The organism is Undibacterium sp. TC4M20W, from assembly GCF_049340245.1.
Lineage (GTDB): Bacteria > Pseudomonadota > Gammaproteobacteria > Burkholderiales > Burkholderiaceae_D > Undibacterium.
On the sequence record NZ_JBMPPI010000029.1, the window covers coordinates 1 to 56,480 of the forward strand.

Annotated in this window: 59 protein-coding genes (1 of these 59 running past the window's edge); 35 read left to right on the forward strand and 24 right to left on the reverse strand. The window is 50.7% G+C overall.

Features of this window, described 5'->3' with window-relative positions; all coding sequences use genetic code 11:
• The first annotated feature begins 372 nt into the window (after positions 1-372).
• From ACO0LL_RS24635 to ACO0LL_RS24660, 6 genes are all read left to right on the forward strand, one after another.
• The gene (locus ACO0LL_RS24635) at positions 373-2,400 is read left to right on the forward strand and encodes a TonB-dependent receptor plug domain-containing protein (protein WP_422953454.1); all 2,028 of its coding nucleotides are present in this window, start codon (positions 373-375) and stop codon (positions 2,398-2,400) included.
• Between the two features lie 2 nt (positions 2,401-2,402).
• On the forward strand, positions 2,403-3,374 hold the full coding sequence (locus ACO0LL_RS24640; RefSeq protein WP_422953455.1) for an ABC transporter substrate-binding protein: 972 nt from the start codon (positions 2,403-2,405) through the stop codon (positions 3,372-3,374).
• Positions 3,371-4,699 carry a diguanylate cyclase gene (locus ACO0LL_RS24645; RefSeq protein ID WP_422953456.1) on the forward strand — a complete coding sequence of 443 codons (1,329 nt, stop codon included), beginning with the start codon at positions 3,371-3,373 and terminating at the stop codon, positions 4,697-4,699. The genes ACO0LL_RS24640 and ACO0LL_RS24645 overlap by 4 nt, the downstream gene beginning before the upstream one ends.
• Positions 4,700-4,899: 200 nt before the next feature.
• Positions 4,900-6,630, forward strand: a complete 1,731-nt coding sequence (locus tag ACO0LL_RS24650; protein WP_422953457.1) for a glutamine--tRNA ligase/YqeY domain fusion protein — start codon at positions 4,900-4,902, stop codon at positions 6,628-6,630.
• A gap of 3 nt (positions 6,631-6,633) precedes the next feature.
• Positions 6,634-7,143, forward strand: a complete 510-nt coding sequence (locus ACO0LL_RS24655) for a hypothetical protein (RefSeq protein WP_422953458.1) — start codon at positions 6,634-6,636, stop codon at positions 7,141-7,143.
• Entirely contained in the window at positions 7,140-8,669 is a 1,530-nt protein-coding gene (locus tag ACO0LL_RS24660; protein WP_422953459.1) for a hypothetical protein, read from the forward strand. The genes ACO0LL_RS24655 and ACO0LL_RS24660 overlap by 4 nt, the downstream gene beginning before the upstream one ends.
• Before the next feature lie 395 nt (positions 8,670-9,064).
• On the opposite strand, the gene ACO0LL_RS24665 is transcribed toward ACO0LL_RS24660, so the two are convergent.
• The 3 genes from ACO0LL_RS24665 to ACO0LL_RS24675 form a co-directional block, all read right to left on the reverse strand.
• The gene (locus ACO0LL_RS24665; RefSeq protein WP_422953460.1) at positions 9,065-9,646 is read right to left on the reverse strand and encodes a hypothetical protein; all 582 of its coding nucleotides are present in this window, start codon (positions 9,644-9,646) and stop codon (positions 9,065-9,067) included.
• A gap of 290 nt (positions 9,647-9,936) precedes the next feature.
• Positions 9,937-11,034, reverse strand: coding sequence for a serine hydrolase domain-containing protein (locus ACO0LL_RS24670; RefSeq protein WP_422953461.1), 1,098 nt, complete (start codon positions 11,032-11,034; stop codon positions 9,937-9,939).
• 316 nt (positions 11,035-11,350) lie between these two features.
• Entirely contained in the window at positions 11,351-12,265 is a 915-nt protein-coding gene (locus ACO0LL_RS24675; RefSeq protein ID WP_422953462.1) for a LysR family transcriptional regulator, read from the reverse strand.
• A 147-nt stretch (positions 12,266-12,412) separates the two neighbouring features.
• Here ACO0LL_RS24675 and ACO0LL_RS24680 point away from each other — a divergent pair, with 147 nt between their 5' ends.
• The 5 genes from ACO0LL_RS24680 (at position 12,413) to ACO0LL_RS24700 (ending at position 15,514) form a co-directional block, all read left to right on the forward strand.
• Positions 12,413-13,210, forward strand: a complete 798-nt coding sequence (locus ACO0LL_RS24680) for a putative hydro-lyase (RefSeq protein WP_422953463.1) — start codon at positions 12,413-12,415, stop codon at positions 13,208-13,210.
• A gap of 28 nt (positions 13,211-13,238) precedes the next feature.
• Positions 13,239-14,114, forward strand: coding sequence for a DMT family transporter (locus tag ACO0LL_RS24685; protein WP_422953464.1), 876 nt, complete (start codon positions 13,239-13,241; stop codon positions 14,112-14,114).
• 99 nt (positions 14,115-14,213) lie between these two features.
• Complete coding sequence (locus ACO0LL_RS24690; protein ID WP_422953519.1) at positions 14,214-14,573, forward strand: YkgJ family cysteine cluster protein; 360 nt, start codon at positions 14,214-14,216, stop codon at positions 14,571-14,573.
• 41 nt (positions 14,574-14,614) lie between these two features.
• Positions 14,615-15,127 carry a hypothetical protein gene (locus ACO0LL_RS24695; protein WP_422953465.1) on the forward strand — a complete coding sequence of 171 codons (513 nt, stop codon included), beginning with the start codon at positions 14,615-14,617 and terminating at the stop codon, positions 15,125-15,127.
• Positions 15,128-15,154: 27 nt separating this feature from the next.
• Positions 15,155-15,514, forward strand: a complete 360-nt coding sequence (locus ACO0LL_RS24700) for a TfoX/Sxy family protein (protein WP_422953466.1) — start codon at positions 15,155-15,157, stop codon at positions 15,512-15,514.
• Positions 15,515-15,617: 103 nt separating this feature from the next.
• On the opposite strand, the gene ACO0LL_RS24705 is transcribed toward ACO0LL_RS24700, so the two are convergent.
• The gene (locus ACO0LL_RS24705) at positions 15,618-16,190 is read right to left on the reverse strand and encodes an outer membrane beta-barrel protein (protein ID WP_422953467.1); all 573 of its coding nucleotides are present in this window, start codon (positions 16,188-16,190) and stop codon (positions 15,618-15,620) included.
• 309 nt (positions 16,191-16,499) lie between these two features.
• Here ACO0LL_RS24705 and ACO0LL_RS24710 point away from each other — a divergent pair, with 309 nt between their 5' ends.
• From ACO0LL_RS24710 to ACO0LL_RS24740, 7 genes are all read left to right on the forward strand, one after another.
• Complete coding sequence (locus ACO0LL_RS24710) at positions 16,500-17,207, forward strand: hypothetical protein (protein ID WP_422953468.1); 708 nt, start codon at positions 16,500-16,502, stop codon at positions 17,205-17,207.
• A gap of 248 nt (positions 17,208-17,455) precedes the next feature.
• Positions 17,456-18,709, forward strand: a complete 1,254-nt coding sequence (locus ACO0LL_RS24715) for an MFS transporter (protein WP_422953469.1) — start codon at positions 17,456-17,458, stop codon at positions 18,707-18,709.
• Positions 18,710-18,855: 146 nt separating this feature from the next.
• Entirely contained in the window at positions 18,856-19,218 is a 363-nt protein-coding gene (locus ACO0LL_RS24720; protein ID WP_422953470.1) for a VOC family protein, read from the forward strand.
• A gap of 2 nt (positions 19,219-19,220) precedes the next feature.
• On the forward strand, positions 19,221-19,754 hold the full coding sequence (locus ACO0LL_RS24725) for an EVE domain-containing protein (RefSeq protein ID WP_422953471.1): 534 nt from the start codon (positions 19,221-19,223) through the stop codon (positions 19,752-19,754).
• A 72-nt stretch (positions 19,755-19,826) separates the two neighbouring features.
• Positions 19,827-20,747, forward strand: coding sequence for a hypothetical protein (locus tag ACO0LL_RS24730; RefSeq protein WP_422953472.1), 921 nt, complete (start codon positions 19,827-19,829; stop codon positions 20,745-20,747).
• A 55-nt stretch (positions 20,748-20,802) separates the two neighbouring features.
• Positions 20,803-21,357, forward strand: coding sequence for a hypothetical protein (locus tag ACO0LL_RS24735; RefSeq protein WP_422953473.1), 555 nt, complete (start codon positions 20,803-20,805; stop codon positions 21,355-21,357).
• Positions 21,358-21,430: 73 nt separating this feature from the next.
• Complete coding sequence (locus tag ACO0LL_RS24740; protein ID WP_422953474.1) at positions 21,431-22,621, forward strand: MFS transporter; 1,191 nt, start codon at positions 21,431-21,433, stop codon at positions 22,619-22,621.
• Here the strand turns inward: ACO0LL_RS24740 and ACO0LL_RS24745 are convergent.
• From ACO0LL_RS24745 to mrtJ, 8 genes are all read right to left on the reverse strand, one after another.
• The gene (locus ACO0LL_RS24745) at positions 22,618-23,016 is read right to left on the reverse strand and encodes a nucleotide pyrophosphohydrolase (RefSeq protein ID WP_422953475.1); all 399 of its coding nucleotides are present in this window, start codon (positions 23,014-23,016) and stop codon (positions 22,618-22,620) included. The two genes, ACO0LL_RS24740 and ACO0LL_RS24745, sit on opposite strands and share 4 nt — an antisense overlap.
• A gap of 137 nt (positions 23,017-23,153) precedes the next feature.
• Entirely contained in the window at positions 23,154-24,098 is a 945-nt protein-coding gene (gene trxB / locus ACO0LL_RS24750; protein WP_422953476.1) for a thioredoxin-disulfide reductase, read from the reverse strand.
• Positions 24,099-24,121: 23 nt separating this feature from the next.
• Positions 24,122-26,020: a protein-disulfide reductase DsbD gene (gene dsbD / locus ACO0LL_RS24755; RefSeq protein ID WP_422953477.1), complete on the reverse strand. Its 1,899-nt coding sequence runs from the start codon at positions 26,018-26,020 to the stop codon at positions 24,122-24,124.
• A gap of 31 nt (positions 26,021-26,051) precedes the next feature.
• On the reverse strand, positions 26,052-27,248 hold the full coding sequence (locus ACO0LL_RS24760; protein WP_422953478.1) for a DUF3570 domain-containing protein: 1,197 nt from the start codon (positions 27,246-27,248) through the stop codon (positions 26,052-26,054).
• A 15-nt stretch (positions 27,249-27,263) separates the two neighbouring features.
• The gene (locus tag ACO0LL_RS24765; RefSeq protein WP_422953479.1) at positions 27,264-27,503 is read right to left on the reverse strand and encodes a DUF4266 domain-containing protein; all 240 of its coding nucleotides are present in this window, start codon (positions 27,501-27,503) and stop codon (positions 27,264-27,266) included.
• Complete coding sequence (locus tag ACO0LL_RS24770) at positions 27,500-28,000, reverse strand: TlpA family protein disulfide reductase (protein ID WP_422953480.1); 501 nt, start codon at positions 27,998-28,000, stop codon at positions 27,500-27,502. Before ACO0LL_RS24770 ends, ACO0LL_RS24765 begins: the two co-directional genes overlap by 4 nt.
• Positions 28,001-28,077: 77 nt before the next feature.
• Positions 28,078-30,273 (reverse strand): choice-of-anchor D domain-containing protein, encoded by a 2,196-nt coding sequence (locus ACO0LL_RS24775; protein ID WP_422953481.1) that lies wholly within the window; start codon positions 30,271-30,273, stop codon positions 28,078-28,080.
• Positions 30,274-30,300: 27 nt separating this feature from the next.
• Complete coding sequence (gene mrtJ, locus ACO0LL_RS24780) at positions 30,301-30,615, reverse strand: JDVT-CTERM system glutamic-type intramembrane protease MrtJ (protein WP_422953520.1); 315 nt, start codon at positions 30,613-30,615, stop codon at positions 30,301-30,303.
• Between the two features lie 473 nt (positions 30,616-31,088).
• Between mrtJ and ACO0LL_RS24785 the strand changes: the two genes are divergently transcribed.
• The 5 genes from ACO0LL_RS24785 to phaP all read left to right on the forward strand — a co-directional run bounded on the left by ACO0LL_RS24785 (position 31,089) and on the right by phaP (position 35,811).
• Positions 31,089-31,691 carry an RNA polymerase sigma factor gene (locus tag ACO0LL_RS24785; protein ID WP_162059579.1) on the forward strand — a complete coding sequence of 201 codons (603 nt, stop codon included), beginning with the start codon at positions 31,089-31,091 and terminating at the stop codon, positions 31,689-31,691.
• Positions 31,688-32,380: a zf-HC2 domain-containing protein gene (locus tag ACO0LL_RS24790; RefSeq protein WP_422953482.1), complete on the forward strand. Its 693-nt coding sequence runs from the start codon at positions 31,688-31,690 to the stop codon at positions 32,378-32,380. Before ACO0LL_RS24785 ends, ACO0LL_RS24790 begins: the two co-directional genes overlap by 4 nt.
• Positions 32,377-33,696, forward strand: coding sequence for a S8 family peptidase (locus ACO0LL_RS24795; RefSeq protein ID WP_422953483.1), 1,320 nt, complete (start codon positions 32,377-32,379; stop codon positions 33,694-33,696). Before ACO0LL_RS24790 ends, ACO0LL_RS24795 begins: the two co-directional genes overlap by 4 nt.
• 43 nt (positions 33,697-33,739) lie before the next feature.
• Positions 33,740-34,432, forward strand: a complete 693-nt coding sequence (locus ACO0LL_RS24800) for a TorF family putative porin (protein ID WP_422953484.1) — start codon at positions 33,740-33,742, stop codon at positions 34,430-34,432.
• Between the two features lie 278 nt (positions 34,433-34,710).
• Entirely contained in the window at positions 34,711-35,811 is a 1,101-nt protein-coding gene (gene phaP / locus ACO0LL_RS24805) for a TIGR01841 family phasin (protein ID WP_422953485.1), read from the forward strand.
• A gap of 87 nt (positions 35,812-35,898) precedes the next feature.
• Here the strand turns inward: phaP and ACO0LL_RS24810 are convergent, their stop codons facing one another.
• A complete protein-coding gene (locus ACO0LL_RS24810) occupies positions 35,899-36,951 on the reverse strand; it encodes an AraC family transcriptional regulator ligand-binding domain-containing protein (RefSeq protein ID WP_422953486.1) in 1,053 nt (350 codons plus the stop codon).
• Positions 36,952-37,109: 158 nt separating this feature from the next.
• Between ACO0LL_RS24810 and fabF the strand changes: the two genes are divergently transcribed.
• Together fabF and ACO0LL_RS24820 are read left to right on the forward strand one after the other, a co-directional pair.
• A complete protein-coding gene (gene fabF / locus ACO0LL_RS24815; protein WP_422953487.1) occupies positions 37,110-38,378 on the forward strand; it encodes a beta-ketoacyl-ACP synthase II in 1,269 nt (422 codons plus the stop codon).
• A 209-nt stretch (positions 38,379-38,587) separates the two neighbouring features.
• Positions 38,588-39,286: a hypothetical protein gene (locus tag ACO0LL_RS24820; RefSeq protein WP_422953488.1), complete on the forward strand. Its 699-nt coding sequence runs from the start codon at positions 38,588-38,590 to the stop codon at positions 39,284-39,286.
• A gap of 20 nt (positions 39,287-39,306) precedes the next feature.
• Here ACO0LL_RS24820 and ACO0LL_RS24825 read toward each other — a convergent pair whose 3' ends face one another.
• The 3 genes from ACO0LL_RS24825 to ACO0LL_RS24835 form a co-directional block, all read right to left on the reverse strand.
• Positions 39,307-39,843 (reverse strand): GNAT family N-acetyltransferase, encoded by a 537-nt coding sequence (locus tag ACO0LL_RS24825; RefSeq protein WP_422953489.1) that lies wholly within the window; start codon positions 39,841-39,843, stop codon positions 39,307-39,309.
• A 110-nt stretch (positions 39,844-39,953) separates the two neighbouring features.
• The gene (locus ACO0LL_RS24830; RefSeq protein ID WP_422953490.1) at positions 39,954-40,799 is read right to left on the reverse strand and encodes a PA4780 family RIO1-like protein kinase; all 846 of its coding nucleotides are present in this window, start codon (positions 40,797-40,799) and stop codon (positions 39,954-39,956) included.
• Positions 40,800-40,812: 13 nt separating this feature from the next.
• A complete protein-coding gene (locus ACO0LL_RS24835) occupies positions 40,813-41,070 on the reverse strand; it encodes a hypothetical protein (RefSeq protein ID WP_422953521.1) in 258 nt (85 codons plus the stop codon).
• A gap of 248 nt (positions 41,071-41,318) precedes the next feature.
• On the opposite strand from ACO0LL_RS24835, the gene ACO0LL_RS24840 reads away from it, so the two are divergent.
• The 9 genes from ACO0LL_RS24840 (at position 41,319) to ACO0LL_RS24880 (ending at position 48,205) form a co-directional block, all read left to right on the forward strand.
• Positions 41,319-42,164 (forward strand): hypothetical protein, encoded by an 846-nt coding sequence (locus ACO0LL_RS24840; protein ID WP_422953491.1) that lies wholly within the window; start codon positions 41,319-41,321, stop codon positions 42,162-42,164.
• Between the two features lie 20 nt (positions 42,165-42,184).
• Positions 42,185-43,117 (forward strand): fused MFS/spermidine synthase, encoded by a 933-nt coding sequence (locus ACO0LL_RS24845; protein ID WP_422953492.1) that lies wholly within the window; start codon positions 42,185-42,187, stop codon positions 43,115-43,117.
• Positions 43,118-43,185: 68 nt separating this feature from the next.
• Positions 43,186-43,956, forward strand: coding sequence for a DUF1223 domain-containing protein (locus ACO0LL_RS24850; RefSeq protein ID WP_422953493.1), 771 nt, complete (start codon positions 43,186-43,188; stop codon positions 43,954-43,956).
• Positions 43,957-44,086: 130 nt separating this feature from the next.
• Positions 44,087-44,533, forward strand: coding sequence for a DUF2214 family protein (locus ACO0LL_RS24855; RefSeq protein ID WP_422953494.1), 447 nt, complete (start codon positions 44,087-44,089; stop codon positions 44,531-44,533).
• A gap of 125 nt (positions 44,534-44,658) precedes the next feature.
• The gene (locus tag ACO0LL_RS24860) at positions 44,659-45,030 is read left to right on the forward strand and encodes a hypothetical protein (RefSeq protein WP_422953495.1); all 372 of its coding nucleotides are present in this window, start codon (positions 44,659-44,661) and stop codon (positions 45,028-45,030) included.
• A gap of 202 nt (positions 45,031-45,232) precedes the next feature.
• Entirely contained in the window at positions 45,233-45,592 is a 360-nt protein-coding gene (locus ACO0LL_RS24865) for a LiaI-LiaF-like domain-containing protein (protein ID WP_422953496.1), read from the forward strand.
• Positions 45,593-45,640: 48 nt separating this feature from the next.
• Entirely contained in the window at positions 45,641-46,327 is a 687-nt protein-coding gene (locus ACO0LL_RS24870) for a LiaI-LiaF-like domain-containing protein (RefSeq protein WP_422953497.1), read from the forward strand.
• 12 nt (positions 46,328-46,339) lie between these two features.
• A complete protein-coding gene (locus tag ACO0LL_RS24875) occupies positions 46,340-47,410 on the forward strand; it encodes a sensor histidine kinase (RefSeq protein ID WP_422953498.1) in 1,071 nt (356 codons plus the stop codon).
• Positions 47,411-47,431: 21 nt separating this feature from the next.
• Positions 47,432-48,205 (forward strand): LytR/AlgR family response regulator transcription factor, encoded by a 774-nt coding sequence (locus ACO0LL_RS24880; RefSeq protein WP_422953499.1) that lies wholly within the window; start codon positions 47,432-47,434, stop codon positions 48,203-48,205.
• 52 nt (positions 48,206-48,257) lie between these two features.
• Here ACO0LL_RS24880 and ACO0LL_RS24885 read toward each other — a convergent pair whose 3' ends face one another.
• Positions 48,258-49,115 carry an HDOD domain-containing protein gene (locus tag ACO0LL_RS24885; RefSeq protein WP_422953500.1) on the reverse strand — a complete coding sequence of 286 codons (858 nt, stop codon included), beginning with the start codon at positions 49,113-49,115 and terminating at the stop codon, positions 48,258-48,260.
• Positions 49,116-49,364: 249 nt separating this feature from the next.
• On the opposite strand from ACO0LL_RS24885, the gene ACO0LL_RS24890 reads away from it, so the two are divergent.
• Positions 49,365-49,640, forward strand: a complete 276-nt coding sequence (locus tag ACO0LL_RS24890; RefSeq protein WP_422953501.1) for a hypothetical protein — start codon at positions 49,365-49,367, stop codon at positions 49,638-49,640.
• Positions 49,641-49,686: 46 nt separating this feature from the next.
• Here ACO0LL_RS24890 and ACO0LL_RS24895 read toward each other — a convergent pair whose 3' ends face one another.
• From ACO0LL_RS24895 to ACO0LL_RS24925, 7 genes are all read right to left on the reverse strand, one after another.
• Positions 49,687-50,250, reverse strand: a complete 564-nt coding sequence (locus ACO0LL_RS24895) for a winged helix DNA-binding protein (protein ID WP_422953502.1) — start codon at positions 50,248-50,250, stop codon at positions 49,687-49,689.
• Between the two features lie 162 nt (positions 50,251-50,412).
• Positions 50,413-52,059: a methyl-accepting chemotaxis protein gene (locus tag ACO0LL_RS24900; protein ID WP_422953503.1), complete on the reverse strand. Its 1,647-nt coding sequence runs from the start codon at positions 52,057-52,059 to the stop codon at positions 50,413-50,415.
• Positions 52,060-52,161: 102 nt separating this feature from the next.
• Positions 52,162-52,866 carry an ABC transporter ATP-binding protein gene (locus tag ACO0LL_RS24905; RefSeq protein WP_422953504.1) on the reverse strand — a complete coding sequence of 235 codons (705 nt, stop codon included), beginning with the start codon at positions 52,864-52,866 and terminating at the stop codon, positions 52,162-52,164.
• Positions 52,866-53,579, reverse strand: a complete 714-nt coding sequence (locus tag ACO0LL_RS24910; protein WP_422953505.1) for an ABC transporter ATP-binding protein — start codon at positions 53,577-53,579, stop codon at positions 52,866-52,868. Before ACO0LL_RS24910 ends, ACO0LL_RS24905 begins: the two co-directional genes overlap by 1 nt.
• Positions 53,576-54,646, reverse strand: coding sequence for a branched-chain amino acid ABC transporter permease (locus ACO0LL_RS24915; RefSeq protein WP_422953506.1), 1,071 nt, complete (start codon positions 54,644-54,646; stop codon positions 53,576-53,578). Before ACO0LL_RS24915 ends, ACO0LL_RS24910 begins: the two co-directional genes overlap by 4 nt.
• A gap of 20 nt (positions 54,647-54,666) precedes the next feature.
• Complete coding sequence (locus tag ACO0LL_RS24920; RefSeq protein WP_422953507.1) at positions 54,667-55,533, reverse strand: branched-chain amino acid ABC transporter permease; 867 nt, start codon at positions 55,531-55,533, stop codon at positions 54,667-54,669.
• Between the two features lie 134 nt (positions 55,534-55,667).
• Positions 55,668-56,480 carry the 3' portion of an ABC transporter substrate-binding protein gene (locus ACO0LL_RS24925; protein ID WP_422953508.1) on the reverse strand. The gene runs 465 nt beyond the window's last position, so 813 of the gene's 1,278 nt are visible here — the last part of the coding sequence; its start codon lies beyond the right edge, outside the window — the gene reads right to left on this strand; the stop codon is at positions 55,668-55,670.

Genomic DNA, 56,480 nt, shown 5'->3' on the forward strand with positions numbered 1-56,480 from the left:
CAAGTATTGGCAGTAATCCAGTCGGCTCGGACGTTTTGATGTCATGTCCCTTAGTGTACTGACTTGAAAGCTGCTTTGGGTTTACATCATTTTTAAAATAGCTCACTTTTTTTGCGTAAGTCCTATTAATTTAACTTTAATTTAATGAGCATTCACACAAGCTAATTCATCATGCCGTCAATAAACAAGGTTTTAATTTGGCTATTATGCAAATTCTAAATAAGGCCCCATGTCCAAAAATCTGAGCCCTAAAAACAACAAATTCAGGGACGTAAAGAGGTCTTGTGACTCTCGTCTTTGCATTTAAGCTACGTTCGCCAGCCTGTGCTGTGTTACTCTAAATCAATGCATTTTCTGGCTCTGGGGCATAACTTGTTAGCAGAAAAAAAACTCCGCATCCATAGCAACTATTCTGGCAAGCGCTCGTACAGGCGTGCTGGCTGCGCCGCCCTGTTTTTTTCCTTTCTGCATCAGGTAGCGATGGCCGGTGGCGGTGAAGAATCGATATTTCTGGATGATATGCCTGTGGTGCTGTCCGCCTCACGTCTGTCACAACCCATCAATGAAGCACCAGTCGCCGTCACCATCATAGACAGGCAAATGATCAAGGACTCTGGTGCGTGGGACTTGTCCGAGATTTTTCGCCTGGTGCCTGGCATGTATGTGGCTTACCATGCCGACCCCTATTACTCAGCAGACAGCACGGTTGCCTACCATGGCATGGTCACCACCACGACCTCAGACCGCATGCAGGTTCTGATCGATGGCCGCTCTGTGTATGCCAGCCTGTTTGGTGGTGTGAACTGGAGCGACTTGCCTATAGTACTTGATGACATAGAACGCATAGAAGTCATACGTGGGCCAGACTCTGCCAGTTACGGCGCCAATTCATATTCCGGCGTCATCAATATCATCACCCGCCACCCGGCGGAGACCCAAGGTACTACTGTGTCCATGGCGTTTGGCAATGGCCGCAAGGAAGGCATCTTGCGCTATGGTGGCAAGACTGGTGCATTAAGCTACCGGCTGACAGCCAGCATCAGGGACGACAAGGGCGAAGATGACACCATCAAGAAGCCAACTTCTGCCTTCACCTTCTGGAACCTGAACAAGTATGACAATAAGACCATACACAATCTGAACCTGCGCGCCGATTACCAGATCAATTCTGATGATACCCTGGAATTCCAGTTCGGTTATAACGGTGGTCCGCGTGAAGTCGGTGAATACAATAATGTCTCCGCCATCAGCAGGCGGGCAGAAAACCATTTTGAAATGCTGCACTGGCGTCGCGCCCTTGAAGGTGGTGGCGAATTGTCTGTGCAAGCCTTTCACACGGTAGAAAGAGTGTATGCACGCCTCAAGGATTCAGACGGTGTCAGTGATGGCGATGCCATCTTGCGGCGCTATGACCTGGAGGTGCAGCACACCTTTTCACCATTCACAAACGCCCGTCTGGTGTGGGGCGGCAGCATACGCTATGACCAGACGTATGCACCTTACTATCTTGGCGTAGGTGACAACCAGTATCTGTATGGCGATTTTCCTTATCACTTGCGCCGTTTTTTTGGCAATCTTGAATGGCGCGCCCGCCCTGACCTGGTCTTCAATATCGGCGGCATGATAGAAAACAATACCTATACCGGTACAGACACTACGCCCAGAGTGGCAGTCAACTGGCATGTACAACCCGGCCATACCCTGCGCCTCAGCCATTCACGCGCCACGCGCTCGCCTTCTGTCTATGAAAAAACTTATGACAATTACTGGCGCAGCGCAAACCTGTACCCGACTTTGCCGGAAATGCAGACTGAAAGAGTCAAATCAAGCGAGATAGGCTATATCGGTAAATACGGCAACCTCGATGTGGATTTTCGCTTATTTTATGATGACTACAGCCAGTTGATTGATGTCAGGAACAGGCGCTCTGCTGCGGGCGGTAATCTGAATGCAGGCACTGCCATCATGCGTGGTTATGAATTGCAATTGAAGGCGCAATTGACAGACAAAACGCGGCTTATTTATGGCCTCTCTGGTGGTGGCGTAAAAAGTGACAATGTGAATGGCGTCGTGTATAGCGATTCACTACCTAAATACAACCACAACATCATGCTCAGCCATAAAGTCAATGAACAGTGGAGTGGCAGTCTGGTGGCTTACCAGATGGCACAAACCAAATTCAATTCCACCGACTTTAACCCACGCGAAAACCGTGGCTATTTCATCGACGGTAACAAGCGTGTGGATGCCAGACTCAATTACCAGTTCAAGCTCGGTGGCAAGTCTGCCGAGTGTTCGCTGATTGCCCAAAACCTGACCGATTCCCGGTATTTTGAGTACCGGCACGACAATGAATTGCCAGGCCGGGCGCTGAGGCTGAATCTCAGACTGGACATGTGACCATGCATTGGCAGTCAACGAGGCATCTGCGGTATATAGTCAATTTGTTGGGCCTGATCCTGAGTTTGCTGTATGGGCAAACTGTTCTGGCACTGGACAACATCACCATCCTGCTGAGCGAGGAAGGCTCTGCTTATACTGAATTTTCCAGTCAGTTAAGCAGTCTGTTGGCGCAGGGACAAGGCAACGCAAAAAATACCATCAAGGTCTTGAACCTGAGCACCTACAAGGCAGAAGATGTGCCGCGCAATGCCAACAATCATCTGCTGATTGCTGTTGGCACACCGGCCATGACAGCCATGGCGCAAAAGCCGCCTGCCATGGCGGTATTGAGCGTGCTGGTGCCACGTAATACCTTTCAAAAAATAGCAAAGCAATATGGCCGCCACCAGGACCCGCATCATTTCTCGGCGATTTATTTTGACCAGCCGTGGTACCGGCAACTGGGCCTGATACGCACCAGCATGCCAGGCCGCAACCGCGTGGGATTATTACTCAGCAAAGACGGCAATGAGATGCTGGTCGGCCTATCAGCCATCGCAAAAGAGATGGAGATGCAAATCAATGTTGAAACCGTCACCGATGATTCTGAATTGCTGCCCGCCCTGCGCCGCTTGCTGAACAATAGCGACAGCCTGCTGGCCCTGCCCGATGCCGCCATTTACAACCGCAATAATATCCCCAGCATCTTGCTGACCAGTTACCGGCAAAAAGTGCCGCTATTCGGTTTTTCTGCCGCCTATGTCAAGGCCGGTGCGCTGGCAGGCGTCTATAGCTCTGCTCCCCAGATTGCCCAGCAGGTAGCAGAGATTATCGCCACATTGCCAAATAATGGCTACCTGCCGCTGCCACAATATCCACGCCACTTCAGTGTCAATATCAATACCCAGGTCAGCCGCTCACTGAGCCTGGAAATGGAAGATGAAGTCAGCCTGACACGCAAAATCAAATCATTGCCGGAGCGTGTCCAATGAAAAACTGGCCACTCGCCCATCGCATATTATTCCTGGCGCTGGCCCCGGTCTGGGTCATTTCTGCCCTGCTGGTACTGCTGGTTGTCATCGTCGGCATTACTGAAATTGATGGTGCCATCAAGGCCCGCGGTACCGTCATCACCCGTCAGTTGGCACCGGCCAGTGAATATGGCGCATTCTCCGGCAACCGTGAAGTCTTGCAAGCCCTGACACAATCAGTCATGAAAGAAGATGACGCCAAAGCCGTGGTGATCACCGATGCTGACAATAAAGTACTGGCTGTCAGTGGCAAACCCAGCAAACTGGGGCCGGAACATGCCAAAGCCGCCGACAATGGCAAAATCTTGCGCGGCGACCATGAGTCACTGATCTTTGCCGCCCCGATTTACCAAGGCAAGTCTGAAGCCGATGCCTTCGACTTGTTTGACCGCATCCCGAATGACAAAGCTATCAAACAAAAGCTGCTGGGCCGGGTCTATCTGGAGTTGAGCACCCATGCCAGCCACCAGTCCAAGAATGTCTTTGTCGCCCTCAGCGTATTGATAGGCCTGGTGGGTACGGTGTGCGCCTCAATACTCGCGATGCGCATGAGCCGTGACCTGACAAGGCCACTATCACGCCTGCTTGATGGCGTACACCGTATGGAAAAAGGCGAGCTCGATACCCGCATCACCGCAAATTCTGGCGGTGAATTGCAGGAACTGGAAGCAGGTTTTAACCAGATGGCGGAGAAGCTCGAAGGCAGCCATAAATCCATGATGGAAGTCAACGCCAACCTGGAAAACCTGGTCGTCGCCCGCACCCGCGAACTGGAGTTGCGCAACCATGACCTGGAGCTACTGTCCAGCACCGACAGGCTCACCGGCCTGTATAACCGCCTGAAGCTCGAACAAATACTAGATGAAGAACACCAGCGCAGCCAGCGTTATGGCACCAGCTTTTCACTTGCGATTGTCGATATTGACCTGTTCAAGCAAGTCAACGACACCCATGGCCACCAGACCGGTGACCAGGTTCTTATTAATATTGCCCGCATCCTGCAAGACCACGTACGCAGCATGGATGCAGTGGGCCGCTGGGGTGGCGAAGAATTTTTAGTTATCTTCCGCGAAACCACGATCCATGCAGCAATAGCCACTGCAGAAAAACTGCGCTGCGCCATTGCTAACCATGAATTCGAGGTGGTCGGCAAAAAAACCGCCAGCTTTGGGGTCACCAGCTATTACCATCCAGACAATATCAATGAGATGATGAAGCGGGCTGATAATGCCCTTTATCATGCCAAGAATTGTGGACGGAACCGCGTAGAATCCAGCGAAATGTAGATTTGGCATTGCCAAATAGTCCAGATTTTAGGGTACACTGGCTTTGATACCATAAATCGGGCAGGCATTCCTGCCCATGCAGGAACAAACTGCAAGCAATCCACCAGCAAACTTCGCGCCATCCATGCTGCGCTACGGTAAAATGCTTGTCATCTCCCTATTTATAAAGTGCCTTACAAGGTTCACAACAGTGATTAGCCATGAGCAAAGATATAAAAAATAACGATAATGCAACACCAGCACCCGTCTCCAACTTCCTGCGCGCCATCATCGACAATGACCAGGCTGCTGGCAAATACGCACGTGATGGCCTGCCGACAGTCATCACCCGCTTCCCACCTGAACCGAATGGTTACCTGCACATCGGCCATGCAAAATCGATTTGCCTGAACTTTGGCCTGGCACGCGATTACGCTGGCCGCTGCCACCTGCGCTTTGATGATACCAATCCTGAGAAAGAAGACCAGGAATATGTCGACACCATCATGGACAGCGTCAAATGGCTGGGCTTTGACTGGAACAACAAAGGTGAAGAACACCTGCACTATGCGAGTGACTATTTTGACCGTCTGTATGAAATCGCCGAATACCTGATCGGCGCTGGTCTGGCCTATGTCGATAGCCAAAGCGCTGCCGACATGGCGGCCAACCGTGGTGACTTCTCCAAACCAGGCGTGAACTCGCCTTTCCGTGACCGTGCACCAGCCGAGTCACTGGACTTGCTGCGTCGCATGAAGGCAGGTGAATTCAAGGATGGCGAACACATCCTGCGCGCCAAGATAGACATGGCGTCCCCGAACATGAATTTGCGCGACCCGGCCATCTACCGCATACGCCATGCCCATCATCACCGTACTGGTGACAAATGGTGTATCTACCCTATGTATGACTACACGCATCCGCTGTCTGATGCGATAGAGAACATCACGCATTCGATTTGCACGCTGGAATTCCAGGATCACCGCCCTTTCTATGACTGGATCATAGAACGCGCTGCCGAAGGTGGTTTCTTCAAAAAACCAGTACCGCAACAATATGAATTCGCCCGCCTGAACCTGACCTATGTCGTCACCAGCAAACGCAAGCTGCGTCAACTGGTAGAACAAAACATCGTCACCGGCTGGGACGACCCGCGCATGCCTACTATCGTCGGCATACGTCGCCGCGGCTACACGCCAGAATCCCTGCAACTGTTCTGCGAACGCATAGGCGTGACCCGCTCTGATGGCTGGATAGACTACAGCACGCTGGAAGGCTGCCTGCGCGAAGACCTTGACCCCAAGGCACCACGCGCCACCGCCGTACTGCGCCCGCTAAAGCTCATCATCGACAACTTCCCGGAAGGCGAAAACATCGCCTGCACCGCACCTATCCACCCGCACCACCCAGAACTCGGCAATCGCGAATTCACGATAGGTAAAGAGCTGTGGATAGAACAGGAAGATTTCATGGAAGAACCCGTCAAAGGCTACTTCCGCCTCTTCCCAGGTAATAAAGTGCGCCTGCGTTACGGCTATGTGGTCGAATGCACAGGCTGCGACAAGGATGAAAACGGCAACGTCATCGCCGTTCATTGCAATTACTTTGCCGACAGCAAATCCGGTACAGAAGGCAGCGCCAACTACAAAGTCAAAGGCAACCTGCACTGGGTCAACGCCGCCGACGCACTGGAAGCCGAAGTTCGCCTGTACGACCGCTTATTCACAGACGCAAACCCCGATGCCGGCGGTAAAGACTTCATGGCCCTGCTGAACCCGGATGCACTGGAAGTAGTACGTGCTTATGTAGAACCTGGCCTGGCAACGATCACGCCGGATACGCGTTTGCAGTTTGAACGCCATGGTTATTTTGTGGCGGACCGTGTGGATTCAGTTGTTGGGAAACCGGTGTTTAACCGGGTGACGACTTTGAAGGATTCGTGGGGGAAATAACTAATGGCTAAAGGGCTTATAGAACCACATATTTTTATCGCATCTGCAAACCCTGCGAAACTCATAAGAAACCTATCCGGAATTCTTACTGAAGCAGAATTAGATAAAATAAGAACCGCCGTTAATGATGAAGCGAAAGGTCTGTTTGCCTTAGGCTATTCCCATTTTGTCTTTGCAAAGTCGGTAGATAGAGCAAACTGGCGCCAAAAGATTTCTCGCTTATATTACGCTGCCTACAATATTCGAAGAGCTATATCGATAGTCGATGGAGGAATATTTTCGACCGATAGCAGTGATCATCAAAAAGTCAATGAACTTCCGCAGATGCTAAATAATGTATCAATCTACAGTCTTAAATTAAAAAATTTGAGAGAAGATAGAAATCTTGCTGACTATAGCCATCTTGCGATCGAAAGTAATCTGCTAATAAGTCAGGACAACGCTCAATCTACTTTAGAGGAATTCGTTGAGGACGCAAAAGCGTTCCTTGCACAGAAAGGTATTCACGTATGACGATCAATTCCGATGTTGAAATTGCTGCAAATGATGTTATCGACAAATTCACTCTCCGTCTTGGAGGAATTCGTCCAAGTTATCAAATCAAATCACGACCTGACGGGGAATTTCTAGTATTCGAATTTGCTCATGAAAATACTCGATTCTATAAAATTCTTGAAGACATAGAAAGAACACTTGACGAAGATCACTTGTTTTACGGTAGGTGTGTAATTTCAAATCGTTTGTCTAAACCTAAAGATGTATTAGTTATTCCGGAAACCAAGCTCTTACAAAAAGCCATTTCTGAAAGCTTAACTATCGACAAGCACAGTTTCGGAGACGCTTTTTTTGATAGATACACTGCATCCGTGACAAATTTTGAACAAGAGATCATAAGTTCAGCAAATCATATTGTTTATGGCCGTAGAGGAGCTGGGAAATCAAGTTTACTTGCTTATGCAATGCATAAGTTAGATGCCAAAAAATTTCCATATTCGTGGGTAGCCATGCAAACCTACTCATCCAGGAAAGATGAGGATGTCATTTGCGACATCCTCATAGATATACTTTCGAATATAGAAAATATTTCCCAGGGAGATTCAGATTTTTCAGAGATGATTGAACTTCTAGAGAAAATTGGGGTATCAGAATCGGCAAATATTGCTGCCAAGGTAAACAAACTTGTTCCTAAAATCAGAAGACAAATTCAATCCTTTGCGAAATCAGAAAAGCCATATACGATTTTTCTTGATGATTTCCATGTGGTTTCAGAAGAATTACAACCTCAAATATTAAATACCATTTATTCAATTTCCAGAGGAAATAATACTTTTATCAAATTATCTGGCATCGAACAGTTCACGAGGACATGGGATCCATCAATACAGTCTGGATTACAACCCACACATGATGCACAAGTTTTAAAACTAGATCTAAATCTTACGATGCCTGATCGTTCTAAAACCCACATCGTAAGTATACTTAATGCACATGCTCAATATTGCGGACTTCCGAATATACTTTATTTAGCATCTGATGCAGTTTTATCTCGTTTAGTTCTTGTTGCGGCAGGTGTGCCGCGCGATGCATTAAGTTTGTTCACCCAAGCAATTAATAAAGCAAATATCAAAGATCAAAAGACAGTAACTCTTATTAGTGTTAATGAAGCTTCTTCAGATATGGCTGAGCGAAAGCTTCAAGATATATCTAAAGATACGGCTGACGCTTTAGATCAAGTCAATCAGATGCTTGAGAAGATAAAAGCATTTTGTATAATCGAAAAACGTAAAAATTCGTTTTTAATAAAAATAAATAATAGTGATGAGGACTTCAAATTAGTGCAAAAACTCATTGCCCTTCGATTAGTACATGTTTTAAATGAAGGTACAACACCCAGAGTTGCTGGTGAAAGATATATCGCACTAATGCTTGATTATGGTTTCTATGTGGGTATCCGTGCAGCTCGAAGCGTGGAGCTTTATCCAACTGAACCCCAAACACTACTAGCAAAAGAACTTCGTAAGCTTCCTATTTTCAAATAAGGAAGGTTATCAGTTAAGTTGGGCAGATGCTTAATCAGCCCAACATCGTTATCATATTGGCAGAATAAAATTTTTAATCGCTTATGATGAAAACCAAAAAGGGCTAATAAGAATGTGCGGACGTATTTAGTTTCTCGTAATGGCCTTAGCGCCAAAACTTACTAATGTAATACTGCTCCTAGTTTTTTTCTTAATAGCATCCGGATCAATCTACTAATGTCAGGCTACTGTGCGAGTGAACTCACTGTTTGTAACCTCGTTGCCTGTATAGTTTAAGATTAAATCTACATTAGACATTATCACTGCATTAGTATCAACTTTTCTATAGATTTTCTCAATTTTGTATCTGTTCTGAGCGAGCTCTTTAAATAGTTAAACTGCTCTAGATTATTCCATCAATTACCCCTACCACCGACAGCTTTAGCGCGTTGACCTGTAAACTGCCCTCTTCCAAATCCCGTCAAATTCCAGTGTCCAGAGACGCCACCTGTCTTGAGATTGATTTTGCCATCAAAACTCGCTGATCCTGCCAGGCCCTTCCCTGTCATTTGCACGACACCATTTGTTGATACTTTACCGGTGATCGTGAAGCTGCTGTGGGCTGTGCCTGAATCGGCAGAGCCGAAGATATTACCGGCGTGATCGACGTGGATATAAAACGTGCCTGCATCGGCGCCGTTATAGCTGCCGTAGTAATCACCAAGAATACCGGTATAGCCGGATTCACTGCCCTCCGCTTGTGCTGATTCCCTGGCTATTGATGTTGCCTGCGAGCGAAGCTGGGCAAGACTGACAGCGGCTTTGGCGGGCACTTCTGTTTCGGTGCCAGCGGTTATGTCGGCAAATGATTTTGCTGGTGCCGTAGGTGTGGGCAATTTCTCGATGGGTGCCGGGCGCACAGCCGAACTTGGTGTTTGCACAGATGCTTTTTTGGTCGCAGGTGGCAGCTTTTGATCATCTGCTTTTTGATGCTCCATACCTTGATACTCTACTTTTCGATGCTCATTTTTTGGCGGCAATGAATCTTTTTGCGACGTAACAGGCATCAGAAAAGTTACTGCGGTTCCAAACTCTGCTTTGTCTTTCTGCTGAGTGTAACTGCGTGATAAAGCCAGGAAAAACAGGACGTGAATTATCAGGATGGCGACCAAGGGTCGCATCCTGATATGGCTACTGAATTGCAATGTTTGCTGTAGCGATGTCATTCCATTTTTTAATGCGTTTTTTTCGCTGAAGGCTGCAGACAGTTCTGCCTCCAGCCTTCAGTTTATTGCGCCAGCGGAAAATCTGTATTGATAATCTTGTTGCCGATATCAGCCACGCTGACATCGGCATTCGATAATATCACGACGCCTTTGCCTGCTTTTTTATCGAAGGCGATGTAGCTGCTGTAGCCGCCTGTCTTGCCTTCAAGACCCAGGATAGCGCTGTCAAATTTATTGTTATAGCCACCCCAGACCAGCAAGAGACGGTTGCCTATTTCAAAGGGCATTTGCAATTTGCGTATAGTGCCGTTCAAGGGTGTCTTGGCTTGGTCCATATTGGCAGCGAGGAACTTGAGCATGTCATTGGCAGACGAGTGCAAGCCGCCCGCACCTTCGAAGGCGCTGAAGTTCCAGGCGGGTGCTACGGCAAATTGTGCCTTGCTGCTATAGCCTGTTGCCATGCGCTTTTGCAAGTCTGCATTGAGGTTAACGCTGGTAGCTGTCATTCCCAGTGGTGTGGTTACGCGGTTTTTGATCAGAGTGTCATAGTCGGTACCTGCGCGCTGACTTAATACCTGACCCAGCAGGCCATTACCAAAACTGGAATACAGATAACGGCTACCGACATCGTATCTCATCTGGTAGCTGGCCAAGAATTCATAGGCTTTATTGGTGCTGAAACCTGCATAGGGATTGTCGGTACCTGTGCCTGGGGTGCCAGGCACAGCAGGCAAGCCGGAGCGATGTGAGGACAAGTCAGAGAGCGTGATTTTCCTGTCTTCATAGTAGGGTATTCTGACGCCGTCAGGCAGATAAGTCTCGATGGGTTCTTTCAGTCTGACTTCACTTTTCTCTGCCATATCCATCATGGCCACACCGGTAAATGCGCTGGTGATGGAACCAATTTCAAACAAGGTATCGGCATCGACAGGGCGGCGTTCGGCGAGGTTGGCGTAGCCGTAGCTGATCACGCGGCTGCCTTTTTCATCGACGATGCCGACTACCAGACCTACCGCTTTTTTGTCTGTATCAACACGCTGCTTGAGGAGGTTCAGAATATCTGCGTCTGACATGGATGTTGCTGCGTGCGCCTGAATTGCACCGAGTGCCAGTGTTGCCATCAGTAATTTCGCAGGGAGAAGGCGGTAAGTTTTTTTCATGTTCGTTGTGCTTTCTGATTCAGGATTAAGAAACCCAGACCCACTCATGGAGAGATCTGCAAACTGGTAATAACTGTGCGAAAGCAGGTTTATTGCCTCGCCGGTGCCGCTTGATTGCAAGCACATGGCGCAATATAGGCAATACCTGATTTGCAAGTTGGCAGATTGAGACAGAAGCGCAAATTAAGGGATTGAATGTGGAATTTTGAGGAACCAAATGCACGAAGCGTTCGTGGATTCTGCGCACATCTGTGCGCAATCGATGCCGCAGCGGGCTGATGGTTTTAACGTGGCAGGGGCAATGTCAGGGCTAAGGTCAGGGTAACGTCAGAGGTAACAATAAGCCGCTTTGCTGCAATACTTCACGGGCCATGGTGACGAGGTTGCCATCTGCCAGCCCCTGCTCTTGCCGTAAATAGGAAACGTAATACATCAGTGGATTGAGCGGTGGTTTGACTGTCAGGGTGCGGATGATTCCACTCTTGATTTCTGCATCAACCACGGATCGTGGCAGCACGGCAATAGCGTGACCTGCTGCCACGAGTTTGATCATCATCGCCATGGAATTGCAGATGCTGAGGTTTTCTGGTTCATGGCCTGCCAACCTGAACCATTCCATGACGACATTGCAGATCGTCGTTGGTGAAGGCATGGCGACGACAGGTAATGACGCCATGCCTGCCGGGTGCAAGGCTTGCTCATTGAGGACAGTTTGGGTAGATGCCACCCACGCCAGATCGACATGGCCTATTGCTACATCAACGACGTGCGGTGCAGAGACAGGGTCACTGAGGATGGCGATGTCAAGTTCACGGGCATTGAGTTTGCGGCTGAGATTGGCCCCCACATCGATGGTCAGCTCTATGCGTACATCGGGGTACTGGGCTTTTAGCCGCCCCAGCAATTCGATCAAGCCAGACATGGCGGTCGATTCATTCGCCCCCAGGCGCAACAGGCCACGCATGGGGTTGCGCCGCTTGCTGATTTGTTCGAGGTCATCAGACAGGCGCAGCATTTTTTCTGCCTGCACCAGTACGTCACGCCCTACTGGTGTAATGACGGCACGGTGGCCACCGCGCTCAAACAGCTTCAATCCCAGAATGTCTTCAAGCTCCTGGATTCTGGCGCTGATCGTCGGCTGGGTCAGGTGCAGGTGTTTGGCCGCCGCATGAAAACCACCCAGACGGGCTATCCAGTAAAAGGTTTCCAGTTGTTGTAGTGAAGGTCGCATGATAGATAAATCTTATCAACTATTGGCAATAACTTCAATTATCTTCTATCAAGGCTGCATTTTATACTGGCTCTATCAGCCCTGAAGCCCCGAGTTGTCATGACTTATTGATAAGCCCTTCACTATTCACCTTTTATGGAGCCGCCCATGTCCGCACTTTCATCCCCGTCCAAGTCACCTGCAGAATTACGCCTTGCCATACGCCGCGGCGAGTGGCGCAAAGAGACCTCGGGTCTTGCGCAAGGCTATGTGCAGGTCAACCTGGTGATACTGCCAGCCAAAGACGCCAGCGACTTTCATCGCTTTTGCCAGAAAAATCCCAAACCCTGCCCTTTGATTGCCGTGTCAGAGGTGGGCGACCCTTTCCTGCCCTTCCTTGGGGCTGATCTCGATATACGCAGCGACGTGCCGCTTTACCGAGTGTTCCGCAACGGTGAGCTGGTGGCAGAGCCTTTGGACATCCGTGATATCTGGCGGGATGACCTGGTGACATTTGCCCTCGGCTGCTCTTTCACCTTTGAGCATTCGCTCATAGAAAACGGCATAGGCATACGCCACATAGAACAGGGGCGCAATGTGCCTATGTACCGCACCAATGTGCCAACCTCGCCCGCAGGCGTATTTCAAGGCCCGCTGGTAGTAACCATGCGTCCGATGAAGGCGGCAGATGCGATACGGGCGATACAGATCACCTCACGCTTCCCTGGCGTGCATGGTGCGCCAGTACATATAGGTGACCCGGCGCTGATAGGTATCAGGGATCTTGCGCAGCCAGATTATGGTGATGCGGTGAACATTAATGAAGGTGAGCTGCCGGTGTTCTGGGCTTGTGGCGTCACACCACAAGCGGCACTGATGCATGCCAGACCGGAGCTGTGCATTACCCATGCGCCCGGTCACATGCTGTTGACAGATTTGCGTAATAACGATTACTCCGTGCTTTGAAAACTTCCGTCAATAAAGGATGAGCGCAATGGGCTCAGTCGGCTTAATTTACGGTTTGCTGGTGGCACTGATCTGGGGAGCCCAACCTGTGGTCGCCAGCTTTGGCTACCGCGCTTCACTCGATATCTTTGACCTGACAGTATTGCGTTTTGCGGTCAGTGGGCTACTTATGCTGCCCTTCTTTATCAAGGCCGGCGCCAGGAATGCCGCTGGCACGGGCTGGCCCAGGGCTTTGGTCTTGCTATTGCTGGCCGGGCCTTTGTACAACATGGTACTGGTCGGTGGCCTGCACTGGGCGCCGGCTTCTCACAGTTCGTTGATCTACCCTGCTTTTACGCCCTTGTTCACGTCCCTGCTGGCAAAGCTGATGCTGGACAAACGTGATGGCATCCCCATGCTGGGCCTTGGCCTTTTGCTGGCTGGTGTGATCATCGTCAAGGCTGGCAGCATCCTGCAAGCACCATCAACTGCTTATACCGAGGCCTGGCGTGGTGACCTGCTGTTCATGCTGGCTGCGCTGATGTGGTCGTTTTATACGGTACTCATGCGACGCTGGAATACCAATCCCTTGGCAGTGGTCAGCGTAGTACAGGTGGGTGGATTGTTGTATGTGCCTGTGTATTTTTATTTTGCCGGTACCAGCCTGTTCCAGCTTGATGCCGGTGCAATTGCGGTGCAGGCGGTTTATCAGGGTCTGCTGGTCAGCGTGGTATCTGTGCTGCTGTTCAACCTGGCAGTAAAGCAACTGGGGGCCAAAGCATCAATGTTCACTGCGCTGATGCCTATCGTGGGGGTATCACTGGCCATTGCCGTACTGGGGGAAACGCTGACTTTATCCCTGTTACTTGGCGCAGTGTTAATATCTGGAGGATTGTTTTTGTCACTGAAGCCGGTTGGCAAGTGAAAACCCAGATTTTAAATCCCTGCATGGCGCAGCATCCTTAGAGGTAGTCGAATCGACATTCATACTGTTTTTATAGAAAGGCAAATTGCTGACCCACAAATTGCTAACAAAAATGAGCCCTGTCTTGATTGCGGCGCCTGCTGCGCCAGTTACCGGGTTTCATTTTATTCCGCCGAGGCGGATGTATATAGCATTGCCGATACCATGGTTCAGGCATTGACACCCGTATATTCTTGTTTGAGCGGCACCAATCAATCCAAACCGCATTGCCAGGCTCTGCTAGGTGAAGTGGGTAAAGTTGTGAAGTGCAGCATGTATAAGCAAAGGCCGTCTCCCTGCCGGGAAGTGCAGCCTGGTGATGACAAATGCCAGAATGCCCGCGCAAAACACGGTTTAGCCTCCCTGCAGGTTCTGGGGTCAGTGCCAATCAAGAAGGATTCAGACAAACTGGTCGCTTGAGTGTAGCATGTGCAGCCTGAAGAAATAAACCAGGAAAAGCTTTGACTAACGATAACGAATACACACCAGAAGATAACGCACCTCAGGAAGAGGACAACAAGGTCCGCGAGCCACGCCTGTGGCGCGACAAGGGCTGGACAGCCCAGGTCATCAAGAATGACGATGATGAAGGCTGGGCAGTTGCCATGATCAAGGATGGTGAGCCTGAACCTGCACTGGTTGGCCCGTGGACCATGGGGCGCGATAAAAAGAATCCCAAACCGCTGGACGCGAATGCCTTTGGCACATTGGTGAAAACTGCATCCGAGGTAATACGCCGCCATGAGCAGCAACTGCATGCGACACTGCACAAGAGCCTGATGGTGGCGACCGATGAAGCAGACTTCAAGATCATGCTAGACATCGTGCCGGATGAGGATGATCCCTATGCCTGGCTCAGTGCGCAAGATGCAGGCAATACTGAGCTGGCGAGAGTCAGGGTTGCCCCCAACTATAAATTGAACCAGCAAAATGCCAGGGCCTGGATAGCCGATGATTTTCGTCGTCCAGATTAAAATTCAATTTTCATCCACAGCGAAACCATGGGCTCACAAGCAAGCTTTGTAGAATTTATTCTTGACCAGTTAAGCAGTTGCGAAGACGTGGTCGCGAAAAAAATGTTTGGTGAATACGCGCTGTATATGTCGGGCAAGATGTTTGCGCTGATCTGTGATGATCAGCTCTTCATCAAGCCGACAGCGGCTGGGCAGCAACGCTTAACACAATTGCTAACGACAGTCACCGAAGCACCGCCCTACCCCCAGGCCAAGCCCTGGTACCTCATCGACAGTGAATTACTGGAAGACCGGGATCAGTTGGCCAACCTGGCTCGCATTACCGCAGATGCTTTGCCAGTGCCGGTCAAAAAAACCAGCAAAACCACTAAGAAGAGCCCGGCCTGAAACTGAACCAAGCCCCAAGCGGGGCTCATCATTTCATCATTTCATCGTCAGATACCGTGAACGTTGATGGAATTTATCCATCAACGCCACCGGTGCCTATCAATTAAAAGTTGTATTGCAAACCAGCCGACAAGTTACTGCCTGAGGTGCCGCTATTGGAGAAAGTGTGGGCATTGAATTTCTCGAATTCTGCGCGGACAGCGAGGTTAGGATTGATCTTGTAAGATACGCCCACACCAAGCAGGGCCTGGTTGCCGGTATTCGAAGCTGAATAAGATGGCAGGCCTGAAGTGTCGTAAGTAGTTTCCGCCTTCACGCGCGCAATCCCGAGTTTGGCAAACCCGGCAAAAGCCTCATTGAATTCATAGTTATACACGCCAGCCAGGCTGAAGCCGGTTTTCTTTTGTTCGCTATGGCCTAGCGGCACACCTGAATTGATAGAGGTCTTGCCACCAGAAAAATAACTGCTTTCCACTGCAAAATTCTTGTTGAAGTTATAGCCGCCGAACAGCTTGTAGCTGGTGGCCTTGGAATCGCAAGTTGTGGCGTAATTGCAGTAGCTGTTGTTATCGCTCTGGCCTACAGAAGCACCAAGATAAGTCTGGGCGGTAGCGAAAGAGCTGGCGAGCATACCTACAGCTGCACACGCGATGAGAGTAAGTTTTTTGATCAACATAAGTATCCTTTGTTCACTAGTTTGTATATCTGAACAGTGTCAGATAGCTGGCCTGAAGCATCAAAGCACATCGCCAAACAGGTATTTAGCTGTTTCGTTGCCCAGGAAGCAATTTAAGGGTATACAAAGGATTGCAAAATTTAAATCAAAAATGCCCAAGTACCGTTTTAATGACTCACTGGTATCACCAGACTAAACTCTGACTATGTGTATTGAAGGAGGAGTTTTAGCCCCAATCAGGGCGCTGGTCTTGAAATTTCCAGAGACAACATCAAATACTCAGGCACGAAGCTATTCACCGGAGAAAAGATGGCGTTTGACCCATTGAATCTGAAACAGGCATCATCTGCCTTTGAACAGAGTCTGAACCGTGTCATTGATGAACGGGTAGCACCATTGGTAGATAGGTCTATCCACCAGGTCAGTAATGAATTATCTGAAGTCATACGTCAGGCTGGCGAGCAGGTAGACAGGAATATCGCCCTGCTGTCTGATGAAATCCATAGCCAACGCAGCATGACCAAGGATGACATCAGGGAGCTGATTGATTATTCTACGGCGCAGATAGGTGCGGCGATAGACCAGCGCATACTGGCGATCAAACATGAAACCTCCACACTGATCAATGAAAAAGTGGATTTGCTCAAGTGTGAGCTCGAAGACGCTGCAGTTAATAGCCGCAAGACCATGTATGCGAATGTGGCCATCTCTATAGGTGCAGCCGTTTTGATGGCGCTGGTTGGTCTGGCGTATAAAAAAATATCGATGGGTGAACTGAATCTACTGAATGTATTCAGGGTGACCTTGCTGTCCTGTGCGACGTTTACTTTTGTCCTTTCCATGCTGAAGTTCATACAACGCTGGCGCAGCATGAAGCGCGTCAAGAAAGGTGTGGCGACAGTAGCCATAGGCTATCTCGGTATCTTGCGGCCAAACGGGGCGACTGGTTTGCTAGTGCTCAGCGTGTGCCTGATGGCGGGCTGGAGCTGGTTGTATCTGGGGAAAATCTGGTTCTAGAGTGTGTCAGGGATCACCTCAATGGCGCGATTTAGTCCCGATTCAGGCCGGGTTCGTCGAAACTTGCGACCCGGCAACAGGTTTTTAAAATTAGGCGTACAATTTAAAGCTTATTTGATTTGCTCATATCGATGAACTTTTTCTGTTGTGCAGCATCACAACATGAAGTTCGGCATTAACGATCTGCACTTCTTACCATTCCTGCTTTAAGTATCTTTAGCGCTGCCCAGGCGCTGACGCCCTGACCTATGCAAACCAAGAAATTCGATCCTGTCTTCAATTCCTATCTGATTTATATTGGTGTCGCCATTGCATCTGGCGGTGTTGCCTTATACACACCGATCATTGTCTCTGAAACGGGCAAGGCTTTCTCAGGGTTCTGGGCTGCATCGATTTTGTTTGGCCTGAACCTGGGCCGGGTGCTGGGCTCGTATATGGGCACCAGGTTTTCGCGCATGGCGAACCACCCGCTGGCGATCTCAGGCAATATCCTGCTCGAAGGCATCGCCCTGTATTTTATGGCTTATCTGAATCAGGCCTGGGCGCTGGCGCTGTTTGCCTTGCTGGCTGGCCTGGGTAGCGGCCTGTCCTTCCCCGGTTTGAAAAATTATTTATTGAAGCTCAAGGGTCTGGATCAGACTTCCATCTTCAGCAAACTGGCTTTCGCGATACGCATGGGCCTGGTTGGCGGCTACCTCACTGCAAGTTTTGTACCGCATGATCAGTTGAAGCTGGTGTTCCTGATCGTGCTGATCACCTTCATCGTATATGGGTTGTTTATGCTGATTGCCATGCGTGCCATCAGCGAGCATGAGCAAGAGAGTCTGGCGCTGGAACAAAAAGCTCTGGCAGATGAAGCCGCCAGTACAACTGCAGTAGCCGCTACTGAATCAGAAAAACCGGTAGAACTGCCGCTGATGTTTTATTTGTCGAATTCAGTATTCTGGTGTTTTGCCGTACAGCCCATGATAGGTTTCAGCCTGCATATTCCGAAGTTCACACCTGAGATACCGGTCTCCACACCTTTCTGGCTGGCGGCGCTGGTGATCATTTTTTTCCAGATACCGATCTCCAAACGTGCAGTGCGCACGCTGGACCATTTCCGTTTCCTGAAAATAGGCTATGCCTGCCTGTTTGTCAGTTTTGCCATCATGGTGGTGTTTACCCATAGCGCTGCTGCCGTCATTGTTTCTGCGATCCTGCTGTCTTTTGGCCAGGTATTTTATGGGCCTTCGCTGGATGTGCTGGTCGCACGCTTTGCCAACAAATCGGCGGCGGATACCGGCAGGCTGATGTCGCAGCAAATGTTTTACCAAAGCATGGGCACCATGGTCGGCAGCCTGGCGGGTGGCGCCTTGTTTGATTTTGCCCAGTTCCTGAAAATGCCAGGGGTCAACTGGTTCATGCTGGCATTGGCCAGCCTTGCCATGATGATGCTCAGCCAGAAAAAAATTCCCGCGCTTTATTACGACGCCGGTCAAAGGGTTCCTGGTACCAGCTAAGTCTGTACTTTATCGAAAGCCTGCAACTGCAGGCTTTTTTCATCATGCCATCACTGCTGACAGAAACTGACACTAGCACATCCTAAGATGTCTCTGCCTTGAACAACATATCAATGCAAACAACATCACCTCTAGGAGCAGATACCATGATGACACCAAGCTATGTTCTTTTATATGTCGATAGTCCAGAAGCCAGCGCAGGCTTTTACAGCAAGATACTGGGCCTGACGCCAGTAGAAGCATCCCCTACTTTTTACCTGTTCATACTGGACTCAGGCCACAAACTGGGTTTGTGGTCAAAGCACACGGTAGAACCGGGCGCTACCCACGCTGGCGGCAGTGAACTGGCTTTTGCAGTCGCTGACAATGCCACCGTCGATAGCACTCATGACACCTGGGCCAAGCGCGGTACAACGATAATCCAAAACCCTTGCAGCATGGATTTTGGTTATACCTTCGTTGCGCAAGACCCTGACGGTCACCGCCTGCGCGTTTTTGCGCCAGCCTGATCATGGCTGCCCAACAGTGCCGTAACTGGATCGCTGTTGCCTCTGCCGACCACGTGCTGCGTGGTCAGGCAGATGGCTACATGCAAGTCTGCCATGGCAAGGCAGCACCTTTGCGACGCCTGCAGGCGGGTGACAGGGTCGCATATTACTCACCAAGCCAGGTCTTTGGCAGCAAGATCAGATTGCAGACTTTCACTGCCATAGGCAGGGTCAGGCCGCGCGAAGCCTATCAGGCAGACATGGGAGATGATTTTCATCCATTCCGGCGTGACGTCATATGGACGCCATCACGACACGCCAGCATCCTGCCCTTGCTGCAGACACTGGAATTTTCTGCAGGAGTGAAGAATTGGGGTTATCAATTCCGCTTTGGCCTGTTTGCCGTCGGTGAACATGATATGCAGGTGATTGCTGCCGCCATGGGAGTCGCCAAAGATTTGTTCGATACTGATAATGATGGTGCAGAATCATATGCAGGTATGAATATAGAAACAAATGTAGAAGCAAATTTGCAACTCAAGCTGAGCTTAAGCTGATACTGTCTATGAAGCTGCACGAGTCAGGCGTTACAATGACGCCTGACCATACACCTGACATAGAGAAACAGTTTGCCAGCACAATTACAGTCCACTCCCCCTGATCACCCTGTGCGCCCGTGGGCAGCAGCCATGCTGCTCTTGCTCACCGTTGCCTGCATGCCGGGCTGTGACAGCAAGGATGGTGGTAAAGCCCTGCAACTGACAGACTGGCTCAGAGTAAGCAAGACGGCTGCTGAAACCCAGGCTGCTGGTACGTCACCTGCGTCGCCTGCGCCACCGTTGCAATATGCGATACGCAAGCCTCAGCGATTCTGGTTCATTGCCTACGATGACTGGCCGAACCTGGACTACGATATGGTCAACGTTATCGATGACAAGAATATCCTCGTCGCCAGGAGCAGCAAGTATGCAAAGACCCAGGCGACAAAAGACGGCAAGCCTGCAGACACACAGGTCAGGCTCCTTAACGTCCATGGCGGTGCTGAAATCTCTCTCTGCCCATCAGCAGAATTAATCAACGCGCCAGCGAACAGTGATTTTGCAGATTGCGTGGAAATCAGCAAGGCCAACAAATTGATCGTCAAGCGTGTCGATTTTCACGGCAAACAGCTACAAACCACCAGCATGGCTGCCAATGAATGGGACGACCTCATCACCCAAAAGAACGTGGCGTATTACGATGAACAGCAGCAAGCCTATGTGCTGGAGACAGGCAAAGACAATACTTATTGCCGCCTGATCGCGCCAGGCAAGGAAAAAAGCCTGAGCTTTACCTTGAATCTCATGGATACCAAAAGCAAGTGCGACGACTTGCCAACCTGGGCCGCCATCACCCGCAAAAAATTAAGCAAGGCACTGGGCTTTGGTGAGCTGGGCAAGCATGCTGCCATCTGGAAGAAACTGGAGACATCCTACCCTGGTTGGCTGCCTGCCAGGGCTGTCATCCAGGATGCCAGCGAAAAGAAACCGTCCGCGCCGCCTGCCAAATGAGCTTGATGTTAAACTACGTCAGTCGTCCCCTTACACGCATCCATGTTTGCTGCCTATGATAGTCAGAACCCTAGTCGTCATTTGCGCCATCATCTCGATTTATTTTGGCATCGATAATCTGCAAAAGCTCCAGACCATGCGGGTTCCTGTCAGTGAGTTTGAACAGGTCGATGGCAATCTTGTGCTGATGGTGCATGATGTCGATAATAATCCCGGCTATGTCGTCAATGGCAGTTTCAACAAGCAGTTATTGCAACTCACTTATAGCTACAACCTGAATGGTGTAGAAAGAACTACCGACACCATCTCCCCTATCTGCACCCGTTGCGAAGCTAAGCATGTGCTCAGAATGACGGGTTTAAAACCGGCAGAACTGGTCCCCGGTGTACAGCTCAAGGTCTATGTATCGTCAACTGACCCAAATAAAGCCTACCTGGCCTTGCCCACCTCTGGTGAACAACAGTCACAAATGTGGACGGTATTTTTATGGCTGATTTTTGCTCCTCTGATGTGCTTGCTATTTTACAAGCTGGAAGGCAGCGGTAAAAAGCCGGGAGAAGATGCTGTTAAAGCCTCAGATGCATCATCATCTGACATTCAATCAGACTGATCAGCAGCTTAAAATTTCTACCATCAAAAAATATCTGCTCAGTGCGCCAGCCCAGGCAATGCAGTAAAAGTAAATGAAGAATACGCCGCACGCTTACCAGACTATTGCCATACTGGCTGTCACGCAAATCCTGTCCTGGGGTTCACTGTATTACGCCATCGCCATTCTGGCACCGGAAATTCAGCGTGAGATGAATTGGCGCGCGGAACTGGTGTTCGCGGCTTTTTCATGGAGCCTGCTGGTGGCTGGCATGATCGCTACCTACATTGGTATTTTGCTCGACCGTCACGGCGGCAAGTTTGTCATGGGCATGGGTTCACTTATCTGCGGCACGGGACTGATCACGCTCAGTCAGGCGCAAAATCTGGCCATGTATTATTTTGCCTGGAGCATCCTGGGCATGGCCATGGCGATGACTTTATATGAAGCCGCTTTTGCTACCCTGACCCGGCAATTCAAGGAACACAGTCGCCAGGCTATTTCTACTCTCACCCTGTTTGGCGGGTTTGCCAGTACGGTATTCTGGCCACTGACCCAGCAATTGAACACGGTGATGGGTTGGCGTCATACTTATCTGGCCTATGGTCTGGCACAAATCTTTTTATGTCTGCCTTTGCATTTGCTGCTGAAAAAAACAATCAAAACACAAGACAGCGTTAAATCAGCAATAACACAAAAGAAGAATTTCAGCCTGCAAGAGGCCCTGCGCCATCCAACGTTCTGGAAACTGGCTTTCGCTTTCGCGGCGAACAGCTTTGTTTTTTCCGCCTTGTCGGTACACCTGATTCCCGTTCTCAAGGAAATGCATCATCCAGCCACGCTGGCGGTGTTGATGGCCGCCATGATAGGCCCCATGCAAGTGCTAGGTCGGGTAGGTGAAATGACGATAGCCAGAAATGCCATGCCACAAACCGTAGGCAAATTCACCTTTGCTGCCCTGCCCGCCGCCTTGCTGGTTCTGATCTTCATGGGCACACATGCCTGGGCAGTTGCGCTGTTTTGCATACTCTACGGCCTCAGCAATGGCATATTGACCATCGTACGCGGCACCATACCGCAAACCCTGTTTGGTACAGAAAACTATGGCGCTATCTCTGGAGCCATGTCTGGCCCCGCGCTGTTTTCAAAAGCGGCCGGGCCTTTGCTGATAGCCAGTCTGGTCCATCACACCACATCGCCCTACCCTATCCTGGCTTGCCTGCTACTGTTCTCACTGGCGTCGTTGACGTTTTACTTTGCTGCCCTGCGTAGTGCGCAACATTAAGGCGCATCTATTTTGGGATCATTGTCGTAGGCAGTATATTTCCTGGCGTCGCCCTTCACTTGTTCCACTGGATATTTGATGGCGTTCAGGACGATTTTTTCCATACTGGCTGCAAACAAATCAACGTGTAATGCATCGGCCAGCATGACCAGGTAATTCAGCACGTCGGCCATTTCATGACGGATGGCTGTTTTAGCCTGCTCATCCAGTTCATCTGCCTTACCAGTTGGTAGCCATTGAAAAATCTCCAATAACTCTGCCGCCTCAACTGTCAGCGCACTGGCCAGGTTTTTAGGTGTGTGAAACTGTGCCCAGTCACGCTCGGCAACGAACTGACGCAAACGGTCACGGATATCTGTATATTGAACTTCAGGTACTGGCGTAGTCTGGGACATAATGAATTGAAAAAAGAGGGTCTGTTTTAAATTAGCCCAAGTGGCCTTCCACAACTGCGGACGGTATTGTACATGGCTAAAGCAGCCATATACCTTTCGCCTTCTTTATAAGCAGACTCCCCTTCAATTCACAAAGATCAATTCTCCAGAAAACGTTGTGCATCCAGCGCTGCCATGCAACCTGTACCAGCACTGGTAATTGCCTGGCGATAAATATGATCCTGTACGTCACCGGCAGCAAACACGCCCGGTACATTGGTGGCTGTTGCCATGCCCTCAGTACCGGTACGGGTTTTGATATAGCCATTCTTCATGTCAAGCTGACCATCAAAAATGCTGGTATTTGGTTTGTGGCCAATCGCGATGAAAACGCCATGCAGGGTGATAGGGGTAACTGTTCCATCCGCAGCCTTGACATTGATGCCAGTCACACCAGAGTCATCACCGATGACTTCATCCAGCGTATGGTTCCATTTGACTTCGATCTTGCCTTCAGCCACCTTGGCCATCAGACGGTCAATCAAGATTGCCTCTGCACGGAACTTGTCGCGACGGTGGATGACGGTGACCTTGCTGGCGATATTCGACAAATACAGGGCTTCTTCAACAGCAGTATTGCCGCCGCCAACGACAGCCACTTCCTTGCCGCGATAAAAGAAACCATCGCAAGTTGCACAGGCAGACACGCCTTTGCCCATGAAAGCCTGTTCAGATGGCAGACCCAGGTATTGGGCAGATGCGCCAGTAGCAATGATCAGGGAGTCGCAAGTGTATTGTGCCTGGTCGCCGATCAGGCGTATCGGTTTTTCATCAAGCTTGGCGGTGTGGATGTAATCAAAAATGATTTCGGTATTAAAGCGTTCTGCATGCTGCAAAAAGCGCTGCATCAGTTCTGGTCCTTGCACGCCCATAGGGTCGGCTGGCCAGTTCTCTACATCGGTGGTGGTCATCAACTGGCCGCCTTGTTCTACACCGGTGATCAGTACAGGTTTCAGATTGGCGCGGGCAGCATACACAGCTGCGGAATAACCTGCGGGGCCAGAGCCAAGAATTAATACGCGGGCATGTTTGGGTGTGGACATAGCAGTGATTAGAATAGTATGAATTACAATGCAAAATGACGTGACAGGTGAGCGATGAAACGCTCAGGTTCGAGGTAGCCTATGATGCGGCTGTCTGGCACTTCTTTGCCATTACGGTCAAACAGGATAATGCCTGGCGGACCAAACAGGGAGAAACGTTTCATCAGGGCTTTTTGCATATCGCTGTTGGCGGTTACATCCACTTGCAACAAGCGCAGTTGTTTGAGCTGGGCGCTGACCTTGGGTTCTGAAAAAGTAAACCTCTCCATCTCCTTGCAGGACACGCACCAGTCCGCATAAAAATCCAGCAACATTGGAGCGTCTGCATTCGCCAGAGTGGCTTCAAGCTCAGCTACGCTTTGTATGCGTGTGAATTTATTGTCGCTATGGTTTTTTGCGTCGCCAGCGGCCAATTGTCCGCCGCTATTCTCTGTAACGCGCAAATGTGCCAAAGGTTGCAAGGCATCTTTACCATTGCTGGCGGCACCTATCAATTCAAACATCCCCACCAGCATGAAGGTGATACCCAGGGCCCGGGCAAGGTAAAGACGCAATTTAGCTCCTGCTGGTACAGGATCAAACACATGCAGGAAGACCGCGCAGAGTATGGCGTAAGCGCCCCAGACAGCCATCATGACAGTAACAGGGAATACCGGCGACACCATCCAGATGGCGACAGCAATCAACAGCAGGCCAAACAGTTTCTTGACATGGTTCATCCAGGCACCAGCTCGCGGCAGCAGGCTACCAGCAGAGATACCCGTCAACAGCAAAGGCACGCTCATGCCTGCTGCCATGGAAAACAGCGCCCAGGCACCGATCATGACATTGCGGGTCTGGCTGATGTACAACAAGGCACCGGCCAGCGGGCCAGCCACACAAGGGCCGACGATCAGAGCTGACAAAGCCCCCATGATGAATACGCCAATAAATTTACCACCACTGATGTTGCCACTGGTCTGGCTCAGGCGGCTTTGCAGAGCGCCCGGCAATTGCAATTGATAGACATCAAACATGGACAAGGCAAGTCCAACCAGCAAGGCACCAAACGTCAGTAAGACCCAGGGTTTTTGCAAGGCTCCGGCCAAGCCTTCACCAGCCAGTCCTGCTGCGACGCCCAGCAAGGTATAAATCATGGCCATGCCCAGACAATACGACAGAGCCAGCATGAAGCCGCGACCACGCGATACATTGCCCTCACCCACGATGATGGATGACAGGATAGGCACCATGGGCAATACGCATGGAGTAAAAGACAGCAGCAAACCAAATACCAGGAAGGCCAGGCCTATGCGCCACAGGCTGCCACTTTGCAATGTGCGTTGTGCCAGCGAGCTGTCATCTTCTGCATGCACGGCATCTTTGGCAGCGACAGGCGCAGGTGGCGTAGCTGTGGTGGTGGCGACTTGCGTGAGCTGGTCTGCTGGCACAATACTCAACTTGCCAGGTACAGAGGTATCCACCTTGTAATGCTGTTCTGCAGGCGGATAACACAGCCCTGCATCGGCACAGCCCTGATAGCCTACCTTCAAAGTGAAGACCTTGTCCGCTTTGGTGACGGGCAATTCCACCACGAGTTTATCGTTATAGGTTTCAACTTCCTTGTTGAATGTAGTATCGAATTTGCGTATGCCATCCGGCAAGCGAGGTTCGGCAAGAATGATACCCTGCTCTAGCGCATTGAAGCTCAGGCGCTCTTTGTACAGATGATAATCCTTGGCGATGGCCCATGAGAGTACCAGGGTTTTCGCCCCACTGACATCGCGCAACTCTGCCTGCAACTGGAATGCACGTTCCGGCTCCAGAAAATCATCGGCATGGGCAAGCGGATGCAATAGAGTTGCTATCAACATTAGCAACGACACCGGCAATAGCGACAACAGCCGCAAGGCAGAAAATAATTTATAAAAATACTGCTTCATATGAACTCCTGTTTTTTTAGCAGCAAGACTGCTACCACTGCTTGCTGATACCCAGTTGTATGCTTTGCGCCTTCAGCGCTGCAAGACCCGGACTACCTTTGTGGAATAGTCGCCAGCTACCGCGCTGCTCATAATTTTCCAGCTTGATATCTACGGTCCAGTCACTGGTCAATTGCTTGCTGAGCTTGAAGCCAAAAGTCAATGCGCCAAAACCCGACAAGCGCTGGTCAGCAGAAGTAAGCTGGGTAGAAGCGAACTGATATCCAGGCGGGAAAGGTGCATCGAGTTGCGCATCATAGACAGGGTCAAAATAGAAACTGGCCGCACTTTGGCTATACACACGTAGCGATGGTGTGATTGTCCAGCCTTGAGAAAATGGCTGTACATATTCTGCCGTCAGGGTATGTGCTTTGACATCGTAAGTGTCGCTGTAATAGCGATAGCTGAAGCGGCCTGTGCCACCCGTGCCCAGGAAGTGGTGGTTCCAGCGAGCTAACAGGGTAGTCTGGTTACGCTCCCTAGGCCTGCGATCCAGCGCCTTGTAAGGGTCAGAGAAATATCCCTCACCCCTGCTATGACTGAGGGTCAATTGGGCGATATCTTCGGCAGTCAATATCTGCGTGACACCTGCCATGATGCTGATCGTCTTTTTAGTCTCGTTCTTGACGATCAGGTTGGTAGGATTGATGCGGTCATGGCTACCACCCAGGCCAACAGTCCAGGTGGTATTTTTATCTTCTGAAGAAAAATTCCCGGTTGCAGACAAGGCACGTGACTCGTAATCATGCTCAGTTGAATATGCGGTACCGACTGTCAGGCTGGCACGCGGGAAGTAACGGGTAAACGCCACATCACCGGCAGTGCGCTGGTCATTCATGCGCGATGCGCCTGAGATCGCGGTATGGTAGCGCGGCGAAGCGCCAGATACGTCGTCCGAAGTCAGGGTGGCATCGAGTGACCAGTCTGCCCCTAGAGGAGTAATCAGTGACAGTGAAGGCGAGTTTGCTGTAATGCGTTTCAGACCCGCCTGCTTTTCTTCATAGTTCAGATACTTGAGGCTGAGGCTGGCATGCTCGGGCGGCGTCTCGGCCTTGACGACACCCGGCAATAGCAAGGCGGCAGTCAGCAAGGCTGCACCTATGGTTTGCATGTCAGTTGAAGCAGGCAAGGTTTCAGATACGGTAGAGGCAATACGGGGAACTGAATTTTTTTCAATAATTTTAGTCATGTCGAAATTCTCTGATTAATTGCAACCACAACCGCCGCCACCCACACCGGCACCACCAGACGCTGATTCACGGCTGGTGTAGATGTGTTCGCCATAACGGGATTCCAGCCTGTCATTTTCAAATGTCATGGCTGTTTTCGCCAGATTGCCTTTTTCCCAGGGCTGCACGGGTTTGATCGTGCCGCAAGCAGACAACGCCAATACAGCGCTGGTTATCAATAACATCGTCGTGGTTTTCTTTACTATGACCTTCATTTGATTGCTCCCAATGAGGATTTTATTTTCTCTTCCAGCGCCGCCCTGTCTGCTTCCTTGAAACCGGCATGCTCAAAGATGATTTTTCCATCCGGGCCTATCAGCACGCTACTCGGCATGCCTTTCACGCCATAGCTGCGGGGAGTAGCACCAACCGGATCAAACGCAACCAAAAAGCGGGCTGGCGTGGTAGTCAAAAATTGGCGGGCATCTTCATTTTTTTGATCGAGATTGACGCCGATGATTTGCAAACCCTGTGCACCGTATTTCGATTGCAGCTCATTCATCCATGGGAAAGACTGGCGGCAGGGGCCGCACCACGAAGCCCAAAAATCCAGATACACCAACTTGCCCTGATACTTGGCCAGATTAATATTGCCTTCCACACCCTTGAGATCAAATGCCGGGGCGGTGCTACCTTTATCCAGTGCCATTGCTGAGGTTGCCATGAGCAGTGCAGCAATGCCCAGTGCAAAGCGTCTTTTGTATATATTCATAGAGAATTTCATATTTCTGACCCTATCGTTTTCATGTTCTTAAACCTGAAAGCCGGACCGCAGCCCGGCTTTACTGATTAATCCTGTACCCTGGCCTGACGCGCCTGTTTCACCTGTTTCCTGCGCCAGATGATGACTACCACAGCGAGCATGACGAGAACCGGCAGCATGGGATCATTGCCATCACGGGCAACTGAACAACCACCGCCGCCTTCATTTCTTGGCGCATTGGCTGTCACAGTTGGTGTGGTCGCATTCACGGCTGTGCCTGAGAAAGCAATGTTCCAGGTCGTACTGGTGTCTGAAGAACTGATGACGACACTGCCATTATTAGTACCTGCATTTGTTGGGGTATAACTGACCACCAGTTCGCATGAGGTATTTGCCTGCAGGCTGAACGGGAAGCGTGGGCAGGATGAGCTATCTACCACAGCTGCATAGGCACCACTGAACGCAGCATTCGTCAGCGCAATCGCAGCGCTGCCCGGGTTAGTCAGCGTGAAGCGTTTCACCAGACTGGCACTACCTATCGTGGCAGAACCAAAGTCAAAGGATTGCGGGTTGATATTCAGCGTAACATTCTTGACAGGGATGGCTACACCAATGCCCGTCAGCCCCACACTCAGTTGCGCACCACCATCAGTCACTACCAGGACGTTTGCAGTTTTACTACCTGCGCTGCCAGGCTTGAAGCTGGTATCGATGGTGCAGCTTGCTGCCGGGCTCAGCGTGGCATTTGTGCTGCAAGTACCAGCCAATATAAAGTCATTGAGCTGGCTGCCATTCAAGACCAGGCTGGTGATTTTCAATGCTGCAGTGCCGGTATTACTCAGCGTGGTCGTATGCTTGTCAGAAATGGTGCCAACCTGGGTGTCACTGAATTGTACTGTGCCGATATCTGACAAGACCGGTTTGGCAACCGCCTGTTTGGTCGCAGTGCCGGTAATAGCTACCTGCAAAGGTGCAGCATTGGATGTCACAGCCAGGCTGGCGCTGACATCGCCCTCGACCGCTGGCGTGAATACCACAGGTACATTGCAGCTCGCGCCAACTGCGAGGCTGCTGCCACAAGTACTACCTGCACCGAGCGCAATTGCAGATGCACCGCTGATTTTGATTGATGTGAAAGTCAGTGCGACATTACCGGTGTTGGATAAACTGATTTGCTGTGTCAATGGTGAAGCAGCTACCGTCTGGGCTCCAAACGCTAACACACTGGGTGTTGCGGTAATGGCCGGTGAAGCTGCCGCAGCACTGCCCGCGAGGCTCACGACGGCATTGCCGTTCGAGGCATTGCTGGCAATATTCAATGCTGCCGCAAAAGCACCTGCAATGGCTGGTGTTGCCTGTAAAGTGATGGTGCACTGGCCACCTGCGGCAACCGCAGTCTGCGTACTACAGGTGCCGCCAAGGACAAAGATACCTGCATTGGCGCCACTCAAGGCAATGGAACTGAAATTCAGGGTTGCCTGGCCGCTATTGCTGATGGTAACAGTCTGCAGAGCGGACGCAGCATTCACCAGCAACGTACCAAAGTTCAGACTGCTGGCTGACACTGTGAGGCCAGCCTGGGCAGCGGCATTACCGGTGCCGCTCAGCGTAACCAGACTGACACCGCCGGTCGCATTGTGGTTGATACTGATGCTGGTCGTACGGCTACCCTGCGCGGTCGGTTTAAACGTAGATAACACAGTGCAACTGGCACTTGGCGCCAGTGAAGTACCACCTGCGCAGCTACCACCAGCAAGAATAAAATCGCTGGCTGATCCGCCTGTCAGCGCAATCGAAGTGATATTCAAAGCTGCCGATCCGGTATTGCTGAGAGTAGCACTCAATGCCGTGCTGGTCTGGCCTACCGTGGTTCCGGTAAATACCAGACTGGCAGGTGAAACTGTGGCTATCGGCCCGGCTACGACGCTGGGGTTACCGATGAATGCAGCAAGGTCAGCGATTTCATCTGCGGTGAATTTATTTCTGTATAAATTCCCCATACCACCTTTATTCTGGGCAAAGGCATTGCTGATTTCCGTTGGATTATTCGCTCCACGCAAAATACCGTTGACGTTATTGGCCGGAGTGGCTCCATGGCAGGCGGTGCAACTGGTACCACCGCCGGTTGGGCCATTCAGGTACAGGCTTTTGCCATTCAGGGCATCTGCTGCATGAGCTGCTGACATGCCCGCAATTAAGTCAGCAATTAACACGGCCCCCAGCACAACACCCTGTAAACTGAGCTGCCGTAGCGAGCGCGTAAAACGAAAATGCAAGTTCATCATAGTTCCCTTCAATGATTAAATTTTTTACTGCATGCAAACACCAAGAGCCATTCCATTGAATACGGCATGGGTCAGTGCGCATAGTCGCCAGTCACGCGTCGCCTGGTACAACATCGCAAGCAGCAAGCCCGGTAAAAAAACTGCCGACACTACTGTCCAGCCTGATGCTAGATGCAAGCCGCTGAACGCCGTTGCAGACAGCAACACCGGCATCAACCTTGTATGACTACCTGGCTCATAAAACCGCTCTATCAGGTATTGCTGCAAACCTGCACGCACGACCAACTCTTCCAGAACCGGTGCCAGCAGCAATAGCCGCAACAGGGTTGCCATGTCCACTGACCACAAGTGATTTCCACACATTGCTTGCTGAACAAAAAGAGGAGAGATAAGGTTCATCGATAAGCAATGCGGGTGAATTAAAAGAGATTTTCTTCACCTGAAAAAAATAGACCTCTTCGTTTGTTTCAAGCGGTTAATGCGCGAATCATTGAAATTGGTTCAAAGAAAAATTAAATATTTTTTGACGCAAGAAAAAAACATCAGCAATTTGTGAATTTGCAGACGATTTTTTGATGACAGATTGAAGAGAAAAATACGAAGGAAAAAGATAAAAAATATCATCATGGCGATGCGCTACAATCATTTGCGAACACTTGCATTGAGCAAGATGTGGCAGATGACTGGACGACCAGGAAGCACTGCCATTTAAACAACAAGCCCTCATCAGGCTGATGCTAAATATTTTTTACGCCGACATGAACCTTTTCCACCTGAGCAGGTATTAACAGCTAATCGAGGAGAGTGCAGGCATGTTTGAGAATTGGGGATGGCGAGGTAAAACTGACAAGAAACGTCCAGATACCCCGGAAGCGCAGGAAGTTGAATTGATCACTTTGATTGCAAACGCCGATCGCCAGGCGTTTGAGGCCTTGTATCGTCTGTACTTTGGCAGGCTGGCCAGGTTTCTGGACAAAATGACACGTGATACGCATCTGATAGAAGAAATAGTCAACGATACAATGCTGGTCGTCTGGCAAAAAGCGCCCAGCTTTAACCATACTTCCCGCGTATCCACGTGGGTATTTGCGATCGCCTATCGCCAGGCCTTGAAAGCCATCAACAGTTTTGATGAAGCAGTCGAATCCGATTTTGAGCATCATGCAGCAGAGACCAGATACGAGCCAGAACAACAAATGTCAGCCCAGCAGCTTGATGCCGACCTGAGCCGCGCCCTGCGTGCCCTGCCCATGGAGCAACGCGTAGTCGTCAGCCTCACTTACTATCATGAGATGGGATACAAGGAAATCGCTGAAACCATGGAATGCCCGGTCAATACCGTCAAGACCCGGATGTTCCACGCCAGACAGCGTTTGAGATTCATGCTTTCCGACAGCATGGAGGAAATATTATGAACACGAAAACAAACCTGCTTCATCCGCATGATGAAGCTGCCCATAGTCAGGTGCAGGACTTGCTGCCCTGGTATGCCAACAATACCCTGCAAGCTGATGAACAGCAGTTGGTGCGAGCGCATTTGCAAACCTGCACTGCATGTCAGGATGATCTGCAATCGCAACTAGAACTAAAACTGAAACTGAAGGCTGGTGAACTGGCGGCAAGTACCGTTCCCAATGTAGATAGAGCCCTCGCCCGTCTTTTACCAAAGCTGGATGTGCAAGTACCAGCAGCCAAAGTTAAAAATACCAATAACTTCTTGGCAGGTTTGCGGACGCTGTTTACTGCGGATGGCAAGGCTCCTGCGCGTTGGGGAATGGCAGTCATGGCAGCACAAACTGCTGTCATTGTCGGACTGGTCGCGTTTATGGCACTGCCCGGACAGGACGACAGCAGTTATCGCGTACTCGGCAACGGTGAGCGTTCTTCCGGTAATATTGTGGTTGTATTCAAACCTGAAACCACAGTCAAAGATATACAACGCATCATGTCCATCAACGACGCCCGCATCATCGATGGCCCGACCGTCACCAATGCCTACCTGCTCAATGTCGACGATGCCAGGCTGGAGCAAAGCATCAGGGAACTGCGCTCTGAGGCGGGGATAGAGCTGGTTGAATCCCTGGGTTCGGGAGCTTCAAAATGAAAACGCGTTGGAATATAAACTGGACCAATAGCCTGAGTAAATTTGGCCTTTGCCTTTTTCTCGCTTTGACAGCAGTAGCAGGCACCAAGCCAGCCAGCGCAGGCACTGTCGTCGAGCAGGAACAGAACACAGCAAAAGAACCTGAAGCCAAACGCCGGATACTGGTCATGCTGCACTTGCCTGCGCCGCACTTTCGCCCGGATGTCAGTTATAGCGGCGGTTACAGCAATGATGTCAGCCGCACCGCGCGCCGCCGCATAGCTGAAGAACTGGCACGTGCCCATGGCCTGAAACTGCTGGAAGACTGGCCCATGCCAGTGCTGAATGTGGATTGCTTTGTCATGGAAGAAAGCGACGCCATCTCTGAAGAACAGACCATCGCCAGCCTGAGCAAGGATGCCCGCGTGGCCTGGGTGCAGACCATCAACACCTTTGATGCACAAGCAAAAAGTGACCCACTATTCCCGGTCCAGCCTGCCAATAAATACTGGCAGCTTGATGAGATACGCAAGATTGCAACTGGCCGCAATGTGGTAGTTGCTGTCATCGACAGTGGCGTAGAAATCAAGCACCCTGATCTGGCCGGGCAAATCTCGCTGAATCAAAACTTCATTGATGGTAATCCTTATGTCGGTGAAAACCATGGCACAGGGGTGGCTGGCGTTATCGCGGCGCGGGCTGGCAATGGTGTCGGTATAGAGGGCATCGCACCGAATACCCATGTCATGGCCCTGAGAGCCTGCTGGCAAGAGCCAGAAAATAAAACCAGGTGCAATAGCTTTACCTTGGGCAAGGCACTTAATTTCGCCCTGACGCAAGGTGTACAAGTAATCAACATGAGTTTGTCTGGCCCAGCTGACCGCCTGCTGAAACAATTGCTCGATGCTGCCATTTCACGCAATATCAAAATCGTCGGCGCCATGGACCCCAACCGTGCAGATGGCGGCTTCCCGGCTTCACATCCCGGTGTGTTTGCGGTGGCAGACAGCAAAACCAGATTGCTGGCGAATGACATACTGGTTGCGCCAGGACGTGATATTCCTACGACGGCACCGGGGGCACGCTGGAGCTTTGTTTCTGGTTCATCGTACTCGGCTGCACATATCTCGGGCATGATGGCCTTGCTCAGTGAACTGAAGCCATCAGCCAGCCTTGCACAAATACGTGCTGACCTGGTGGTTAATCCGGTGAGCCAGGGTGATGCCAATATCAGTGGACAAGTCAACCTGTGCGCCACCCTCAGCAGGCTGACGAATAAATGTGCCTGCTCCTGCCATTTGACGCCATCTTCAGCAACGGCAGCACATCAACCCTAGCAGACATACGATATATCCCATGTATCTTCATTAAGGAATGGTATTGCTTAAATTTTGCGTGATCCTGGTCTTTTCCATGTTTGCTGTTGCTGGCAAGGCATGCGCACAAGTCAGTGGCAGTATCACGCTTGCTTCCGACTATAGTTACCGCGGTATTTCGCTGAGTAATGAGCAGCCAGTGGCGCAATTAAACCTGGTCTATGATGCGCCAGACGGCTGGTATGCGGGTGCTTTCGGCTCAAAAGTTAAATTGAACGGGAATAGCAGCGACGGTGAACAAATCTTGCTGTATTCGGGATTTTCTCAACGGCTGCGCAGCGGTTTGATCTGGGAGTCTGGTGCTATAGCGGCACTTGTCCCCAAATCTACCGACCTCAATTACGGTGAGGTGTTTACCGGTCTGATGTTCGACAATCTCAGCGCAAGAATTTATTACTCTCCCAATTACGTAGGCCTCAATGCCAAAAGTCTGTATCTGGAAGCCAATGCAGACTACCCGTTGCAAGAGCGTCTGGATCTGTTTTCTCACATAGGCTGGCTGGTTTATCCAGACGGTAAAGTCGGGCTGATCAACCGCAACCGCGTGGATGTGCGCATAGGCGTAGGCAGCAATTTCTCTTCCTGGAAGTTACAACTGGCTTACGGCATCACCAGACCACAGCAAAGTTACAGCACAGGAAAGTACCAGAGCAATTCCCGCAACAGCCTGGTATTCAGCGCCAGCTATTTATTCTGACAGATTTGCCTCATTTGTCGCGTTTGCCGTATTTCCTACTAAGTAAAGCAAGCTGGCCCATACTTTCAGCGTCCCTTGATTTTTCTTCAATACAGCAATATTTCACCAGCAGATATTGCGATGCAAAAATAATGCTTACAAATTAAGCAGGCTAGCGCTAAAATGCGTTATTAACAAATAATGCTGCATTGCGCCATTTTTTAAGGCCATTTAAAACAGAATATCGTTTTAAAGACTTTTAGCTTATTGCTGCCTCATCCCCCACTCTGGAGAGTTTCATGTCTTTGCTTACTGAACAATTATCATCTGCTGCCCAGAACCAATTGGCGAAACAAATTGCTGTTTTCCAGGCCTGGTCACAACTGGCCTTTGGCGGTCTGGAAAAGCTGATCGCCCTGAATTTTAATACTGCCAAACAGTCACTGGAAAATGCGAATAGCGTAACCCATGATTTGCTTGCTGCCACACAAGCACAAGAATTGCTGCACTTGGGCCGCTCGCAGGCTCAGCCACAATTTGAAAAAATCCTGTCCTATGGCCGCGAACTGGCCGCCATCAGCATCGATACCCGCACTGAATTGTGGCAAATCGTCAGCAAGCAAAGTACTGCTGAGATAGTTGCTACAGTTGCCGTTGCTACGCCAGCGCTTAAAGCCGCGCCTGCCGAAGTTACAAAACCAGTCGTTACAAAACCAGTAGTCACAAAACCAGTCGTTACAAAACCAGCGGTCAAAAAACTCGCTGCCAAACCTATTGCAGCGACCAAGCAACTGACCTTGCTGGCTGAGCCAGAAGTCAAACCGGCAAAAGCACCTGCCAAGCCGAAAGCTGTTGCCAAGGTCGCAGAAAAGCCAGTAGCCAAAGTCGCGGCCAAAGCACCTGCGGCGAAAGCAGAAGTAAAACCGGCTGTAGCGAAACCATCTGAAGTCAAGCCAGAAACGGCCAAACCAGTAGTGGCAAAATCAAGCAAAGCAGCCAAAACTGAAGCTGCAAAAAAACCTTTGAAAACCAGCACAACAACAGTTGAAGCTGCACCAGCTCCCGTTCCAGTCGTCACGCCGGCAGAACCATTGCCAGCAGCAACGACATCTACCATAGAAAAAACTTTGGACAAGAAAACTACCCCGGCTAAAAAGCCAGCAGCAAAAACTGAGGCGACAGAAACTACCGCAGCAACTAAAGCCGCAACTAAAGCAGATAGCAAACCTGCAGACAGCAAACCTGCCGCCAGTACTGAGAAAAAATCTGCTGTGAAATTTCCATTTCCAGCCACGCCAAATTTGAAGAAAGCACCTGGCTTTCCAGCCAATAACGGTAAGCCAGCCTACAAGGCAAAATCCAGCGCCGCCACTGGTGCGAAGAAGCCAGTTCGCCAATAATCAGAGCAGGCAATAAAATAAGCCGCAGTGCTGATCAGCTTTGATCGGCATTGCGGCTTTATCACATCTGCTGACTGTCTCTAAGCCCTATTCATCCTGACGGCTGCCCTTGCGATAATCAGAAGGACTGCTACCGGTCCAATGTTTGAATGCGCGGCAAAAACCAGTGGCATCAAAAAAACCAAGATCAAAAGCGAGCGCTGCTACTCCCACGTTTGAATTTGTCAGTCTGTGGACGGCAATATCGCGTCGCAGCCCGTCTTTCACCGCCTGGAAATGTGTTCCTTCTTCTGCAAACCGACGGTTCAATGTGCGCACGGAAGTGTGCAATGCCTTTGCGAGATCCTGTATTGTCACTGGCTGGGCAATATGCTGTTCAAGATACTCGCGCGTTTTGGCCGCCACCGAAGCACGATGAAATGCACTGAAGGTCCAGTCTTCCGGCGCACGTTTCAGGAATGCCCATAGCTCGTGCTTCTCGCGTTTGAATAACTCTGCACAATCCTGGTAAGAAAAATAAATGCTCGTCATGCCAGCATCGAAGCTCACCTCGCCGGGATACAGGAAGGCATAGTCATCCACATGCCTGGGCCTGGCGAAGCTGAACTCGACACGGTGCAGGTTGATCTCCCTGCCCAGCAGCCAGGATGCGATGCCATGTATCAGTTTCATCATCAACTCATGCCCGAGTGGCGTGACCTGCGTACCAGGTGTTCTTTCTACCAGAGCCAGCCTTACCAGATTATTTTTGGTTGAAATCTGCAGCCGGTAATCGTCCAGCAGCAAATTCCAGAAGCGGACAAAACGATTCAATGCGACCAGCACGGTTGGCGCGTCCAGCAGGCTGAGCATCAGGTATTTCAGCGTGCCGGTTCGGATGGGCCGCGACCACAGCCCCAGCATCTCATCATCCAGTGTCGCCGCGACTGTCCTGTATAGCGCGACGTACTGTTGACGCGTCAGCCGCGCATCAGGCTGCTGCAGCAGAGACTGAGGGATAGCCGCGCTCGCCAGCACCTGCGCTGCCACTTTTTCTCCATGGTGGGTGCGCACGAAGTGCAGCATGCCATGCAGGAAATGGGCTGAAACAGTAACAGTGCTTTGCCAGGATAGCGTCATAGTCCTTTTATTATGGCGCATTTTGCATATTCATTGGCGTGATGTGTCAATTTTTCTTTCGCCATCAATCTATACTAGGCTCTGATTTCTACGACACCTGATGTGTGCCTTAGCCGCTGCATGGCGTATTTTGCTTATCGTAATCTGCGCATTTTCATTGATCAAAACAGGAGCATGATGTGAATACAAGACGAATCGTAGTGACAGGCATGGGTATAGTGTCGCCGCTAGGCTGTGGCGTCGAAGCTGTATGGCAGCGCCTCTTGAACGGCCATTCAGGATTGGCTTTACTGCCTGAAGAAGTCACTGAAGGGATCGCAGCTAAAGTTGCTGGCGTCGTACCCGATTTGTCACCAGACCGCCCATGGGGATTTGACCCCGCCCTCTCCGTGGAACCCAAGGACCACAAGAAAATGGACAGATTCAGCCTGTTTGCCCTGGCCGCAGCGCAGGAGGCCTTGAACCAGGCGCGCTGGCAGCCGGGCACTGACAGCGAACGTGAAAGAACGGCCACCATCGTCGGCTCAGGCGTGGGTGGGTTCGGCGCTATTGTTGATGCCGTGAGAACCACTGATGGTCGTGGGCCAAAACGGCTTTCGCCTTTTACCGTCCCGAGTTTTCTGGCCAATATGGCAGCCGGGCACATTTCCATACGCCATGGCTTTCGCGGTCCGCTAGGTGCACCTGTCACCGCATGCGCCGCCAGCGCGCAGGCGATTGGCGACGCAGCGCGCTTGATACGTGCAGGTGAAGCCGATATTGCCTTGTGTGGCGGGGCCGAGGCCTGTATAGATCGCGTCAGCTTTGGCGCATTCGCTGCCGCAAGAACCATGTCCACCAGCTTCAATGAGCATCCCACGCAGGCATCGCGGCCCTTTGATATCGAGCGTGATGGCTTTGTCATGGGAGAAGGCGCTGGCATGCTGGTCATTGAAGAACTCGAACATGCATTGCGCCGTGGCGCCACGCCAATCGCCGAGCTGCTGGGCTATGGCACCAGCGCTGACGCGTATCACATGACTTCTCCGCCCGCTGACGGCGACGGTGGCCGACGCGCCATGGAACTAGCGATACGGCAAGCCGGGCTAGTGCCCGGACAGATAGGGCATTTGAACGCCCACGCAACATCAACACCAGTCGGCGACATCAGTGAGCTGGCTGCCATCAGAGCGATATTCGGAACAGGCCGCGGCCCCGCAGTATCTGCCACAAAATCCTCGACAGGACATTTGCTCGGGGCAGCTGGTGGTGTGGAAGCGATCTTCACAGTGCTTGCCTTACGTGACCAGATGGCACCTCCGACACTAAACCTCGCACAGCCAGATCCGGCAGCGGATGATATAGACATAGTTACCGGAACGGCCCGCAAAATAGCTACGGACTATGCCATCTCCAATGGCTTCGGTTTTGGTGGCGTCAATGCCAGTCTGGTATTTCGTCGATTTTGATTTTTATGAAGAGTTGAAAGAAGAATTGAAATGCAGGCATACATGAAAAATGTATCTCTAAAGCAAAAATTATACTTTTTCCCCGTCATTTAGCTCTGAAATTGCCTTGCAGTGTCATTTGATCGCTTAGAATGAATCAAACATCTGGCGATAATAAAATGAATCTTTACCAGTTAGCGGGCGTGTTGTGCATAGTGGGTACCTTTACGATGAGTCAAAGTGTATATGCACAAGAACCCATCACAGTTGCCTGGCGTATAAAGCCGCCACATCAATACCTGGAAAATGGCGTAGAAAAAGGCGTATTGCTTGAGCGGGCCAAACAGGTCTTCAGTAACGCGCAAATTCCGCACCGCTTTGTCGAAGAACCGGCAAAACGTATCTGGAGTAATTTTTCTGCTGGCACCAAGAATTATTGCTCATTTGGCTGGTACCGTATTCCGGAGAGAGAAACCCTGGTGCAGTTTTCCGAAGTCTTTCATACTGACCCGCCGCATACCCTGCTGGTCAGCCCGGCTGCGGCCAAACAAGTGACCGCACATCGCACACTGAAATCACTGATGTCTGACCCCAGCCTGACGCTGGGTATCGTTGATGCAGTGTCATATGGCCCTGAACTGGATGCCATGTTCACGACCACTAAAAACAAGGTCGAACGCAGCACTACCTTGCCCATGATCATGGCACGCATGGTAGCAGCCAACCGCGCATCCTATATGCTGATAGACAGGGAAGACTGGGAATACCTGAAAGATAAGGAAGAAAGCCTGAGCCAGACCACGCAAATGGATTTACAAGGCATGCCTGCAGGCTTGAACCGTTACATCGTGTGCAGCAAGGATGTCAGTGCAGAGCAAATGCGCAAGATCAATACGGCTTTACTCAAGATTTATCCGGTAAGGAAATGAAGTTTGATGAGCTAAGCTGGCTAAACCAGTTTTTCCCAGTCCTCTCTGAGCAAGGCATACATCGCGATATCCCTATGTTTTCCATGAGTGAAAAGAGCACCACGTGCAATCCCCTCTTTCTCGAAGCCGCAATTAATTGCCACTTTTTCTGAAGCGACATTATCAACGTTCATATGAATTTCCAGGCGATTGATAAGCAGCGTGTTGAACAGATAATTTCTGAGCAACTTGACGGCCTCGGTCATGATGCCTTTGCCTCGCAGGTTCTTGACGAACATGCCATAACCGATTTCGCGGGAATTGAAATACGGTACAGTCTTGAAATGAAAAACACGGCCTATCATCTTGCCGTTTTCATCGATGATTAAAAACGTCTCCGACTGCTCTTTGGAACGTGATTCATCGTCAAATTTTTTCTCTGCCGCACCTGGCAATAGCAATTCCTGAGATAAGAAATCACCCTTGGCATCGGGGTGATTCATCATATCCGTCAGCGTCGTGACATCTTCTTTTCTGACGTGGCGAAGGTGAAAACAACTTCCTTTAATCATGCGCATCTCCCTTTACTAAACCATTGCATTTGTTGAGCAATGTAGAAGATGGACAAGGATCAGGGGCAAGAGTTCCTGTCAAATCAGGAAATTAACGCTCAAAAACATGCAAAGGATTACATCTCCAGCAAACGCCTTTGCCGTTCTTTTTCCTCAAAGATGGCGGACTCTATCTCTTCCATGACAGCGCCCAGATCAACTGGACGGGTATCCTGTGCAACGATGCCGGTCAACGCGGTTTCTGGTGTCAGCAAGCCTGCGGTAAACAGCTTCCAGATTTCTTTGCCAAACTTGCTGCCATTGAGCTCAGGTGCAAACTGGCCGAAGTAGGTCGCCAGATTATTCACATCGCGTTCCAGCATGACGCCTGCCTCGGTATTGCTGGCGGCATCTATCGCCTGCGGCAGGTCGATGATGACCGGCCCTTCTTCATCAACAAGGATATTGAATTCAGACAAATCACCATGGATGACACCAGCGCACAACATCAGCACAACCTGATGCAATAACTGGGCGTGGTATTGCCGCGCCAGTTCGGGCGTCAATTCCACATCGTTGAGGCGGGGTGCGGCATTGCCGTCGGCATCTGTCACCAGATCCATTAACAATACGCCTTCATGGCAGATATACGGCCTGGGGACTTTGACACCGGCGGCAGCCAGGCGATACAAGGCATCGACTTCGGCGTTTTGCCAGACTTCTTCCTGCATCTTGCGGCCATAGCGCGTGCCTTTTTCCATGGCGCGGGCCTGGCGGCTGTTCTTGACCTTGCGGCCTTCCTGGTAAGACGCAGCATTTTTAAAACTGCGCTGACTGGCTTCTTTATAGACTTTGGCACAACGAATTTCTTCGCCGCAGCGCACGACATACACGGTGGCTTCCTTGCCACTCATGAGCTGGCGCATGACTTCGTCAATCAAACCTTCTTCCTGCAGGGGCTGCAGTCGTTTTGGTGTTTTCATCCGGTCTGCGTGCTTAGGCTTTGCGTGGCTTGCCGCCAGTTTTTACCAGCTTGACTGGGGCATGACCGCGTGACTTGTTGCGCATGTCATAAATCGTCTTGGCATCCTGCTCTGCCCGCTCTTGTGTACGCATTTCAGGAACATCGTCATGCTTGCTAAAAAACTCGGCGGCCTGGGCACGCATCACATGCTTGATGGCTTCATCATCGCTAAGGTCAAATCTCTCTGTCATTAAAGTCGTGACTTCATCCAGATATTCTTCATAGGTCATCATGCTGGTTTTTCCTGTCTGTCATGAAGTGCGTTTGGAAACTGCGGCTGTGGATGCATTGTATCCATGGCAATCTTTATAACGAATATAGTCTATAAAATGGGCGTACTCTATAGGGCAGCTTGCTGCCTGAAAGATTACGCCGAAAGACCAGTATTGTACACGTGCTACCCGCTGACAACGGTGTTGCGCCTGTTCTCGGCTACAATGCCGCCTTCCCCGAAAAATTCCAGCCTGGATATTATTGTATGAGTATCATCATCCATGAGGCCTTGCGCGCCTATATAGACCCCCTGACCGAGCATGAATTTACAGCTCTGGAACGCAGTATCCTGACTGAAGGCTGCCGTGATGCCCTGGTATGCTGGGGTGATATCCTGATCGACGGTCATAACCGCTACGCAATTTGCCAGCGCCACAACCTGCCCTACAATATTGTTCAAAACGACAACTTCAGCAATATCGAAGACGTGCAATTGTGGATGATAGACAACCATCTGGGTCGTCGCAGCGTCACTGACTTCCAGCGCGGCATGCTGGCCTTGCGTAAAAAGGAAATCGTGCTGGCCCGCATGAAAGCACAGGAAGAACAGGCACCATCAGACAATGCGGAAAACGAAGTCGCTGTCCCGGTCGTCAAACCTACCCAAAGCCGCCAGGAAATCGCCCGCCTCGCAGGCATCAGCAGTAATGCCGTGGTGCAGATAGAGAAGATCCAGAAAGCGGCAGCGCCTGAGCTGGTGCAGGCTGTGCGCGATGGCACCATCTCCATCAGTGCGGCCGCAGCGATTGCCTCCCTACCCAATGAAGATCAGGTCGCCGCCGTTGCTGGTGGCCGCAAGGAATTGCAACAAGCCGCCCGTCAGGTAAGGGAAAAAGTACGCGAGCAAAAAGCTCCTGCCAAGGCGGTTGCCGCTGCTTCCAGTGATACCGCCGCGCCTGCAGCGATCGAAGGCAGGCAAGACAACGCCAGCAGCAATGTTGGAAATGCAGATGAACTCAGCAACCTGCGTCAACAAGTTATGCACTTGCAAACTGAAAACAGTGAATTGCTGAGCCAGATTGCAGCACTGAAAGCCCAACTGGCCGGCTGACCAAACTGAAGAGAGCGGATATGAAAAAACCCCGGCAAAGCCTTTCCAGCCTGTTCCTGAAGCAGGTGCCAGCGGCTGAGCGCGAGCATATCCGCCGTCTCAAAGAAATACAAAAAGTACATGAGGGCCGCCCCTTTCACTTCGATGATGGCAATCTGCGTATCATGTACCTGAACCCCAAGTGCATGCAAAGCGCGATGAAGCTGAATGCGCCGGATGAACTGGTGTGTGCCTACTCACGTACCGTCATGGGCTTGCTCATGTTCCACCCACAGCCTCGCCATATCCTGCTGATAGGCTTGGGCGGTGGCTCACTTGTCAAATATTGCTATCGCCATTTGCCAGACTGCCGCATCACTGTGCTTGAAATCAATGCAGACGTGATCGCCATGCGTGAGCTGTTCATGCTGCCACCGGACGATGAACGCCTGCAAGTCATCCATTGCGATGCAGTGACCCACTTGCAGGACAATACTTATGATGCCGATGTCTTGTTGCTGGATGCCTATGACGAAAATGGCCTGGTAGCGGACTTGAACACGGCAGAATTTTATGCGATCTGCCATGCCAATCTGGTCGCAAATGGCATCATGGTTGCCAATGTCTGGGGCAAACCCAGTGCCCTGACTGGCATGCTGAGCCGCTTGCGCCAGCAGTTTGCGCGCCAGGTCAGCTGGACGCGTTCACCTGACAGCTACAACCTGATTGTGTATGCCATTAAGGGTGCATTGAACCAGGCTGATGAGCATGCGATAAAGACTTTGTCAGACCAGCATCCATCCTTGCAATTTTCTGCATTGCAGGACAAGCTGCTCAGCCTGCCCTTGTCTGCCGATTACGCTGATACAGAAGAAGAACTGGCTGCACTCAAACTAAGCCTGTCAACCATCATGGTGCCAGACGCCAATGTCCCGCAAAACTATGCGGACTGGAAAAAGCAGATAGGCGAATAAGCAAACATCAAGATGTAAGCAAAACAGTTTAAGTACAACTAATGGCTATCCATACTATGAGGATAGCCATGAAAGCCCTGATCTTGCTTAGCTTGTTTGCTTATGCCACCAGCAACGCACAAGCCGCCGAAATCTGCAGTAAATCCAGCCCCGCACATACTGTCGCCCTGCTTGAGCTATACACGTCTGAAGGCTGCGACAGCTGCCCGCCCGCCGACAAAACCATCAGTCGTCTGTATCAAAGCACGGGCTTGAACAGTGAACAAGTCATTCCCGTGTCCCTGCATGTCGATTATTGGGATTACCTGGGTTGGAAAGATGTGTTTGCCAAAAAGACTTATACCGACAGACAAAGGACTTTGGCTGATCTGGCGAATAGCCGCACTGTTTATACGCCAGAAATCTTCATCGCTGGCAAAGAATTGCGTAGCTGGCGCAATGGCATGGCAGATGACATACGCCGTATCAATCAACAAGCTGCCACAGCATCATTGCGTCTGGGCATAGAAAAACTGGCAGATAACAGGCTGTTTTTCACTCTGCAAGGCAATAGCAGGCAAGATGCAAAGCTGCATTTTGCCCTGCTTGAGCAAGGCCTGGTCAGCAAGATACAGGCAGGCGAAAATCGTGGCGCCACTTTACAGCATGACTTTGTCGCCAGGGAATGGGGTGATGCTTACCCACTCAGCGCTGGCAAGGCAGCAAGCTTTGCCGCCCAACTGAGTGTACCCGCCAATGCCAAACGCAAGAGCCTGTCGGTACTGGCGTTTGCCCAGGACAAACAAGGCAATATCCTGCAGGCGCTTAGCCTGCCGCTCTGTGATGCTCTGCAGCAATAACACCGCTCACGCCAGTTTTTTGATGGCTGGCGACAAAATTCACAGACCTGGTCTTATTTTTTAAGCAAGCAAGGCATAAATGGCTTAGACTTTCTGCACTTTCCTGCCAGTCGCCAAAGGAGCCATCGCCGTGAATATCATCGTCGCCTTGCTGCACCATATCGCCGCCTTTACTTTGGTCAGCACTTTGCTGGCAGAACTTGTACTGGTGCGCCAGCCGCTTACCGTATCATCGGCCAGAAGCCTGCGCTTTATCGACGGCATCTATGGCATGAGCGCCATGCTCATCATCGTGCTGGGAGTCTTGCGCGTGATGTACTTTGAAAAAGGCCAGGATTACTATCTGCATAGTCATGCCTTCATGCTCAAGATGACTGCCTTTATCGTTGTTGGGCTGTTATCCATCTACCCTACCGTGGTATTCCTGCGCTGGGGCAAGGCGATCAAGCAAAACCAGTTGCCGGTATTTCCTGATGCACAGGCCAACACCATACAGACCATATTGAAACTGGAACTGGCTGGCATCATCTTCATTCTTGTTGGTGCGGTACTCATGGCCAAGGGTTACAGTATGTAAAACGGCATGATTTTGATGAACACAGGCGACAAGAAAAGTTGTGCAAATGCCTGATTTCTGGCAATCTTTCCACATCATATAGTGCTGCCATCGCACATGGCGGCATAACTATCCGGGACATTGCCATGTATGACGAAAACGACTTTACCGCCGTATCCAAGTTCCTGAAGCTGGGCATTAAAATCTCGTTCAGGAACCCCATGGGACAAAACCCGTCCTTTCAATCGGCCTTCCCCACACCCAAGGGGGCGACAGTCACTCTGGATGAAAAAAGCCTCTATGATGTAGAGCGCAAACTGCGAGCCCTGATAGGCAGCGATGTGCTGGTCAAGACCAAGCTGGCACCATTTACTTATCTGGGGACGAATTTCCGTGGTTTGCTGTACTGTACCAAGGGGTCCAATGAATACATAGTGCAGGAGACGCACGACCTGTTTGGCACGGAATCCAAGCGCATCGTACGTACTGCTGAACATTTCATACAACTCTTGAGCTGACGCCTGCCATGCCATGATGGCGCTGTCCAGGGCTGTTGATACTGCATTTTAATCAATCCAGCACTATTCTCTCTGGCTTTTCGTCAATCACCGACGAAAGCCGCCATTCGCCGAAAGGAGCGCGACAAGTGACTTTGCTTTGCGTATCTTGATCTTACGGAACAAAAACACAGAAGTTTTTGATAATAAGAAAGGTCAAGATATGTCTGCAAATTCTGAAACCCAGCGTCACAGCAAAGGCAATTTGTTTTTCGGCCTTACCCTGATAGTCGCAGGTAGCGTCTTTTTGATGGATCGCCTGGATGTAATACAGGCGCTTGATTACTGGTTCTTGCTGCCCGCCATGATCGCCATAGGCGGCCTGGTTGATATCATCAGTCCTGGCAAGCCTGAGCATATTGCCAAAGGCTGTTTCAGCCTGGTCTTTGCACTGTGGCTATATGTCTCGATAGAACACCTGTGGGGCTGGAGCTTTCGCACCAGTTGGCCTTTGCTGTTGATTGCCTTTGGAATACAGCATCTGGTTGGTGGTTTGCTGGCGGCCAGGGACACGCAAAAATAAATATCTACCTTATCTACAACGAATACTCACCAATACCGGATAATTAAAATGAAAAACAATAACCCTCAAGGCCGCATCCTGATCGGGGGCATGCTCCTGATTTTTGGCGCGCTGGCCCTGCTAGACAATCTGAACCTGTTCAACGTACGAGAAGTCTTTCACTTCTGGCCCATGGTCTTCATCTTCGTCGGTGCCTTGAAAATTTCAAAAAGCGACACTACGGCAGGCTACATCATAGGCTGCGGCTTTGTTGGCCTAGGCGCTTTGTTGATCCTGCATCATATGGGTATCATTTATTTCCGCATGCGTGACTGGTGGCCGGTATTCATGATTTTTGCCGGCCTCATGGTGATCTTCAAGGGCAAGATAGGCGATCAGGAAAAACTGATCAACAATGGCACGAACCAAGATGCAATCTGCAATATCGTCGCTGTCATGAGTGGCAACAAGTTGCAAAACAGCTCGCAGGAGTTTCGCGGTGGTGAAATCAATTGCATCATGGGTGGGGTGGAACTGGATTTGCGTGCTGCGTCAATGCAGTCAGAAGCAACCCTGAATGTATTTGCCATGTGGGGCGGCATCGTCCTGAAGATACCAAATGACTGGACCGTGGTTTCGCATGGCTCGCCCATACTCGGTGGCTTTGATGACAAGACCGTGCCACCGATGTTGAATGCGAAGAAGCTTTACATCAAGGGTTATGCCGTCATGGGTGGCGTTGAAATCATCAACTAAAGATAGAGATCCATGCACCCTATTCTGTCAGACCGCCGCCGTTTCCTGGTCTATCTCATTGCCTGGATGATGACAGGGGTGCTGATCGCCAGGCTGCTGGTGGCGGCTGATCTGGCAAACTGGTCATTTGCCCTGTTATTCTCTTTACCTTTGGCCTTGTTTGGCAGCTTCCTGACTTCTTCAGCCTATTTTGTTTGTCGCTCAATACCCTTCAACCGTCGCAGCTTCAGCCTGGCTGCATTGGTGTTTGCCGGTGCAGCCCTGATTTCTGGCCTTAGCTGGCTGGGGCTGTGTTATGGCTGGAACCGGGTATTGGTACTGGCATCCGATGATGTGGAGGTGCTACACCTGAGCAGTCATTTGCTGGTACTGTTTTTTATCACAGGCTTTGCGGTTTACCTGCTGGCCCTGCTGGCCTTTGATGTATATATCGCCTTCGACAATATACGTGAGGCAGAAAGACGGGAAGCGGCCTCACGGCTGTTGGCAAGAGATGCTGAACTACAGGTCTTGCGCTCGCAAATTGACCCGCACTTCCTGTTCAACAGCCTCAATTCCATCAGCGCCCTGACAGCGATTGATGCTACTGCTGCACGGACGATGACGATAGCCCTTGCTGACTTTTTCAGGCAAACCCTGGCGATTGCCGAAAAAGAAAAAATCAGCCTCAAGGATGAATTACGTCTGTGTGAAAATTTTTTAGCAGTAGAAAAAATCCGTTTTGGCAAAAAGCTGGATACAGAGTTTGAAGTTACGGAAGAAGCAGAAAACGCCCTGATCCCGCCTATGATATTGCAACCCTTGCTGGAAAATGCCATCAAGCATGGCATACGTAATTTGCCCAAGGGCGGCCTGATCAAGGTGACGATATTCCAGCGCGAAGGCTGGCTGCATATTGCGGTAGAAAATCCCGTCAGCGCTGAGCCCGGCAACAGTACGGGCAATGGCCTCGGCCTGGTCAACCTGCGTCAGCGTTTTTTTGCCTTGTATGGCGAACAGGCGCGAGTCAGCTGGCAGCGCGGAGATGAAAAGTTTACGCTGGAAATGGCTTTACCTTTTGAACCCAATAATCAAACCCAATAATCAAAATAAGCATGAGCAAGTATGAATAAGCGCTTACAAGTCCTGATCGTCGATGACGAAGAACTGGCCCGCAGATTATCACTGGAATATTTGCGCGCTCATCCTGACCTCGACGTCATAGGTGAATGCGAAACCGGGCTGGAAGCTGTCGATGCCATCAACAAACTCAATCCCGACCTAGTCTTGCTGGACATACAGATGCCGCAATTGTCAGGGCTGGAAGTGCTGGAACTGACAGGTAGGCGCAGCGGCGTGATCTTCACGACGGCCTATGATCAATATGCGCTGAAAGCCTTTGACCTGCATGCGGTTGACTATCTCCTCAAACCCTATTCCCAACAGCGTTTTGACGAAGCACTGGGCAAGGCACGCAAGCTGCTCATACAGGAAACCTCAGCCAACTCACCTACCTCGCCTAACTCATCAAGCACGCAAGCCTTGGAAACAATGCTGGCCCAGCAAAGCGAGAAACTGCAACGTCTGCTGATACGTGACCGTGGGCAGGTACATGTCGTGCCACTGGAAAGCATAGATTATGTCGAAGCCCAGGACGACTATATCCTTATCCATGCGGCAGGCAAATCGTATATGAAAACCCAGAGCCTGTCTGAACTTGAAAGCCAGCTTGATGCTGGCAAATTTGTACGGGTACACCGCTCTTTCCTGGTACAGATCACTGCAGTACAGTCAATGGAAAAAACCAGCAAGGACAGCCAGGTTGCTGTCCTGAAAAGCGGTACCCAGGTACCTGTCAGCCGGGCAGGCAATGAACGCTTACGTGCCTTGCTGAGTTAGTTTCTGGGAGCTTGTTTTGAGAGTTTAGTTTTGAAAGCTGAGTTTTGAGAACTTAGTTAATTGCCTTCAATACCAGGGCAAGTTCCGTCCTGGTTTCCTGCATCAGGGCCTCAATATTGTCTTTATCAATATTCAGTAATTTAAAGCTGGCTGGTACAGTGTTCCAGTCCAGCGTGTCTATGCTTTCATTGACGAAATGCGCATCCAGAAAATCTGCCACTGCCACGACGTCGATCAAACCAACTTTGTGGGTAGGGCCAGGCTGGTGGTCACGGTGATCCATGACAGCGACACGGATATCGTCAGAAATTTCCCAGTCTTCCAGTATCGCGCTGCCTATACTGGCATGCCAGTGGTCGATCAAATCCCATAGTACCTGCTCAGATTTGAACAATTCCTGGTAATGGTTAGCCCGGTTCAGGATATAGAACTTGCCTATATCATGCAGCAGGCCGGCCAGCATGGCCTTGTCAGCGCTGAGGCGGGTATATGTCCTGGCTATGACCATGGCGAGAGCTGCCACCCGCAGGCTGCGCCGCCAGAGACCATCCATCTGGGCAGACAGGCTGCCATTGTATTTATTTTCCGCCAGTTGCTTCATGCCTATGGAAATGGCGAGATTGCGTACCGCAGAAAATCCGAGCAAATTGGTGGCAGCACGCAAGTCACCGATCTTGCGCCCCTGGGCATTAAAACTGGCTGAATTACTCAGGTGCAGCACCTTGGCCGACAAGACAGGCTCAGTGCCTATGATGCGCGCCACCATGTCGGTGGAGATGTCGGCCTGGCTCAGCGCCTTCCTGATCTTCATGGTTGCGCCCAAAGACGTGGGGAATACCAGTTTTTTGGCAGACAATTCCGCAGTAAAGGCTTCAAGGAAAGCGAATTCAGTGTTTTTTTGGTCTGTCATGATAGCAATAAGAATGCTGACGATTTTTTATTGTACCTTGTGAAACCTGTTTATGCAGGTTTGGCAAAGTCTGCTTACATGAATTATCAATTGCACTTACTGGCCTCTATCCATTTCACAGGCTTTGGCTACCTTTTAATCCCGTATTCACGCATTTCGTCGCAAAGCCGGTGCATGTCAGATGGCGAAGGCGTAATCTGTATTCATCGCAGCAAGATATTGAAAAAACAGAAAACAAAGGGAAATGACATGAAATCTGCTCAAACCGAACAATTATTTACACTGATGCGCCAGGCTGCCCATGAGTTTTTTTACCTGTGCCGCAAAGCCTTTTTGGCGATGATGGCCCTGCCACTGCCACATTTGCTGGTGATCTGCATGGTGATCGCTGTTGCCCTGATGATATTGCCACTGGCCCTGAGTATCTTTATCGCTTTCATGATATTCAAACTCATCGTCATCTTGCTGGCGATTAACATCAACAAGAACCAGAAGCAGGCCAGGCAATTGAATCAGGAGCAGTAACAGCAGGGCCGTCCCCATGACAGGAAACGCTGCATGGGGGCGGGATTTACAAGGACGTTGCCGCCCTGGCTGCCTGCTCGTACAAACCTGACAATACCCTGAGGAAGCGTGCAAGCTCACTTAGTTCAAAACTCTCGGTACCATCACCCGTCAGTGCCGAGACCAGTACCTGCTCACGGATTTCAGAATAACGACGGCAGATATCACGGCCTGCTTCATTGGTCGAATACAGGATTTCCTTGCCGCGCTTTTCTGTTTGCACCAGCTTCAGCGCTTGCAGTTTTTTCAATGAATAATTGACGATGTGGGTATCTTCGATATTCAGGATGAAGGCGATGTCGGCCAGTTTTTTCTCTCGCGCCCGGTGGTTGATGTGATGCAGCACCAATACATCGGTGATGGTCATGTCTTTCATGCCCACCGCTGCCATGCACCTGACCGCCCAGCGGTTGAAGGCATTGCTGGCAATGATCATTCCAAACTCAAATTCACTCAATTCTGCACTCCTGCCCTCAGCCAGATGGGAAGAGGAGACGATAGGTACCCTTGGCGTGGCAGTAGATGCAGCCGGACTAGGGGTGGCTTTTTTGACAGGTTTGGTTGTGGACATAATGATTCTTTAAAGATAAATTGAATAAAAACTGGCGTAATTCATAGCCTGATTTTATCTTCTTTGAGAAAAAAGTCAGTCTTTTCGCGTTGATTTATCAATAAAAAATCGATGTTTTATGTTTTTATCCACAGCCTTGATACTTCGTCTGCCATATTCACTTTAGCTACGCAGCACTTTGCTATTGCTGGACATGCGCAATGCCGGTCTGGCATGTACCGGTATATCCACCCGTGCTGGTGCCGCCTGCATTGCTTTTTCCAGCTTGAACACAGCCACCGTCTCCACCAGTAATTCAGCTTCATCCTGCATGCTCCGGGCTGCCGCAGCCGCCTGCTCGACCAGGGCCGCATTTTGCTGAGTCATCTGGTCCATCATGCTGATAGCCTGGTTGACCTGGACTATGCCGGTATTCTGTTCGCGGCTGGCCGCGCTGATTTCGCTGATGATCTCAGCCACATGCTGGACTGAGCTGACAATATCGCGCATGGTCAGGCTGGCTTCATTGACGAGCTTGCCACCAGCATCGACCTGCCCGACTGAATCGGCAATCAGGGTCTTGATCTCTTTTGCCGCACTGGCCGATCTTTGCGACAGGTTGCGCACTTCGGCCGCCACCACCGCAAAGCCACGCCCGTTTTCACCAGCACGTGCGGCTTCCACCGCTGCATTCAATGCCAGGATATTGGTTTGAAAAGCAATGCCGTCAATGACACCGATGATATCGACTATCTTATTCGAGCTGGCCTTGATCGCGCCCATGGTCAGCTCTACCTGATCAATGACCTTGCCGCCTTTGCCTGCATGCTGGTAAGCCTTGCCCGCCAGGTCATGTGCCTGGGCGGCGTTCTCTGCATTCTGCCCGACAGTCGCTGTCAGTTGTTCCATCGACGCCGCAGTTTCTTCCAGACCAGATGCCTGCTGCTCAGTACGGTTGGATAAATCCATATTGCCATTGGCAATTTCACGTGAGGCAAGGCCGATATTTTCTGAACTCTTCCTGACCTGGCCTACAGTGTTAATCAGACTCTGGCTCATCTGGTTCAACGATGTCAGCAATTGACCTGTTTCATCATTACTCCTGACTTCTATATCTGCCCGCAAATCACCGCTCGCTACCGACTCGGCAAGCAGGATAGCCGCCTTCAGAGAAGCCGTAATCGCCCTGGTCGTCAAGATGGCAATCGACACTGCCACGAGACCCGCGAAAGCCAGCAAGATGATCATCAACACTTGTGCCGCGCCGGATATAGAAGCAGCATCGCTGCCGCTACGTTCCATCTGGCTGGTTTGCAATGTCACCAGTTGATCAAGTGCGGCAAAATACTGGTCCTGCAAAGGAGCGATCTCTGGCAAGACCAGATCCTTGGCTTGCTCCACCTCATTCTCCACCACCAGCTTGAGGAATTTGTCGAGAACTGGCTGGTAGCGCTGCTTCGCTGCCAGCACGGCCTGCAGTAGCTTTTTCTCTTCTGCCGAGCTGGCCAGTTTGCCAAACTGTGCAAGATCAAGCTCTATCTGTTTGCCTGATTTATCGATGGCTGCCTGTTCAGGTTTTCTTTCATCGAGAGTCGATAGCAGCAAGAGATTGCGCATGCTGCGGGCGATGTGGTCGAGATCAGCCTTGATGCGGTTGACTGTCGCCGTCTTGGGATAGACTTCCTTGACGACCAGATTCACACCTTGGTTGACCCGCCCCAGTTGCGTGTATCCCGTCACCGTCAGCGCCAGCATGAGCAAGATAACAAATGCAAAACCCAGGCCCAGCTTATGGCCTATGTTCCAGTTCCTGATGTACTTGTTCAACATGGCTAACCCCTGATTCAAAAACCTGCTAAATTTGCGGACGAGTCAGGCCAGCGGCAAGTGCAAGCACTTGCCGCCGATCTGCTTACTGCCATTTATATGCTGTCAGACGCCCAGGTAGGCTTTCTTGACGTCGTCATTGTTGAGCAGCTCTTGTCCCGTACCCTGCATGACGATACGACCTGTCTGTATGACATAACCGTGATGCGCAATTGCCAGCGCCTTGTGCAGGTTTTGCTCAACCAGCAGTATCGACATACCCTGCTGATTGATCAGCTGTATGGTGTCGAGCACCTTGGTGACAAACTTGGGGGCGATACCCCAGGATGGCTCGTCCAGCAAGAGCATCTTGGGCTTGGCCATCAGGCCACGGGCTATCGCCAGCATCTGCTGCTCACCACCACTCATGGTGCCAGCGAGTTGGTAACGCCTTTCCTTGAGGATGGGGAAGAGCGTGTACATGGTATCTATGGATTCAGCCACTTCATCATCATCACGGCGGGTATAGGCACCGAGTTGCAGATTTCTTTCTACCGTCAGGCGGGCAAAGATGCGCCGCCCTTCCGGCACCAGCGACAAGCCCAGCCCTACCCGTTTGCTGGCCGGGATTTTTTCCAGCGGCTTGCCGTCGAATACGATCTGACCATCGTCTGCCGCATTCAGGCCAGCAATCGCCCGTAAAGTAGTGGTCTTGCCATTGCCATTACCGCCGACCAGGGCAACGATCTTGCCCTTCTCTACATCGATATCAACTTTGGACAGGGCTAGCACGCCGTCATAACTGACTCTCAGATTTCTTACTTGCAGCATCATTCATCTCCCAGGTAAGCAGCGATCACTTTGGGATCGTTAGATACTTGTTCAGGACTGCCTTCGGCTATTTTCTTGCCATAATCGAGCACCACTATCGCATCAGCAATCGGCATGATGCCTTCCAGCACGTGTTCAACAATGAGACAGGAAATACCTTCTTCACGGATTTTCAAGACTACATCTACCGTCTCTTTGACTTCTGTCGGGTTCAGGCCCGCCATGACTTCATCCATCAGCAACAGGCGTGGCCTGACCGCCAGTGCACGTGCCACCGCCAGGCGGCGCTGCTCACTGATGGTCATGCTGCCTGCAGGCTTGTCCTTGAACTGCCCAAGGTTGACGAAGTTCAGCAACTTGGTGGCACTTTGTCTGGCATCGCCCACATTCTTGTTGATCAGGAAGGCACCGACCATGACGTTTTCCAGCGCTGTCATGCTGGTAAAAGTACGTGCCACCTGAAAGGTTCGGCCTATGCCGGCACGCGCACATTGCTCGGGGCTCATGCCGGATACCTTGATATCATTCATCCAGATTTCACCAGTCGTTGGCGGTGCATAGCCGGCGATGCAATTGAACATCGTGGTCTTGCCTGCACCGTTCGGGCCTATCAGGCCGACGATCTTGCCTGCGCCCACTTCAAATGAGACATCCTGGTTGGCGGTAATGCCGCCGAAGCGTTTGCTGACGCTCTCTACTCGCAACAAGCTCATGCTGCCTCCCTTTTTGCCTCTTGTACGTCTTGTTCTTTTTGTGCCTTGACTGCTTTTCTGCGTGCAAAAAATTGCTTGATCCAGCCCAGTACACCGGTCGGGTAATACACAGCAATCACCACGATCAATGCGGCATAGATGACCAGATCAGTACCACGGCCAGAACCACCAAACAGGGCACGCGTGCCTTCTTCAATGAAGGTCAACACACCTGCACCTATGACCGGCCCCAGCAAAGTACCCACCCCGCCAAGAATAGATACCAGTGCCATCTTGATCGACAGGCCTGTGTGCAGGACTGAGCCCGGGTCTATATACAATTCCTTCTGCGCATACAGGCTGCCACCAATCGCCGTAAAAAAACTACTGACGGCAAAAGCGATTTGTTTGTAGCGACTGAGGTTGATACCCAGGCTACGTGCTGCATCTGGCTCATCCTTGATGGCGCGGAAGTAATAGCCCAGATAGCTGTGCTCTATCCAGTAATTCACCGCCAGTGTTACCAGCAAGAGACCAAGGGCAATGTAGTAATACGGCGCCTTGTCGGTAAATATCATGCTGCCCCAGCCTTGCTGGTCCATGGGTATGGTCAGGCCAACGGCGGCACCGGCGTATTCCCAGTTCGTAAAAATGATCTGGATGATTTCAGCCACCGCAATGGTCGCCATGCCAAAGTAATGGCCGTTGAGACGAAAGCATGACCAGCCTATGATGAGACTGATTGCTGCTGCCAGTATGCCACCACAGATCATGGCCACCCAGGCGTTCAGGCCAAACTGCGTCAACAACAGCGTTGAGGTGTAAGCACCCAGTCCGTAAAAAGCCACATGCCCCAGCGAGACCTGGCCGGCATAACCACCGACGATATTCCACGCTACGCCCAGTTGTGCTGCCATCAAAATCAAGATCGCCAGATTTTGATGCGATGGGTCTTTGACCACAACGGGCACCAGCAATGCGGCAATCACGCATAGAGCCAGCAGTATGTATTTCACTGAGGAATTGCCATGTGAATCTGGCGCCAGCAACTCTTGCGCCGAGATCACGGTTTTGTCTTGTATGTTCATTTTTTACCTTCTCTTCTACGCTATTGCTTGCCCATCAAACCTTGCGGACGGAACATCAGCACCGCCAGGAACAAGGCCAGTACCAGTGCCAGCTTGTATTGCGGCCCGATAAGAAAACCGCCCATGACTTCAATGACACCAACGATGATCCCGGCAAACAAGGCACCAATCACGCTACCAAAACCACCCAGGTTCACAACCACAAAAGCAATCAGGATGAAATTCGCGCCCACTTCCGGGAAGATGGGAAAGAAGGTGGACAGCAAAGCACCCGCCACACCAGCACAGGCTGCACCTATGCCCCAGGCCATGGCAAACATTTTTTGTGAATCTATACCCATCAGTTGTGCGGCTTCCTTGTCTGCCGCAGTCGCTTCCAGCGCAGCACCGGCGCGGGTTTTGGTCAGGAACAGGTAAATCCCCATGGTCACCAGGATGGCTCCCACACCGGCGGTCACTTGCGGCATGCCCACCTGTATGCCGAATACCTGTACAGCACCGGATACAACAGAATGATCCACAGTCCTGAAATCTGGTTTCCAGAAAAACTGTGCCAGACCACGGAACAGCATCATCAAACCGAAGGTCGTAAAAATCTGCGACAACATAGGTGCATTAGTGATCTTTTTGATGATGAGCTTGTACAACATCGTGCCAAGCGCAAACAGGAACAATGCCGTTAAAGGCAGGGTAAATATGGGGTCCAATGCAAACAGCGAGTACATCCAGAAACTGGAATACATGCCGAACATCAGAAACTCACCATGGGAAAAGTTGACGACATCCATGACGCCAAATATCAGCGTCAAACCTATCGCCACCAGCGCATAGATCAAACCGATCAGGATCCCTGACGCCAGGGTTTGAATAATAATTTCAAGAGACATATTTCTCCTCGCACTTCCTCTTATGTATAGCTATGTAAAACCGACGTCAGGTATTCGTCAGACAATTTACTGAGTATCTTTTTGCTCACCCAGCCAAGGGCCGGACGAGCATTCTTCATGTTTTACGAGCTTTATTATTTGCGTTGATCCCACTTAGGCATAGGCCAGACCACATCTTTAGTCGCCAGGTCAAAAGGCCATACCGTGTTGTATTTACCGTCGATGATCTGTACCAGGATGCCGGAACCCAAAACGTTTTGGCCATGTTCATCAAACTTCACGCCCTTCCACGGCATGATCAGTTTGTTGGCAGGGATATTGGTTTCTGTCAGTGCCTTGCGGATGGCTTCTGGTTCGGTAGAACCGGCGCGGTTGATGGCATCGACCAGTGTCATCAGACCAGTAAATGTACGGGAAGAATTGCCGGTAAAGTCAGCCTTGTATTTGCTGTTATACAAATCATTGACTTGCTTGATCAGCGGATTATTTTTTGCCAGATCAGGCGACCAGACTTCACGGGTGATGACGTAGTCAGCATCCTTGCCCAGCGTGCGGCGGAATTCTGTATCAGTAAAACCAGCATTGTTTGCCAAAATCATGTCAGGTGAAAAACCAAGCTCCTTATAGGTTTTCATGGACATGATGGCGTCACCCAGATAAGAAGACTGCATGACGACTTGCGGGCTGGCTGATTTCAATTGCTGCACTTCAGAAGTCAACTGCGTGCTCTTGGCTGGATAGACGATGGTCTTGACCAGGTTGTAGCCTTTTTCTGCCGCCAGCTTGGTTTCCAGCTTGGTGGTTTCATTACCCCACAAGGTGTTTTCATTGAAGGTAGCCAGTTGCTTGACCTTGATGCCTTTCTTGGCTTCCAGCTCTTTGAAGAAATCAAAGAAATTATGGACGAACAGATCATCATGGGCCGTCGTGCGGAAGAACCATTTGAA

Excerpts from the sequence above, each read along its gene's own strand:
- ACO0LL_RS24640 (WP_422953455.1), top strand. The coding sequence starts at position 2,403 with ATGCATTGGCAGTCAACGAGGCATCTGCGGTATATAGTCAATTTGTTG.
- ACO0LL_RS24645 (WP_422953456.1), top strand. The coding sequence starts at position 3,371 with ATGAAAAACTGGCCACTCGCCCATCGCATATTATTCCTGGCGCTGGCC.
- ACO0LL_RS24650 (WP_422953457.1), top strand. The coding sequence starts at position 4,900 with ATGAGCAAAGATATAAAAAATAACGATAATGCAACACCAGCACCCGTC.
- ACO0LL_RS24655 (WP_422953458.1), top strand. The coding sequence starts at position 6,634 with ATGGCTAAAGGGCTTATAGAACCACATATTTTTATCGCATCTGCAAAC.
- ACO0LL_RS24660 (WP_422953459.1), top strand. The coding sequence starts at position 7,140 with ATGACGATCAATTCCGATGTTGAAATTGCTGCAAATGATGTTATCGAC.
- ACO0LL_RS24665 (WP_422953460.1), bottom strand. The coding sequence starts at position 9,646 with ATGGAGCATCAAAAAGCAGATGATCAAAAGCTGCCACCTGCGACCAAA.
- ACO0LL_RS24670 (WP_422953461.1), bottom strand. The coding sequence starts at position 11,034 with ATGAAAAAAACTTACCGCCTTCTCCCTGCGAAATTACTGATGGCAACA.
- ACO0LL_RS24675 (WP_422953462.1), bottom strand. The coding sequence starts at position 12,265 with ATGCGACCTTCACTACAACAACTGGAAACCTTTTACTGGATAGCCCGT.
- ACO0LL_RS24680 (WP_422953463.1), top strand. The coding sequence starts at position 12,413 with ATGTCCGCACTTTCATCCCCGTCCAAGTCACCTGCAGAATTACGCCTT.
- ACO0LL_RS24685 (WP_422953464.1), top strand. The coding sequence starts at position 13,239 with ATGGGCTCAGTCGGCTTAATTTACGGTTTGCTGGTGGCACTGATCTGG.
- ACO0LL_RS24700 (WP_422953466.1), top strand. The coding sequence starts at position 15,155 with ATGGGCTCACAAGCAAGCTTTGTAGAATTTATTCTTGACCAGTTAAGC.
- ACO0LL_RS24705 (WP_422953467.1), bottom strand. The coding sequence starts at position 16,190 with ATGTTGATCAAAAAACTTACTCTCATCGCGTGTGCAGCTGTAGGTATG.
- ACO0LL_RS24710 (WP_422953468.1), top strand. The coding sequence starts at position 16,500 with ATGGCGTTTGACCCATTGAATCTGAAACAGGCATCATCTGCCTTTGAA.
- ACO0LL_RS24715 (WP_422953469.1), top strand. The coding sequence starts at position 17,456 with ATGCAAACCAAGAAATTCGATCCTGTCTTCAATTCCTATCTGATTTAT.
- ACO0LL_RS24720 (WP_422953470.1), top strand. The coding sequence starts at position 18,856 with ATGATGACACCAAGCTATGTTCTTTTATATGTCGATAGTCCAGAAGCC.
- ACO0LL_RS24725 (WP_422953471.1), top strand. The coding sequence starts at position 19,221 with ATGGCTGCCCAACAGTGCCGTAACTGGATCGCTGTTGCCTCTGCCGAC.
- ACO0LL_RS24735 (WP_422953473.1), top strand. The coding sequence starts at position 20,803 with ATGATAGTCAGAACCCTAGTCGTCATTTGCGCCATCATCTCGATTTAT.
- ACO0LL_RS24740 (WP_422953474.1), top strand. The coding sequence starts at position 21,431 with ATGAAGAATACGCCGCACGCTTACCAGACTATTGCCATACTGGCTGTC.
- ACO0LL_RS24745 (WP_422953475.1), bottom strand. The coding sequence starts at position 23,016 with ATGTCCCAGACTACGCCAGTACCTGAAGTTCAATATACAGATATCCGT.
- trxB (WP_422953476.1), bottom strand. The coding sequence starts at position 24,098 with ATGTCCACACCCAAACATGCCCGCGTATTAATTCTTGGCTCTGGCCCC.
- dsbD (WP_422953477.1), bottom strand. The coding sequence starts at position 26,020 with ATGAAGCAGTATTTTTATAAATTATTTTCTGCCTTGCGGCTGTTGTCG.
- ACO0LL_RS24760 (WP_422953478.1), bottom strand. The coding sequence starts at position 27,248 with ATGACTAAAATTATTGAAAAAAATTCAGTTCCCCGTATTGCCTCTACC.
- ACO0LL_RS24765 (WP_422953479.1), bottom strand. The coding sequence starts at position 27,503 with ATGAAGGTCATAGTAAAGAAAACCACGACGATGTTATTGATAACCAGC.
- ACO0LL_RS24770 (WP_422953480.1), bottom strand. The coding sequence starts at position 28,000 with ATGAATATATACAAAAGACGCTTTGCACTGGGCATTGCTGCACTGCTC.
- ACO0LL_RS24775 (WP_422953481.1), bottom strand. The coding sequence starts at position 30,273 with ATGAACTTGCATTTTCGTTTTACGCGCTCGCTACGGCAGCTCAGTTTA.
- ACO0LL_RS24785 (WP_162059579.1), top strand. The coding sequence starts at position 31,089 with ATGTTTGAGAATTGGGGATGGCGAGGTAAAACTGACAAGAAACGTCCA.
- ACO0LL_RS24790 (WP_422953482.1), top strand. The coding sequence starts at position 31,688 with ATGAACACGAAAACAAACCTGCTTCATCCGCATGATGAAGCTGCCCAT.
- ACO0LL_RS24795 (WP_422953483.1), top strand. The coding sequence starts at position 32,377 with ATGAAAACGCGTTGGAATATAAACTGGACCAATAGCCTGAGTAAATTT.
- phaP (WP_422953485.1), top strand. The coding sequence starts at position 34,711 with ATGTCTTTGCTTACTGAACAATTATCATCTGCTGCCCAGAACCAATTG.
- ACO0LL_RS24810 (WP_422953486.1), bottom strand. The coding sequence starts at position 36,951 with ATGCGCCATAATAAAAGGACTATGACGCTATCCTGGCAAAGCACTGTT.
- ACO0LL_RS24820 (WP_422953488.1), top strand. The coding sequence starts at position 38,588 with ATGAGTCAAAGTGTATATGCACAAGAACCCATCACAGTTGCCTGGCGT.
- ACO0LL_RS24825 (WP_422953489.1), bottom strand. The coding sequence starts at position 39,843 with ATGCGCATGATTAAAGGAAGTTGTTTTCACCTTCGCCACGTCAGAAAA.
- ACO0LL_RS24830 (WP_422953490.1), bottom strand. The coding sequence starts at position 40,799 with ATGAAAACACCAAAACGACTGCAGCCCCTGCAGGAAGAAGGTTTGATT.
- ACO0LL_RS24835 (WP_422953521.1), bottom strand. The coding sequence starts at position 41,070 with ATGACCTATGAAGAATATCTGGATGAAGTCACGACTTTAATGACAGAG.
- ACO0LL_RS24840 (WP_422953491.1), top strand. The coding sequence starts at position 41,319 with ATGAGTATCATCATCCATGAGGCCTTGCGCGCCTATATAGACCCCCTG.
- ACO0LL_RS24845 (WP_422953492.1), top strand. The coding sequence starts at position 42,185 with ATGAAAAAACCCCGGCAAAGCCTTTCCAGCCTGTTCCTGAAGCAGGTG.
- ACO0LL_RS24850 (WP_422953493.1), top strand. The coding sequence starts at position 43,186 with ATGAAAGCCCTGATCTTGCTTAGCTTGTTTGCTTATGCCACCAGCAAC.
- ACO0LL_RS24860 (WP_422953495.1), top strand. The coding sequence starts at position 44,659 with ATGTATGACGAAAACGACTTTACCGCCGTATCCAAGTTCCTGAAGCTG.
- ACO0LL_RS24865 (WP_422953496.1), top strand. The coding sequence starts at position 45,233 with ATGTCTGCAAATTCTGAAACCCAGCGTCACAGCAAAGGCAATTTGTTT.
- ACO0LL_RS24870 (WP_422953497.1), top strand. The coding sequence starts at position 45,641 with ATGAAAAACAATAACCCTCAAGGCCGCATCCTGATCGGGGGCATGCTC.
- ACO0LL_RS24875 (WP_422953498.1), top strand. The coding sequence starts at position 46,340 with ATGCACCCTATTCTGTCAGACCGCCGCCGTTTCCTGGTCTATCTCATT.
- ACO0LL_RS24880 (WP_422953499.1), top strand. The coding sequence starts at position 47,432 with ATGAATAAGCGCTTACAAGTCCTGATCGTCGATGACGAAGAACTGGCC.
- ACO0LL_RS24885 (WP_422953500.1), bottom strand. The coding sequence starts at position 49,115 with ATGACAGACCAAAAAAACACTGAATTCGCTTTCCTTGAAGCCTTTACT.
- ACO0LL_RS24890 (WP_422953501.1), top strand. The coding sequence starts at position 49,365 with ATGAAATCTGCTCAAACCGAACAATTATTTACACTGATGCGCCAGGCT.
- ACO0LL_RS24895 (WP_422953502.1), bottom strand. The coding sequence starts at position 50,250 with ATGTCCACAACCAAACCTGTCAAAAAAGCCACCCCTAGTCCGGCTGCA.
- ACO0LL_RS24900 (WP_422953503.1), bottom strand. The coding sequence starts at position 52,059 with ATGTTGAACAAGTACATCAGGAACTGGAACATAGGCCATAAGCTGGGC.
- ACO0LL_RS24905 (WP_422953504.1), bottom strand. The coding sequence starts at position 52,866 with ATGCTGCAAGTAAGAAATCTGAGAGTCAGTTATGACGGCGTGCTAGCC.
- ACO0LL_RS24910 (WP_422953505.1), bottom strand. The coding sequence starts at position 53,579 with ATGAGCTTGTTGCGAGTAGAGAGCGTCAGCAAACGCTTCGGCGGCATT.
- ACO0LL_RS24915 (WP_422953506.1), bottom strand. The coding sequence starts at position 54,646 with ATGAACATACAAGACAAAACCGTGATCTCGGCGCAAGAGTTGCTGGCG.
- ACO0LL_RS24920 (WP_422953507.1), bottom strand. The coding sequence starts at position 55,533 with ATGTCTCTTGAAATTATTATTCAAACCCTGGCGTCAGGGATCCTGATC.